Raw genomic sequence first — 53,503 nt, 5'->3', positions numbered from 1 at the left:
ATGCTGCCCGGGGTGGGCACCAAGGAGGACATCAAGGAGGCCCAGAACAACGGCGGGTCGATCTGCCGGATCGCCACCCATTGCACCGAGGCCGACGTGTCGATTCAGCACTTCGGCCTGGCCCGCGAACTGGGCCTAGAAACCGTCGGGTTTCTGATGATGTCCCACACGATCGCGCCGGAGAAGCTGGCCGCCCAGGCCCGCATCATGGCCGATGCGGGCTGTCAATGCGTCTACGTGGTCGACTCGGCCGGGGCGCTGGTGCTCGAAGGGGTGCGCGACCGGGTGGCCGCGCTGGTCGCCGAGCTCGGCGAGGACGCCCAGGTCGGTTTTCATGGGCACGAGAACCTCGGCCTCGGGGTCGCCAACAGCGTCGAGGCCGTCCGCGCGGGCGCCAAGCAGATCGACGGCTCGTGCCGCCGGTTCGGCGCCGGAGCGGGCAACGCCCCCGTAGAGGCGCTCATCGGGGTGTTCGACAAGATCGGCGTCAAAACCGGCATCGACTTCTTCGACATCGCCGACGCCGCCGAAGAAGTCGTCGCCCCGGCCATGCCCGCCGAGTGCCTGCTGGACCGCAACGCCCTGATCATGGGCTACTCCGGGGTCTACTCCAGCTTCCTCAAACACGCCATCCGCCAATCCGAACGCTACGGCGTGCCCGCCCACCAACTCCTACACCGCGCCGGCCAACGCAAACTCATCGGCGGCCAAGAAGACCAACTCATCGACATCGCACTCGAAATCAAACGCGAGCAGCACACGGTGTAACACACCTGGTGGACAGCAAGTTGGCTGTGCAGCAACAGGTGTCGCCGACCGCGTCGTATGACCCGCGGTCCGCCGTGACGGTACTATCCGAGCGCCAGTCATAACACCACCCGGTCAGCGGAACAACGCGGCGTGCCACCCGCAACGCCGTGGCACGCTGACACCGTGACAGACACTTCCGAACGGGTCTTCCTAGGCGAGCAGGACGTACGCGAAATCCGCCTACCGGAAGGGGTTTTGCGCTATTACGACACAGGTCCGAAAGCCACGTCGGTGGCGCCGCTGCTCTTCCTGCATGGCTCGGGTCCCGGAGTCACCGGATGGCGCAACTTCCGCGGCATACTGCCCACCTTCGCCGAGCACTTCCGGTGCATCATCCTGGAATTTCCCGGTTTCGGCGTCAGCGATGACTTCGGCGGCCACCCAATGCTCATGGCATTCGGCACCGTATCGCCGTTCCTGGATGCGCTTGGCGTCGAAAAGGCGCACATCGTCGGCAACTCGATGGGCGGGGGTGTGGGCATTAACTTCGCTATCCACAACCCCGATCGTGTCGACCGGCTGGTCACGATCGGCGGAATTGGCATCAACATCTTCAGCCCCAGCCCGAGTGAGGGCATCCGGCTGTTGCAGGAGTTCGTCGAAGACCCGACTCGGCAGCGGCTGGTCGACTGGCTCAAATCGATGGTGTACGACCAGTCCCTGATAACTGACGAACTGGTCGAGGAACGCTGGCAATTGGCGACCGATCCGGACACCCTGGCCGCGGCGCGCCGCATGTACGGCAAAGCGGCGTTTGCCGCGATGAACGCCGCGATGGCCGCCTCCGAAAAGCCGATGCCGTGGGCAGTCCTGCACAAGTTGACCGTCCCCACGCTGCTTACATGGGGTCGCGACGACCGTGTGAGCCCACCCGACATGGCGCTGATCCCGATGCGCACCATCCAAGACGCCGAACTTCACGTATTTCCCAAGTCCGGGCACTGGGCGATGATCGAAGCGAAGCAAGCCTTCGAAAGCACCGTGCTGGCGTTCCTCTCACGGCAGCATTCACGAAGCGGCGACGGGAACGCCACGTCACCAGTCCTGCCAAGGGATGATCGTACACAGCGGCGTACTGATCACGGTCTGCCCCAATGTTGAGGCCGGCAGCCGGGTTTCGGCTGCCGCGACGCAGTCACGCACGCGCCTCGCGGTAGCGATCGATTCACCGTCAAGGTAGAGCACGCGAACACGCAATGCTCCCCGGGCAGCAGTGGCGCCAACTCGCCGCAGACCGAGACCGTCATCCTGATGACGGTCCAGCGAGAAGGTCCACGCCCCGGCCACTCCCGGCAGATTTAGCAGCTCCGGATTGTCCAACGCGACAAGGGAAAAGAAAGCCAGCGGACAGTCTTTCATGTCGCACCCTCCCTATCGTTGAGTCGCACCGGCGTCGACGGGGAGTGTGACCGCGGTGATATAGCGCGCCTCGTCGGAAGCGAGAAACAAAGCGGCGTTGGCGACATCCACCGGTTGTACCCACGGCACCGCGAGCATGTTCATGCGAAGGGCCGCTTCGGCGAACTCGGCACGCGTCGGCGTCCGTTCGAGGTCGGGACGAAACGCGCCGCGCACTGCGTCGTTTTGGATCAGCGGAGTGTCGACATTGGTCGGATGGACGCAATTGACTCGGACGTTGTGCGGTGCAAGTTCTTTGGCCAGGCTTTGCATTAGGCCGACCACGCCGTGCTTAGCCGCGGTGTAATGGGCGACGCCCACCAATCCGCGAAGTCCTGCGATCGAATTGGTCAGGACGATCGCGCCTCCACCTTGCGCAATCAGGTGCGGCGCCGCGGCCCGACACGTGTGCCACACGCCGGTGAGGTTGATATCCAACATGGTGCGCCAGGCCGTTTCGGTGAGGTCGAGCGCCAGTGCACGTGAGGTGATCCCAGCGGTCGCACACACCACGTCCAATCTTCCCAGCCGTCGCACACCGCGATCGGTGGCCGCCTGGACGCCGTCGAGGTCGCGCACGTCGACGATCTCGGTATGTATTTTGGCGCCAGTGTCGCGCACTTGGGCGGCGGTGTGCTCGAGGTCGTCGAGTGTGCTGTGCGGGACCACCACCGTGTCGACCGGGGCGCACACGTCAAGGGCTACGATATCGGCTCCCTCCTGGGCTAACCGCACCGCCTGCGCACGCCCGATTCCCCGCGCCGCGCCCGTGATCAGAGCCACCTTCCCGGTGACCCTGCCGCTCACGTCGCAACCCGCGTCATGTCGGCACGCCCGGGTTCGAGTTCCGCAGCGCCGTTCATGCGGCTAGAACTCGATGTGGATGTTGTCGGTCACCGGCCGGGCTTGACAGCCGAGGATCAAGCCATCGGCGCGGTCCTCGGGCCCCAGCACATCTCCACCGGCCATATCGACCTCGCCAGAAATCAGGGTCGCCACGCAGGAGCCGCAATGTCCTTCTCGGCACGAGTGCGGCACATCGATCCCGGCGTCAAGCAACATGTCGACCAGGGTCTGGTCGCGTCGCCATTGCAGTCGATGTAGAGCACCGTCCAACTCGACGTCTACGGTGGCCACCTCGACGTCGGTGCACATCGCGGCGCCTTGTTCTTCGACATCTGCCATGCGGCTGATCCTTGCCAGATCGGTGCGCGATGTCGTGGTCGGATTCCGATGGACGGGAGGTCGCTATCCCGGCGTCCAGTGACCGGGACATCTCCTGCGATTCCGGGCACTGCGGCTCTACCGTCGCTGTTCGTGACCAGTAGCACGAATGACGGGTTGGACCAGGGCATCGACGTGGTGGTCGTGGGTGCCGGCTTTGCCGGGCTTTACGCCCTGTACAAGCTGCGCGCCGACGGGCTGAGGGTCAAGGTGTTCGAGGCCGGTCCCGACGTGGGTGGCACGTGGTATTTCAACCGGTATCCCGGCGCCCGCTGCGACGTCGAGAGCGTCGACTACTGCTATTCGTTCTCCGATGACCTGCAACAGGAGTGGGACTGGTCGGAAAAGTACGCCACCCAAGAGGAGATCCTGCGCTACATCAACTGGGTGGCCGACAGGTTGGATCTGCGTCGCGACATTGCCTTCGACACCCGTGTCACGTCGGCCGTTCTCGACGAGCAGCGGCTGCGGTGGACGGTGACCACGGATACCGGGCAACGGGTGAGCGCGCGGTTTTGTGTGATGGCGACGGGCCCATTGTCCGCGGCGATGACCCCACCTTTTGCCGGCCTGGACAGTTTCGCCGGTGAGATCTACCACACCGCGGCATGGCCACACGAGACGGTCGACTTCACGGGTAAGCGGGTCGCGGTCATCGGGACGGGATCTTCGGGCATTCAGTCGATTCCGATCATCGCCGAACAAGCCTCGCAACTCTACGTCTTTCAGCGCACCCCGAATTACAGTGTCCCCGCGGGCAATCGGCCTCTCACCGACGAAGACCGGGCCCGAGTCAAGGCCAATTACGCCGAACGCAGGCGCTTATCTTGGCGCAGCGGCGGCGGCTCACCACACATCGCCCATCCGAAACTGACGATGCAAGCCAGCCCCGAAGAGCGAAGAGCGGCGTTCGAAGAGCGCTGGGATCTCGGCGGGGTGCTGTTCTCCAAGACCTTCTCCGATCAGATGATCGACCCGGACGCCAACGAGGAGGCCCGCAAGTTCTACGAGGAGAAGGTGCGGGCCATCATTGATGACCCTGCGCTGGCCGAACTGCTGATCCCCACGGATCACCCGATCGGGACCAAGCGAATCTGCACCGACAGCAATTACTTTCAGACGTTCAACCGTCCCAACGTGACGCTGGTCAGTGTACGAAACACGCCGATCGAATCTGTCGATGCGACCGGCATCAACACCAGCAACGCCCATTACGACCTCGACATGATCGTGTTGGCTACCGGATTCGACGCGATGACGGGGGCATTGGCCAAAATCGACATCGTCGGCCGCGGCGGCAAACGGCTGCGCGATGACTGGAGCAATGGGCCGCGAAGCTATCTGGGTCTGAGCATTGACGGCTTTCCCAACATGTTCGTCGTGTGCGGCCCCGGGGCGCCGGCGGTGCTGGCCAACATGGTGCTGCACGCCGAGGCGAATGTGAATTGGATCGCCGACTCGATCAGATATCTCGACGATCACGGCTACACGGCGATCGAGGCGACTGCCGATGCGGTGGACAACTGGGTCGCCGAATGCGCGCGCCGAGCCGAGGCCACCCTGTTCACCAAGGCCAACTCCTGGTACATGGGCGCCAACGTGCCCGGCAAGCCGCGGGTGTTCATGCTGTTTCTCGGCGGGTTTGGGACCTACCTCGACATCTGCAACGAAGTCGCCGAGGCTGGGTACAAGGGGTTTTCGCTGACCAAGGCGCCATGATGTCGAGCCTGCCTGGTCGTGTGGCGCTGGTGACCGGCGCTGGGCGCGGCACCGGACGCGCCGTCTGCGAGCGACTCGCCGACGAAGGCGCCGACGTCATCGCGGTGGACGTGCCGGCGGCAGCAGAAGACCTCGAACAGACCGCCGCCGCGGTGGCGCAGCGCGGCCGACGCGCGGTGACCGGTCTGGCCGATGTCAGCGACCTTGGCGGACTGACCGGCGCGGTGGATGCCGCCGTCGACGACCTGGGATGCCTTGACATCATCGTCGCCAACGCCGGAATCCATACCACCCACGCTCCGACGTGGGAGATCACTGCCCAGAGTTGGCAACAAGCCCTCGACGTCAACGTGACCGGCGTCTGGCATACCGTCAAAGCCGCCGTCGCGCACCTTGGCAAGGACGGCGGGTCGATCGTGATCATCGGCTCTACCAACGCTCTTCGCGGTACGGCCAACACCGCTCCTTACACCGCGAGCAAGCATGCCGTGGTTGGGCTGGCGCGCACGCTCGCCAACGAGCTCGGCCCCCGCGGCATTCGTGTCAATACTGTTCATCCGGGAGCCGTCGGGACCTCGACAATGCTCAATGAGGCGACGTTTAAACGTCTTCGTCCTGACCTGGCTAGCCCGACGGCGGCCGACGCCGCCGAGGTGCTCACAGCTCGCCACCTGCTCCCGGTGCCGTGGGTGGAACCCGGCGACGTGGCCAATGCCGTGGTGTTCCTGGCCTCCGAGCATGCCCGCTACATCACCGGCACCGAGCTCGTCGTTGACGCGGGCCTCATGGCCAAGGCCTAACGGGCAACGCAGATGGGTGTCTACGCCGTCACCGGATCGGCATCGGGCATGGGCCAAGCCGTCGTCCGCAAACTGCGGGGCGCGGGTCACCGCGTGATCGGCGTCGACATCAAAGACGCCGACGTCCTCGCCGATCTGTCCACTCCCGACGGACGCAGAGCGGCCGCCGCTGCCGTGTCCGCTGCCAGCGAGGGTCGGCTCGACGGTGCAGTGCTGGCCGCTGGTGTAGGCCCCACCCCGGGTGCCGGTAGTGCCAGCCGGATCCTGGCGGTGAACTTCTTTGGTGTGGTCGAGCTTCTAGAGGCATGGCACCCGGCGTTGGCGGCGGCTGGCAGCGCCAAGGTTGTTGTAGTGAGCAGCAATTCGACGACGACAATGCCGTTGGTGCCCCGGCGTGCCGTGCGGGCGTTACTAGGCCGCGATCTCGAGAAGGCCCAGCGTGCACTACGAGTGTTCCGATCGGCCGCCCCCTCTATGGCCTACGGGGCATCGAAGATCGCGGTGGCGCGTTGGGTGCGGCGCACCGCGGTCACGTCGGCGTGGGCGGGTGCCGGTATCCGGCTCAATGCGATCGCTCCGGGCGCGGTGATGACCCCGCTGCTCGAGCGACAGCTGGCCACACCGCGTGAAGCCAAGGCCATCCGCGCGTTCCCGGTCCCGGTCGGTGGGTTCGGTGACCCCACGCACCTCGCGGACTGGATGGTGTTCATGTTGTCGGATGCCGCCGCCTTTCTCTGCGGCAGTGTGCTTTTCGTCGACGGCGGGTCTGATGCCTACTTCCGCGCCGACCACTGGCCGGCCCGCGTCCCCACTCCGCGACTGCCGCGGTATATGTGGCGGTTACTGAGGTTTGGACGCCGGCAATCCGTTTGACCGCGGTAATCACCGGGCCGCTGGCCGTTTCATGGTTGGCGTCGCACGCCCATCGCGCCGCAGACGGGCGCGGACCACTCCAGGGTCGACGAGTACCTGACATGCTTGTCGAAAGCAGCGGCGATGTCGACCGGCATCGCCACGGGCAGTCGGCGGGTCAGATCGACGTGGACAAGGACCATCTCGAGTGTTGCCGATAAACGTTTCCGGTGCCGATCCACGGCGAATGAGATCATGTGCACCACCTTGGGTGAGCGGTCGAGGACGCGGGCGTAGAGATCGGCCGTGTCATCTTCGATCAGCTCGCTGTAGTAGCGCAGGTGGTGCTCGACGGTGAAGAGGCCGAGCTGTCGATCAGCCCGGTAGGCGTCGTCGATCCCGATTTCACGCACCACCGCATCTGCGGCCGCCGATCCGAAATCCAGATAGTGCAACACGTTCATGTGCCCGTTCCCATCGATCAAGTCACGGGACACATTCCGTGTGATGGCACAGGGCAATTGGGCTATCTGGGCGGCCAACGGCAGGATTTGTTTTTCCGGCATCGGTGCCTGCTGGCCGCGGCTGCATCCAGAGGCTGGTCGCTGCGCCTGGTCCATAGACACTGAGGCTAGGCCTATCGACAGGTTCTAGTTGCCGCGCCTCCCGGCTACCGGACGATGCCAGAAGACTGTCCGGTGGTGTCGGACCGCTCGCAACCTCGGTTAGGCGCGTAAGGCACCTCACGTTCTGATGTCGGCGTCCGCTCACCGGGAACGGCGTCCGATGCGGTGCAGACGTCGATAGATCATTACTACGCCCCCAGACGTAAAGGACAACGATATGAGCGAGCGGGTAATCGACCGGGTCGTGGCGATGGCCGACCAGTTGCGCGAGCAGGCCGTCGAGGCCGAGCGGATCGGCCGGCTCACCGATGACACGGTCAAGCTGATGAAGTCGGCCGGGTTGATCCGGCTGCTGCAGCCCAAGAGCCACGGCGGCCTTGAGGTCCACCCGCGCGAGTTCGCCGAGACCGTGATGGCGACGGCGGCGCTGGATCCGGCGGCGGGCTGGATCGTCGGTGTGGTGGGTGTGCACCCCTACCAGTTGGCCTACGCGGACCCGAGGGTCGCCGCCGAGGTATGGGCCGACGACGTCGACACGTGGATGGCCTCGCCGTACGCCCCGCAGGGGGTGGCCAGGCCGGTCGACGGTGGCTATCTGTTCAACGGCCGCTGGCAGTTCAGTTCGGGCACCGACCACTGCGACTGGATCATTCTGGGCGCGATGTTGGGTGACGGCGAGGGAAAGCCGTTGATGCCGCCGCAGATGCTGCACATGATCCTGCCGCGCCAGGACTACGAGATTGTCGAGGACTCGTGGAACGTGGTGGGGCTGCGCGGGACCGGGTCGAAGGACGTGATCGTCTCCGATGCGTTCGTCCCGTCTTACCGGACGATGGATGCGACGAAGGTGATGGACGGGACCGCGCAGCGTGAGGCCGGCATGACCGAGCCGCTGTATCTGATGCCGTGGTCGACGATGTTCCCGCTGGGGATCTCCGCGGCGACCATCGGCATCGCCGAGGGGGCGCTGGCCGCGCACCTGGACTATCAGCGTGAGCGGGTCGGCGCCACCGGCACCGCGATCAAGGACGACCCGTACGTGATGTTCGCGGTCGGCGAGGCGGCCGCCGACATCAACGCTGCCCGCCAGGAGCTGCTGGCCAACGCCGACCGCATCTACGACATGGTGGCCGCGGGCAAGGAGGTGTCGTTCGCCGACCGCGCGGCGGGGCGGCGCACCCAGGTGCGCGCGGTGTGGCGCGCGGTGGCGGCGGTCGACGAGATCTTCGCCCGCTCGGGCGGCAACGCATCGCGGATGGACAAGCCGCTGCAACGGTATTGGCGCGACGTCCATGTGGGGCAGATGCACGCGATCCATGTCCCCGGCACCATCTATCACGCGTCGGCGCTGAGTTCGCTGGGCGTCGACCCGCAGGGTCCACTCCGGGCGATGATTTAACAGGGCCGAGACAGCCAGAGGAGGCGCATCACGTTGACCGACTTGAAGAGCCTGGGCTACATCACGATTTCGACGAACAACATCGACCGCTGGCGGCAATTCGCCTTCGGGGTGCTGGGTTTCGCCGAGGGGAAGGGCCCCGACCCGTCGGCGCTGTACCTGCGGATGGACGAGCGCGCCGCCCGGCTGATCGTGGTGCCCGGCGAGACCGACCGGGTGCTCACGGTCGGCTGGGAGGTGCGTGACCGCCCGGCGCTGCAGCGGGTCAAGGCCACCCTGGACGCCGCGGGAACCGCGTTCAAGCAGCTGTCCACCGACGAGGCCGAGGCCCGCCGCGTGGAAGAGGTGATCACCTTCGAGGACCCGGCCGGCACCACGCTCGAGGTGTTCCATGGGGCGGTGCTCGACCACAGCCCGGTCGTCACCCCGTTCGGCGCGCGGTTCGTGACCGGTGACCAGGGCCTGGGCCACGTCGTCATACCCGCCACCGATCCCAACGGGCTGTTCGACTTCTACACCGAGATGCTGGGTTTCCGGTCCCGCGGGGCGTTCCGGGTGCCGCTGCCCAAAGAGTTCGGGCCGGTGCGGGTTCGCTTCCTGGGCATCAACGAACGCCACCACAGCCTGGCGATCGTGCCGGCCGCGCACCAGCGCGACCCCCGCCTGGTGCACATCATGGTCGAGGTCGACAGCCTCGACGCCGTCGGGCAGGCGCTGGACCGGGTCAACGCCGAAGGCTTCCAGCTGTCCTCCACCCTGGGCCGGCACACCAACGACAAGATGGTGTCGTTCTACGTCCGCGCGCCCGGCGACTGGGACATCGAGTTCGGCACCGACGGCATGCGCGTCGACGAAACGTATTACACCGCAGAGGAAATCACCGCCGACAGCTACTGGGGCCACCAGTGGGTCGGCGACATGCCCGCGGCCATGCGGCTATGACACCGAACACCGATATCACGCCGATCCCGGCCTCCTCGATCACCTCCTGGGATGACGAGGCCGACGTGGTCATCGCCGGCTACGGCGTGGCCGGCGCCGCCGCGGCGGTAGAGGCCGCCCGCGCCGGTGTCGAGGTGCTGGTGTTGGAACGCACCGGGTCCTGGGGCGGGGCGGCGGCGATGGCCGGCGGGTTCATCTACCTCGGCGGCGGCACCCCCCTGCAAAAGGCCTGCGGCTTCACCGATTCCGTGGACAACATGGCGGCATTCCTCAACGTCGCGATGGGCCCCGGCGCCGACGAGAACCGCATCGCCGACTACTGCGCCGGCAGCGTCGCCCACTACGAATGGCTGGTCGGCTGCGGCGTGCCGTTCAAGGCCGAATTCTTCGCCGAACCCGGCTGGGAACCGATGGGCGACCAGGGCCTGATGTACAGCGGCGGGGAAAACGCCTACCCCTTCAACACCATCGCCTCCCCCGCCCCCCGCGGGCACGTCCCACAAATGCAGAACAAGAAGCAGGGCGAGGCCAGCGCCGGCTACATGCTGATGAAGCCGCTCGTCGAGACCGCCACCGCCGCCGGCGCCCGCGCGCGCTACGACGTGCGCGTGCAACGCCTCATCGTCGAAGCCGACGGCCGCGTGGTCGGGATCCGGGCGCGCCAGTACGGCACCGACACTGCGGTCCGGGCCCGCAAGGGCGTGGTGCTCGCGACCGGCAGCTTCGCCTACAACGACACCATGATCGCCCGCTACGCCCCGCGCATCGCGGGCCGCCCGGCCGCCTCCATCGAACAGCACGACGGCCAGGCCATCCGCATGGCCCAAGCACTGGGCGCCGACCTGGCGCACATGGACGCCACCGAGGTCGCCATCTTCATCGACCCCCAACAACTGGTGCGCGGCATCCTGGTCAACGGCCGCGGCCAGCGCTACGTCCCCGAGGACACCTATCCCGGCCGCATCGGCCAACTCACCCTCTACCAGCAGGACAACACCGCCTACCTGATCATCGACGACGACGCCCAACAAGAAGCCAAAGCGTCCTGGTCACCCAAATTCATGCTGCGAGAGGCGACCTGGGTGGCCGACACCATCGCCGACCTCGAACGCGACATCGGCCTGGCACCCGGCTGCCTGCAGGCCACCGTCGCCGCCTACAACGCGGGCGCCGCCCGCGGCGAAGACCCGCTGCTGCACAAGAAGCCGAAGTGGTGCAAGCCCATCGGTTCCCCGGTCGGCGCCATCGACCTGCGCGAGAACACCGGCGGCTTCACCCTCGGCGGCCTGGCCACCACCCTGGACGCCGAAGTACTCCACGTCAACGGCCAACCCATCCCCGGCCTCTTCGCCGCCGGCCGCTGCACCGCCGGACTCGCCGCCTGGGGCTACGCCAGCGGCATCTCCCTCGGCGACGGCAGCTTCTACGGCCGCCGCGCCGGCCGATCCGCCGCCAAGGGCTAGCCGACTGCACTGATCGCTACACCCCGGCCGCCACAGCTGTGGCCGGTGGCGCTTTTCGCATGCCATGTGACAGCGAGCACAAGCCTATGGTACAAACTGGGGTATCTCTAATAGAGATATCGCAGCCAGATGCAATGGAGCTTTGGAGGACCGATGTCAGCGCCCCTGGAACCAGCAACTCCCACCGCCGTCATCGACCGCGTCTCCTTGGTGCTGGACGCCTTCGAAGGGCCGGGACGACTAACGCTGGCCCAGATCGTGCGTCGCACGGGCCTGCCGCGTTCGTCGGCGCACCGGATGCTCGAGCGATTGGTTCAGCTGCGCTGGCTACGCCGCAACGGCCGCGACTACGAGCTCGGCATGCGGCTGGTGGAGTTGGGCTCACTGGCCGTGCACCAAGACCGCCTGGTGCGCGCGGCCGCGCCCTTGCTGGGTGAATTGCACCGCGCCACCGGGCTTGTCGTTCATCTGGCGGTGCTGGACGGGCCGGACGTTGTCTACCTCGACAAGATCGGTGACCGACTGATCAACGCGATCCCCACCAGGGTCGGGGGTCGGCAACCCGCGCACTGTACCGCGGTCGGCAAGGCGATCCTGGCCTATGGCGACCAGCAGGCCGACGTTGATCTGCAGGTCCGCAAGACCAAGTTTTCCATTTGCACCGGCTCGCAACTTGCCGCTGAGTTAGCCAAGGTGCGCGCCCACGGCGTCGCCTTCGAGCGCGAGGAGTCGCTGCTGGGCTTTGGCTGCGTGGCGGCCCCGATCGGCAACCCCGGTGAGGCGATTGCCGCGGTGTCGGTATGCGCGCCGATGAATCGCATGATGTTCGATCAGCGACTGACCACCCCGGTCCGCATGACCGCGGTGAACATCTGGCGCAACATCGAAGACGGCGCCCACCGGGTGGCGCCCACGCTGCAAACAACGCGACCGCTGCTGCCCCACCGCCCGATGCCGGCGCCGCAGCCCACCTTGCAGTACGCGTGAACCTCGACCCCCAGGTCGCCGCGCTGATTGAGGGGCTGGACGCGGGCTTCCCGCCGGTGCACACCATGACGGGCGCCCAGGCCAGGGCGGCCATCCGCGAGCGGCTGGTACCGCCCGCCCAGCCCGAGCCGGTCGCCGCAGTCCGAGATCACACCATTTCGGGCGCCGGTGCTGACATCCCGATACGGATCTACCGGCCACGCGGCCATGCCGACGACGGTGGCCTGCCGATCCTGGTATACGCGCACGGCGGCGGATTCGTGTTTTGCGACCTCGACAGCCACGACGGCCTGTGCCGCAGTCTGGCCAACCTCGTTCCCGCCGTGGTGGTCTCCGTGGGATACCGGCTGGCTCCAGAAAATCCGTGGCCCGCCGCGGCCGAGGACGTGTACGCCGCCACCCGATGGGCCGCCGACATCGCCGGCGGAGATTCACGCGCGGTCGTGGTGGGCGGTGACAGCGCGGGCGGCAACCTGGCCGCCGTCGTGGCGTTGATGGCGCGCGATCGCGGTGGCCCGGCGATTGCCGCGCAATTGCTGCTCTACCCGATGCTCGCGGCCGGCTTCGACACTGAGTCATATCGACTGTTCGGGAACGGTTTCTACAACCCGACGGCCGCGCTGCAATGGTATTGGGACCAGTATGTGCCCACACCCGCCGACCGCGACCATCCCTACGCCTCACCGCTGCGAGCGGACCTACACGGGCTGCCGCCCGCGGTGATGGTCACCGCGGGGCATGATCCGCTTCGGGACGAAGCCATCGCCTACGCCGACGCGCTGCAGTCCGCAGGGGTAGTCACCGTGCGGTGCGGCTTCGAGGGAGGCATCCATGGGTTCATGACGATGCCGATGCTCGACATCGCTCACCAAGCCCGGCGGCAGGCGTGCCGCGAGTTGGCCACGCTGCTGGGGTGATTACCGTGCTGCAGGCTGGGCGGGCTGCTCCTCGATCTTGGTAGGTGGCCCGTAGCGTTGGTCGGGATCGAGCACGCAGTGGGTGCGACCGAAAACGGTGACCATGCACTTGTTGTTGTGGTTGCATCGGCTGCGACTGGCCGGGTCGGCGATCATCTTGTTGACCAGGTCGGGTTCCCGCAGCAGCGCCCGACCCATCGCCACGAAGTCAAATCCCTCCTCTCGTGCGGTCTCGACGTGGTCGCGGCGGGTGATGCCGCCCAGCAGGATCAGTTTGGTGTTGCGCATCACCGGCACGAATTGGCGAGCGGCTTCGAGCATGTAGAGGTCGCGGTACGGGTAGCTGCCCATCACGCGCTTGCCGGCCAGCCTGATGGCGGGCCGCAGTGCGGCCGGCATGACGCGGGCGAATTCGCGCACCGGGACGTCGCCCCGGAACAGGTACATCGGCTTGAAGACCGAGGACCCTTGGGTCAGTTCGAGCGCGTCGAGTGTGCCGTCGGTGTCGAGGAGCTGCGCGGTGCGCAACGCCTCATCGATCCAGATACCGCCGGGCAGTCCGTCGTCCATATTCAGTTTGGCGATGACCGCTACCTGTCCGGCGGCCACCTCGCGGACGCGTTCGGCGATCTCCCGTGACAGGCGGGAACGGTTGTCGATGGAGCCGCCGTACTCGTCCGTCCGGCGGTTGATGAGTGGGCTCAAAAACGAGCTCGGCAGATACAGGTGTCCGAAATGCAGTTCAACGGCGTCGAATCCGGCATCGATGGCTACCTGCGTCGCCGCGCCGAACTGGTCGATGACGGTTGCTATCTCGTCGCGGGTGATCGCCCGGCAGTAGGCCAGCGACGTCGGGTTGACGAAGCGGCTCGGCGACAGGGCGGTTACCCCGGTCAGCGCCCTGGGGGCTACCACCCCGGCGTGGCCCAGCTGGGCCGAGATGGCCGCGCCCGCCCCGTGTACGGCATCGGTAAGTCTGCGCAGGCCGGGCAGCGCTTGTGAGCTCATGACGATCTGACCCGGGGCGCTGGCGCCCTCGGGCGCGACACAGCAGTAGGCCACCGTCGTCATGCCCACTCCCCCGTCGGCGAACGCCCGGTGAAACGCGATGAGATCATCGGTGACCAGCCCGTGGGGCGATCGGCCTTCGGAGGTCGCGGCCTTGATGATCGGGTTGCGTAAGGTGGCCGGACCGAGCTGCACGGGGCTGAAGGAAGCGCTCATCCTCCCACCGTGGTGCCCAGCCGGATGGGGGGCAATGAGGTCCTCCCGATGGCCGGGACTGAACCTGTCCGGGTTGCAACACTGTCGGTACGGTCACGCCCATGGCCGACGGTCGGATTTTCGTGATCGACAGGGTGGTGACGCGGCCGGGCCGCGCACGGAAGTTCGTGGAGACCTACCTCGCCGAGTACGCGCCCGGTGCCCGCTCCCGCGGAATGACACTGCGCGATGTCCTGGTCAGCCCCCCGATCTGGTTCACGGACCAATCCAACACCGTCACCATCACCTGGGCCCTGCCCAGCGCCCAGGCGTGGTGGGAGATGACCTGGAAGGGCCGCCCCGACCCGACGCTGGGCCAGTGGTGGGACCGGATCGAGGAACTCATCGCCGAGCGGTCCCGCTCGGTCGCTGCGGCCGCCGACGACGTCGATCCGCTCTGCGATGTATAACGTCACCCGCCTCCTCGACGTCGCAGACGAGCACCGCGACCGGATACTCGCGCTGGTGCGCGCGAGCGCTGAGGCGACCGGCGCCCGTCACCGGCTCGTCGAACCGACGCTGCCCGGGGCGCGCAACGGCGGTGACGTCCTCGTCCACTTGAGGTTCGATTCCCCGAGTCAATGGTTCACCGCCGCAGACGATTTCACCGCGATTTTGGGCGATCCCGCGATCACCCATGTCAACGGGGTCACCTACAGGGGTACTCCAACGCCCAATGGTGGCCGCCCGGGCGCGGTCTACCGGGCCCTGCTTTTGCGCGTGCAGCCCGACACCGATGTCGACACCGTCGCGCGTTTCGAGGACGAGCTGGCCTCGATGCCGCGCTTCATACCGACGATCAGGGCATGGCAGCTCAGCCGGGTCGACGATGCGGTCGGGGCATCACGATGGACCCACGTGTTCGAGCAAGAGTTCAGCGACATCGATGCGCTGATGGGGCCCTACCTGATGCATCCGATCCACTGGGCGGTCGTGGACCGCTGGTTTGATCCCGAATGCCCCGACGTCATCATCCGAGACCGGGTGTGCCACAGCTTCTGTCGATGCGATCACCCCGTCTTGACCGCGTCGCCCACCTAGTCGATCTCACATCCCGGCGGGCAGGATGTTCGGATTAGCGTTCGCCGGCGGTTCGAGTGGCGGCAGTTCGGTTTTTCCGTCCAGGCTGTGCACCCGCAGCCGTTGTGACCACGAGTAGTGCAAGCTAAACGCCACCAGGCCGGTGCGTTCAGCCGCCGGTAGATGACACATTGCCAGCACGGTTTCGGCCAGATACTCCACCGGCTCGGTCGGAAAGCCCTCTGGGATAAGCGAGGATGCGCCGGGGGTGCGCACAGCGGTCGACGGGCCAACGCAATTCACCGCGATGTTCGCGTCGAGCAGCTCGGCGGCCACCCCCTGGGTGAACCGGTGCAGTGCGGCCTTGCACGCCGCGTAAATCACATCGCCGGAGGTCTTGTTGTAATCGCGGTACGGCCGCACCGGTGCCACACCGGTGACCGAGCCGATGTTCACGATCCACCCGCCGCGCAGTTTGCGCATGTGCGGAACCGCGGCCTTGGTCAACACGAACGGCGTGCGCAGATAGTGCTCGACGGTGCGGTCGAAGGTCTGCAGCGGCATGTCCTCGATGACCGAGTAGTCAGCGAAGCCGGCGTTGTTGACCAAGATGTCGATGCGGCCCGTGCGGTCGAGCACCTGGTCGACCAGGGTCTCGCGCGCCTGGGCGTCTTCGAGGTCTGCGACCACCCCGAATGCCGACCCGCCGGCATCTTCGATCAGGGCGATGGTCTCCTCGATCGTGCCGGGTAGCGTGCGATCGGACCCGGCGCGCTGCGAGCGTGAGGGCGCGTGAGCGCGCGCCGTCACCGCGACGGTGGCGCCCTCGGCCGCCAGCCGTTGGGCCACCGCGCGACCGATGCCGCGGCTGCTTCCCGTTACCAAAGCCGTCTTGCCAGTGAGCAACTCGTTCACCGCAGCGTAAAGTCCTGCTCGATCGGCGCTCGGTGCTGATGCCAGACGTCGACCAGTCGGTACGGGGTGGCCACCACTACCCGGCCCGAGCCGGACCGGTAGTAGGTGTGGGCATTGGGTGTGTGGCACCATACCGTGCCGAGCATCGCCTCATCGATCGCGGCAACGTAATCCTCGTACGCCTGCTGGGTGACCTCGATCGTGCTGGCGCCGCGCAGCGCCATCAACTGCAAGCACTCGATGATGTAGTGCGCGAGCACCTCCATCGAGAAGTTCGCTCCCGCACCGTGTCCCGGGCTGTAGTTGGGCGCCGACATGATGAACAGGTTGGGAAAGCCGGGCACTGTGCCACCACGGTACGCACGGGGGTTGTCACCCCATTCGTCAGCCAGCTTCTTGCCGCCGCGTCCACGTATGTCCACTGTGGATAAGAAGTCCAAGTAGTAGCCGGTCGCGTAGATGATGACGTCAAGGTCGATCTGCCGGCCGTCTTGGGTGACAATGCCTTTGGGGTTGACCTCGGCCGGTTCGCTGGCCTCCACGTCGACGTGGTCGCGGGTCAGCGCCGCGTAATAGCCGCCCGGGTCGCGGATGATCCGCTTGCCGTAGGGGGCGAAGTCCGGGGTGACCTTCTTGGCCAGCTCGGTGTCTTTTCCAAAGGTGTCCTCGATGTAGCGCAAGCACATCTGCAAAAGGACGTCGTTGGCCGGCGAGATCGACAGGTGGTCTTTGTTCCAGTCCGGGTCTTGCAGGATGATCGGGTAGTTGTTGTCCGCGGTGCCCCAATAGGACTTGAGCCGGTGCCACTTCGCGTAGTAGGGCAGGTGCCGTCCTAGGTAACGCCGGAACGCGGGCACCTCATCGGTCAGCCGCTTACGCGGCGCCACCCAGTGTGGTTGCCGCTGGAACACCGTCAGGTGCTCGACCTGGTCAACGCACGCATCAACGATCTGTACGGCGGTGCAGCCCGCCCCGATCACGGCCACCTTCTTGCCGGTGAGATCGAGTGAAGAATCCCACAGTGCCGAGTGAATGCTGGTGCCCGCGAAGGTGTCTCGCCCCTTGACGTCCGGCCAGCGCGGGCGGTTGAGGTAGCCCGCCGCGGCGACCACGACGCTGGCATAGCTGACCGTGCGACGGCCCTGGGCGTCGACCGCATGGAGTTGCCATTGGTTGCGTTCGTCGTCCCACCACAACGCCTCGATCTCGGTGCCGAACCGAATGTGGTCGCGCAGCTTGTGCTTATCGGCCAGCGTCACCAAATAGTTCTGATATTCGCCACCCTGCGGGTAGTAGCTGCTCCAGTCCGGGTTCACCTCCCACGACAGCGAGTAATAGGCCGACGGCGTATCGACACCGATGCCCGGGTAGGTGGTGGTCAGCCAGGTGCCGCCGACCTCGTCGTAGCGGTCAAAGATCTCAAACGCCACTCCCTCAGCGGCGGCGGCCAACGCCATGCTGATCCCGGCCAGACCAGCACCGATGATGGCGATAGTGGTCGTCTCGGGGATCGGCACGGTGCGTGGCAAGGTTGGCTGCGACCGCTGGAAGCCGCCCTGTTCGAGCAACAGGTCGACCTGCTCGTCGTCGACCTGCGAACCCAGCGCTACAGGTAGCAGCCGAGCGAAGAAGTCCCGGTCCACAGGTGCTGGCGCATCGGCGCACCGTGGCCGTCCCAGCGCCTCGACGAGGGCCTCCACCAGCGAATCGGCCGTGTCGGCGTCTGTGACGCCGGCCCGCTCGGGCGGGTCGGCAACATAGGAGATCCTGGGCGCGTAGGTGTCGATCACCGACAGGTCGCCGGTAAGCTGCGCCAGCACCGCCAGCAGCACACCCGGGTCAGCCTGACGCAGGTTGGTGCGCAGCTCGTCGGGGTCAGGAGCGGCCGGTCCGGTGGGCGACGTCGATTCGGTAGCGGCGGTCATGCCATCGAGTCTGAGGCCCGCGGTCACCCCGAGCACCGCTGTTGTCTACTCAGCGGGAGGCCACGATCACGGAAACGACATCGGGACCTAGTGTTCGTCGCATGCAACCGGCGCACCACGACGACCGACTGACACGGGAACTTGACGCCGCCGTCGCCCGGGCGCGCAGTCAGTCGCTCGGCGAGATCCCCCGCCGGTCAGCCCGCCGGCAGCCGGAGAAAACCGCGATCATCGACGGTGATGTGGCGCTGACGTTCGCCGAGTTCGACCAGCTGGTGGACAAAGCCGCAGCCGCGCTGCGCGACAACGGCTTTGCCCCCGGCGATCGCGTGGCGCTGCTGTCCCACAACTGCTGGCAGTTCGCGGTCTTGGCATTCGCAACCGCGCGCGCGGGGGTAGTCCTGGTGCCCATCAATTTCATGCTCACGGCCGAGGAGATCGCCTATATCCTCGGGCACAGCAGGGTCCGGGGATTCATCGTCGAATCCGCCCTGACGGCGATAGCCGAACAGGCGATGCGCCTGGGCGGGACGGTCACGACAAAGGTTGCGCTGATGACCGACGGGGCCATCCCTCCTGCCGGCTGGCACGACTTTGCTCAGTGGCTCACGACGACCACAGCCGCACCGAACCCGCCCATCGGCGATGAGCAACTCGTGCGGCTGATGTACACCAGTGGCACCGAATCACGGCCCAAGGCCGTCATGCACACCAGTCGCAGCCTGATGTGGCAGTACGTCAGCACCATCGTGGCCGGGGCGATGTCGCCGGACGACGTCGAAATCCACTCACTGCCGCTCTATCACTGCGCGCAGTTGGACAACTTCTTGGCCACCGACCTCTATCTGGGAGCGACCAGCATTATCCTGTCGCGGCCGGAACCCGAATTGGTCCTGCGCACCATCGCGCGGTACGGCGTGACGAATTACTTTGCGCCCCCGACGGTATGGATTTCACTGCTGCGTTGCCCGATCTTCGACGACGTCGACCTGTCCAGCCTGCGCAAGGGCTACTACGGCGCCTCACCGATGCCCGCCGAGGTCCTGCACGAAATACGGCGACGGCTGCCGAATCTGAGGCTGTGGAACTTCTACGGTCAAACCGAGATGGCGCCGCTGGCCTCGGCGCTGGGACCCGACGAGCAGGACACCCACGCCGGCGCGGCCGGACGCCCAGTGGTCAACGTCGAAACCACCATCCTCGATGACCACGACTCCCCCGTAGCACCCGGCATCGTGGGTGAAATCGCCCACCGCAGCCCGCATCTGATGGTCGGCTATCTGGACGACCCTGCTAAAACGGCGGAGGCCTTCCGCGGCGGCTGGTTTCATTCCGGCGACCTGGGCTACTACGACGAACACGGGCTGTTGCACGTCGTGGACCGCAAAAAAGACATGATAAAGACCGGCGGCGAGAACGTCGCCAGCCGCGAAGTCGAAGAAATCCTCTACCGCCACAACGGGATCCAGGAGGCCGCCGTATTCGGTTTGGCGCATCCGGTCTGGGTGGAGGCCGTGGTCGCCGCAGTAGTACCCCGAAACGGCGTCAGCCTCACCGAAGACGACGTCCTCGTGCACTGCCGCCAGCACCTCGCGGGCTTCAAGACGCCCAAACGGGTCTTCTTCGTCGATTCACTGCCGAAAAACCCCAGCGGCAAACTTCTCAAACGTGCCCTGCGGGACGCTTTCACCCTCGAATTCGCCAGCCAATGAAGGGACCGCTCTGTGTTTAAAGGCCGAATCGCGCGATTCGACGAACCCCGTAAGCCGTTCGACATCGAAACGGTGAGCCTTCCGGAGGTGGGGCCTGGTCAGATCCTGATCAAAGTGAGTCGCGCCAACATCTGCGGCTCTGACCTCCATGCCTGGCACGGCACGTTCGCCACCGGCGGCCTGGGAGGTCAACTACCCACCGTGTTGGGCCATGAAATGGTCGGCGCGATCGAAGCGCTCGGCGCTGGGGTCACCACCGATTCCGATGGCGCGCCGCTGACGGTGGGCACGCGAGTGGTCTTTCCCTACTTCTTCTCGTGTCACACGTGCCGAAACTGCCTGGCGGGCAGGCGCAACGCCTGTCTGAAGCTGACGATGGCCATGCTCGGCCGCGCCGACGAGCCACCCTATTTCGTGGGCGGCTACGCCGACTACTTCCTGCTGCCCGCCGGGGCGGTGGTCTACACGGTGCCCGATTCGGTATCCGATGACATCGCCGCGGGCGCGAATTGCGCTCTGTCACAGGTCATCTACGGTCTGGAGCGTGTCGACTTGCAGCTCGGCGAATCGGTGGTGGTGCAGGGTGCGGGGGCGCTGGGCCTGTATGCAGTGGCGGTGGCAAAAGCGCGCGGGGCTGCCCACGTGATCGCCATCGACGGTGTGGCCGAGCGCCTAGAGCTGGCGACCGCCTTCGGCGCCGACACGGTCGTCGACATCAACGACGTTGCGACGGTCAAAGACCGGACCAAGCTCGTGCGACAACTGACTGACGGCCAGGGCGCCGATGTCGTGGTCGAGGTGGTCGGCCACCCCTCGGCCATCGACGAAGGCCTCAAGATGCTCGGCCAGTTCGGCCGCTACGTGGAGATCGGAAACATCAACATTGGCAAGACCCTCGAATTCGACCCGTCCCGTTTTGTCTTCGGCAACAAGATGATGGTCGGCGTCTCGTTGTACGACCCCATCGTGTTGTCGCGGGCGCTGACGTTTCTCGAACAGCATCAGGCCAGGCTGCCGTTGCACCGACTGGCCGCGGCCTGTTACCCACTCGACCACATCAACGACGCCTTCGCCGCGGCCGAGAGCAAGCGCGACGTTCGCGCGAGCATCGTGCCCTAACGACAGAAAGCAGACCACAACCAATGCATGACTACGCCAGGAAGACATTGTTCATCGGCGGCGAGTGGATCACGCCGGCCGGCAGGGACCTCATCGAGGTGATCGACCCCTCGACAGAACAGGTCATCGGCACGGTTCCGGCAGGCACCGAAGCCGACGTCGATGCGGCGGTTTCCGCAGCACGGCGCGCCTTTGACCCGCTGATCAGTGTCGCCGAGCGCCGCCAGCGCGTCGCGGCGGTGATCGCCGCCCTGGAAAAGCGTCTGCCGGACATCGCCGAGACGATCACCCGGGAAATGGGTGCGCCGGTGCGCATCGCGCAGACCGTGCAGACGCAGGTCCCGCTGGCGGTGGCCCGCGGCTTCGCTGCCGTCCTTGATGGTTTCGAATTCGAAGAACGAGTGGGGAACTCGCTGATCCTGCGCGAACCCTATGGCGTGGTCGGCGCAATCACCCCGTGGAACTATCCGCTGTATCAGGTGGTCGCCAAGGTGGTCCCGGCGATCGCGGCCGGTTGCACGGTCGTTCTCAAACCCAGCAATGAAGCACCGCTGTCGGTGTTCGAGTTCGTCGAGGCCCTCGAGGAGGCCGGTCTGCCCGCCGGTGTGGTGAACCTGGTTTCGGGGCGCGGAGCGCTGATCGGCGAGCGCATCGCCGCCCATCCCGAAATCGACTTCGTCTCGTTCACCGGTTCCACGGGCGTCGGAGCCCGCGTCGGGGAGTTGGCCGGGCGCTCGGTGAAGAAGGTCGCACTTGAACTTGGCGGCAAGTCAGCCAACGTCATCCTCGACGGCGCCGACCTGGAGACCGCGGTCAAGGTCGGAGTCGGCAACGCCTTCCTCAACGGCGGCCAGACCTGCATGGCGTGGACACGAATGCTCGTGCCCCAGCCCCGCTACGGCGAGGCCCTGGAACTGATCGAGGCCGCCGTGTCGAAATACACCGTGGGCGATCCGCTCGACCCGGCGACCCGAATCGGACCCTCGGCTTCGGCGGGCCAGTTCGAAACCGTGCGGGGTTTCATCGAACGCGCCCAACGCGACGGTGCGCGCCTGCTCACCGGGGGCGCCGAGCCGATCCGCGCGGTCGGCTACTACGTCGCACCCACGGTGTTCGCCGACGTCGACCCGGATTCCGAACTCGGCCAAGAAGAGGTCTTCGGTCCCGTCCTGGCGGTCATCCCATTTACCGACGAGACCGACGCCCTGCGCATCGCCAACGGCACCCCATACGGCCTCTCGGGCGCGGTGTGGGCGGCCGACACCGACCGGGCCATCGCCTTCGCGCGCGGCGTGCAGACCGGCCAGCTCGACATCAACGGCGGCAAGTACAACCCGGTGGCACCGTTCGGCGGCTACAAGAAATCCGGCATCGGACGTGAACTCGGCCGCGCCGGATTCGAAGAGTACTTGCAGACCAAGTCCCTGCAGCTGCCGGCATGAGCGGGCCTCTCGATATCGCGACCAGCGGACCCACGCAGGTATGGACGATCGACCTGCCGCACCTCGGCAACGCGATCACCGACAAAGCGTTCATCTCCGCGTTCGATGCCGCAGTCGATAATGCCAACGCCGACACCGATATTCGGGCGGTGATCCTCACCGGGCGCGGCAAAATCTTCTCCGCCGGCGGCAACGTCAAAGAGATGGCCGACCGAGACGGCATGTTCGGCTTGGACGCTCGGGCCCAACGGTACGCCTACATCGACGGCATCCAACGGATTCCGCGGGCACTGGCCCGACTCGAGGTTCCGCTGATCGCAGCGGTCAATGGGCCGGCCATCGGCGCCGGTTGCGATCTGGCGATGATGTGCGACATCCGAGTGGCTTCTGAGCGGGCGTCCTTCGCCGAGAGCTTCGTACAGCTCGGCCTGATCCCGGGCGACGGGGGCACCTGGTTTCTGCCGCGGGCGGTGGGCTACGAGCGCGCCGCCGAGATGACCTTCACCGGTGACCGCATCGATGCTGCGACCGCCCTGCAGTGGGGCATGGTCAGCCGGGTGGTGCCACACGACGACCTGCTCTCCCACGCGCACGCGTTGGCCGAGCGCATCGCTGCCAACCCTGCGCACGCGCTGCGGATGGCCAAACGGCTGCTGCGGGAATCGCAGACGGCGTCGCTGGAAACCACGCTGGGGATGGCCGCGGCCATGCAGCCGCTGGCACACCGCGACCCCGAACATGAACGGCGTATCGCCAAGTGGAAGACGACCTGATGGCGCTGCCCCGGATGGTGCCACCGGCCGCCGTCGACCCATCGACCCAGGCGCTACGCGCGGAGGTCCGCCAGTTTCTCGCCGACCAACGCGCCGCGGGCGCCTTCACCCCGTCGGTTGACGCCTGGCTCACGGGGTGGGACGAGACTTTCACTGCCGCCCTGGCGGCGCGTGGCTGGATCGGTATGACGGTGCCCGTCGCGTACGGCGGACATGGGCGCTCATTTCTGGAACGGTTCGCGGTTACCGAGGAGCTGCTGGCCGCCGGCGCACCGGTCGCCGCGCACTGGATCGCCGACCGTCAGATCGTGCCTTCGCTGCTGAAATACGGCACCGAACTGCAGAAGTCGCAATTCTTGCCGCGGATCGTGCGCGGCGACTGCTTCTTCGCCATCGGTATGAGCGAGCCCGATTCCGGTTCTGATCTGGCCAGTGTGCGTACCCGCGCCGTGCGTGTGCAGGGCGGTTGGTCGCTATCGGGCACGAAGGTTTGGACGTCGGGCGCACACCGCGCCCACGCGTTCATCGTGCTTGCCCGCACTGCGCCGGCGGATCCAGATCAGCGCCATGCTGGGCTCAGCCAGTTCATCGTCGACCTGCGCGGTTCGGGGGTGCAGGTCCGTCCGATCATTTCGATGAACGGAGCACACCACTTCAACGAGGTGATCCTCGACCAGGCGTTCGTGCCCGATGCCATGGTGTTCGGTGACATCGGCGCCGGCTGGGCGCAGGTGACGTCTGAGTTGAGTTTTGAGCGCAGCGGACCCGAACGCTTCCTTTCCACTTTCGTTCTGCTCACAGCGACCACCGCCAACATGGCGACCCGATGCATCTCGCGAGACGAGAGCCTCGGGCGTCTGGTGGCCCGCGTCGCCGGCCTGCACCAGATGTCGACCGCAGTCGCCGGCGCCCTGGAGCGCCGCGACTCCGCTGACGTGGCCGCGGCGGTGGTCAAGGTGCTGGGTACCACCGTCGAGGGTGACGTCGCCGACCTCGCTGAGCGGCATGGCGGCGTCGATGCGGCATCCTCGGAGCTGATAACCGCCGCGGTGGACCAGCGCCCCGGCTTTACCCTGCGTGGGGGAACCAACGAGGTGTTGCGGGGCGTGATTGCCCGCGGATTGGGGATCCGTTGACAACCTCACCGATCGACGCGACCCCGGTGGACCCGGCCCTGATCGACATGATGCGCGCGGTGTTCGGCGCGTACCGCACAGCGCAGTCATCCGCCGCCACTGGGGATCGTGACGCCCAGCTATGGCACCAGCTTGACGAGCTCGGGCTGGTGCGCCTGACTGGCCCCGAACACTCGGGTGGCAGCGGCGCCGGCTGGCATGAAGCGGCCGAGCTGCTCACCGTCGCTGTTCAGCACGGCGCGCGAATCCCATTGGCCGAGCACGATTTATTGGCGTGCTGGCTGCTGGAGGCTATCGGATCACCGTGCGACGATGCGGTGCGGACCGTGTGCCTGCTCGATGCCCAGGGCGCCGCGAGGGGGGTGCCCTGGGCGTCTCGCGCCCAACAGATCGTGGTCATCTGGCAGCGGGGCGGCGAGTATCAGGCCGCCGATGTCAATGTTGAGTCGCTGGATATCACGCCCGGCGCCAATATGATTGGCGAGCCGCGGGACATCGTCGTCGCCGACCCCGCCGGCTTGTGCGGTGTTCCCCTCGAGGCGAGTGTGGTCGACCAGCTGCGGCTGAAATCGGCCTTGGTGCGCGCGGTGCAAGTGTGTGCCGCGCTGGACCAGATTCTCGAGCTTTCGATCGAGCACGCGAGCTCACGCGTCCAGTTCGGTCGGCCCCTTTCGCGCTTTCAGGCCGTGCAGAGCATGATCGCCGACATCGCCGCGCAAGCCGCCCTGGCGCGGTCGGCCACCGAGGCGGCGCTGACGGCGGCGGTCATCAGCGCGTGGTCGGCGTCCAACCTCGCCTTCCTTGTCGCAGTGGCACGTTCGTGTGTGGGCCACGCCGCCTCCGTGGTGGTGCGTAACGCTCACCAGGTTCACGGCGCGATCGGCACCACGCGCGAGCACCGGCTACACGAGTTCACCCGGCCTGCCCTGGTGTGGCGCGGAGAGTTCGGCTCCGTGCAGTATTGGGACGAAGAGGTCACGTCGGCCGCGCTTGGGGCGGGAGCCGCCGGGTTATGGAGCCTGATCAGCGGCTGAGCAACGACGGTGTTCCACTCAACGGGCGTCGGGGTGTTAGCGGGGACACAGCCGGGATTGACTGTGGGCATGAGCAACGACATCACGCTGTCGGAACTGCAGGAGTTCATCGCCGCCTTCTGGTACCACTACGACGAAGCCAACTATGACGAGCTGGCCGCCAGCTACGCCCACGATGTGCACTACCTGACCCGAAGCGACAGTGGCGCCAGTCCTTTCGAGGAGCTGATGTCGCCCGAACTCGACGGTCGTGACGCGGTTATCGAGTGGCTATCCGAGCATCGCCAGCAAAGCCCCTACCCGCTGCGTCACCACGCGACCAACGTGCACCGCACCGGCACCGATAGCGGCGTAACCCGCGCCCGCTTTTACATCTTCGTCAACCAGATCGCCAACTTCGTGCCGTTCGCGGTGTCCAGCGGAGTGGTCAACGTCGGCGTGCGCCGCGGCCCCAATGGGCTGGAGTTCACCGATATGGACGTCGTGCTGGATGCCACCAACTCCGTGCTGCTATCCGAACTGCACAGCGGCACTGCCACCGCGTCGCAACCATGACCGTTGAAGAGCTCTTCTCTGGCGGGGTTGCCGTCATCACCGGCGCCGGCTCCGGGATCGGCGCCGGCATGGCCCGCTACGCCAGCACATTGGGCATGACCGTGGTGCTCGCCGATGTCGATGCGCACAGCATCGCCGCCCTGCGCGAGGAGCTCACCGCCACGGGGAGCACCGCGGTCGACATGGTGTGTGACGTACGCGATCCCGTCGCCGTGCAAGAGCTTGCCAACACGACCATCCGTGACGTCGGTCCGGTGCGATTGCTGGTGAACAACGCCGGAATTGAACAGTTCGGCTACCTGTGGGACACCCCGGTAGCCAATTGGCAGCGGATCGTCGATATCAACATCAGCGGGGTCTTCTACGGCATCCGCGCATTCCTGCCGCCAATGATGGCCACCCCAGAGCAGGCGTGGGTGTGGAATGTGTCGTCGGTCGGTGGGGTCGTCGCGATGCCCTTGCAAACGCCCTACATCGTGAGCAAGCACGCCGTACTGGCGATGACCGAGTGTCTCAACCTAGAACTACAGTCCAGCGGGCACGACCACCACATTCACGTCCAGGCCGTGCTGCCCGGCCCGGTCCTGTCCAACATTTTCGAATCAGCCGGCGGCGTCGACTCCACTGAGGCCACCGACGTTGCGGCCGCGGAGGCGCACCGTACGGCCATGCTCGACCTGAAGGCCGACGCGATGGACCCGCTGACAGCTGCCGCGGTGGTTTTCGAGCAAGCCGCTCAAGGCGGCTTCTATCTGCTCACCCACCCCGACTATGTTCGGTCGGCGATGCAAGAGCGCGCCAACATCCTTGCGTCCCAACATGCTCCGGTATTGCGGACCGAGCGCCGGTTCGACCCCGCGCGGCATTAGCGTGCCCACTCCTCCGCTGGATCCCGACGCCGCCGCCCGAGTAGCATCGTTCGGTACCATCCCGCCGATGCGCCAACGCGGCCTCTCCGCGGTGCGGGCCGCGATCGAATCCGCGCCGCTGCCCGAGGCAATGCCACAGATGGACAGCATCACCGAGACGACCCTCCCAGGGCCCGCCGGGCAGATACCCGCGCGAATCTATCGTCCCGCCACAGATTCCCGCCCACCCGTGCTGGTGTATTTCCACGGCGGCGGCCTGGTCATGGGATCCAACCACTCGTTCGAACCGCTGGCCCGCGCGCTCGCCTCGGCGTCCATGGCCACCGTCGTCGCCATCGACTACCGCCTGGCCCCCGAAGCGGCACCACCGGCGCAGTTCGACGACGCCTATGCCGCCACTGAATGGGTATCGCGCCGAGCCGTGGATCTGTGTGTCGACGCCAGCCGGCTCGCAGTGGTCGGCGACAGCGCCGGAGGTTCTTTGGCGGCCGCGGTTGCACTGGCCGCGCGTGACCGCGGCGGTCCGGCGATCTGCGCGCAGGTGCTGCTGTACCCGGGCCTGGATCGCGACATGACGGCCCCGTCGGTCGCCTCGCTGGCCGACGCGCCACTGCTCACCCGCGACGACATCGACTACATGCACGCACTTGCCGACGGAGACGCCGGGCCGCCCGAGGGGGCGTACCTGGTTCCCGCCTACGCCTCCGACCTTTCGGGGCTGCCGCCCGCGATCGTGGTCACCGCCGGCTGCGACCCGATCCGGGACTGGGGTGAGCGATACGCGGTCCGGCTCCGGGACGCCGAAGTTCAGACCACCCTCGTCCGCTATCCGGGCATGTACCACGGCTTCCTCATGTACCCCGACGCGACCGCCCGCGGGCGGCTGGCCATCGCCGAGATCGGCGCCGTATTGGGCGCCAAGTTCGCCAATCCGCTCCCATTTTGACGTCCCGATCACCGGACACGCATCGACCGTACGTCGACGGTGCCGGAGACAATCACATCAATCCAAACATGCAGAAGGAGACCGCTGATGCTCACCGATGAGCGCCGGATGGAGCTTTCCAACGTTTTGCGGCCCGCCGCCCCGCCGCGCGAAATCGACAACGTCTACACCGCCGACCAACGCGAGCGGCTGCTCAATGTCGTACACGCGCACGGTCCGTGGAAGCTGATCATCGCCCAGCACTTCGCGTCGGCCGACGAGTTGATGGCCACCATGAGCGGCGCCTTCCCCGAGGGATTCACTCCGTCGCTGGACCTTTTTCTGACGCCGACATTCCGCGGCTACCTGGCCAACTACGGGGCCGTCCTCTACCCGGAGCTGCACGACTGCTTCTACAACGCCACGTTCCTCGAGCACGCCAAGAGCTACTGGAACGCCGAGTACGCCAAGCCTGAGATGATGCTGTTCAACATCAACGGCCCCTGCGCCAACCGCGATCCCGGCCATCTGGACTCGCCGAGCTTTCGCGGCGTACGCCACGAGAACGCCCCCACCTGGCTGTGCAGCGTGATGGGCAAGTCGGGCCTGTTCACCGACTACCTCATCAAAATGGCTCAAGTCATCACCTGGTTCTCCCTCGACGAGGGGTCTGGCTTCACCTATTGGCCCGACGGCCCACTCAAGGCCCCCTCCCGGGTCTTGCCGCCGATCAACAACCGCGGAGTGGTCGTTCAGAACGAGATGATGGTGCACCGCGGAGAAGCCAACGGGCCGCTGGAACAACAGATTCCGCCGGGGCTGGCCTTTGACACCGTCTTCGCCGGCGACCCGGCCGACCCGAACCACTGGCTTCTGAAGAATGGCGACGACGTCATCTCCCGCCACCACACCGACGAATTGCGTTTCCTGGTGCACTGGTCCGCCGAAGTGTTCTCCGACTTCGAGGAACTCAAAAAGAACATGGACGGCTCCGACGACATCACGATCGAACGGGCCATCGGCATGATGATCGACGACCTCAAGGGCAAAGGCATCAAGCTCGACACTCCCAGCGATCCCCTGCACGACCCGGCGTTCATCGCCGCCCTTAACGCTGCCTACGACCTCGGCGGACCGACAACCTATCCAGAAGAAGCGCCACTGAGTGCGTTCCAATTGGCTTAAGCACCGAAAGGCGCAGCATCAAGGATCATTTCGGCGAATCCCGGGGTGGTGGGACAACGAAATGTCCCGAGAGCCACACCACGTTGGATCTATCGTGATCGACCGACCGTGAACTGCGGCTCAGACGCCCGGGCACGCTAGCGTTCCTACGATCATCTGCATGGCGGATCGCAACGCGGATTGCAGGGCGGCGAAATCGCCGTGCTGGACCCAGTGGACGTAGGCGTGCCGACACGCTTGAACCACCAGCTGGGCAGGCAGCTCTCGGGTGAATGGGTCATCGCCTAGATCGAACCGGGCGGCAAGGAACTCGGTGATGGAAACGACAAGGTCTTGTCCCCAGTCCAGCCACCGTAATCGGTATTGGGGATCGCTGATCATCATCGCCATGAACCTGCGATCGATCTCCATCCGGCCCCGCCGGGGAACTTCGGTGCTGAATGCCGCAACGAGGACCTCGACGGTGTCGCTGTCCGGTGCTGCGTCATGCAGGATCTCGATGCTCAGCCTACCGAATTCACGGAATAGCGGCATAACGACGTCTTCTTTGACCGGGAAGTACCGGTGAAACGTCCGCGGCGCAATGCCCACCGCTTCGCAGATCCGCTCGACGGTCGCCGAGGTAGACCCGTCGGCGAGAAACGTGTCGCGGGCAGCTAGCGCGATGTGCATCCGAAGGTCCTCGGCGCGACGCTCCGCGTGCGTCGCCGGACTGCTCACCAGCCTTACCTCACTTCCTCGCCACACTGACGGCATGTCGATCCTAACCGCGAATACCCCTTGACTTATGTGCTCGGACCTGCGACGGCATCCCGCTGAGCGGGATCGCGATGGTGACGCACACCTCTTGCGGACTAGCCTCGGGATTGTCAGATTCTGCCATTCATGGCGTGATCTGACACGACAGCGGGGTGACGTGCTGCCAAGCAGTGGCCCGTTGACAGATAGCGATGACCCGTCCCCAGGAGGGCTGAACCACGCGGCCAACGAGGTCACGACCACCAGCCGAGCCCATTGAGGAGAAGCCCCGATGACCATTGAGACCGAAGAACTCAACTACGACGACTACACCCATGACTTCATGGGTAAGGTCGGCAACGTCCAAGACTTTTCCCGCGACTTCCTCATGGGCCTAGCGCGAGTGTTCGAAGACGTCTTGAACTTCATGCCCTACGCCCATGTCAAGATCTATTCGGAGAAGGTTGGCATTAGCGCCGCCATGGATGTCGCCGCGGAGCTGTCGCGGGCGGGGATGCGCCAAGTGATGCCGATGGGGCGCTACATCGCCCCTCCGGGTTGGGACTGGAAAAACGCTCAATACCAAGCGATTCCTTTTGATGTGCAGACTGAGGACCTGACCAAGCCGGCCCTGATACGTCTGATCAAAACCTATTGGGACCAGTACCTCAAAGGACACAACTATTTCATCGACCAGTGGACCAAGATCCTCCCTGAGGAGGAGGTCTGGCTCGGGCTTCCCGACATGTATCAACTCATCATCGATTACCAATACCCCAAGCTGGCCCGAGTGTTCAAGATCGAGCCAGTGCACGTCGTGGACTTTCTCAAGTTGGCCTGCCTGAGCATCGATGGCACGCTCGGGTACGGCGGCGAGTACATCGTGTACAACCCTGATCACGTGGTGCTGAACATGCGTCGGTGCGAAGTACTACAGAAGTACACCGACGAAGGCCTCTACCCACCGGCACGGGCCTGGATGAACTGCACTTTTGAGCAGCGAATCTCAGCCCCGTTCTTTCCCGGGTGCAAACTCGACATCAACTTGCCGCCAAAGGATTTCAAGTTCGCCCAAGGAGAACCCTTCTGCGTGTGGACGTACACGCGCGGTGAAGCAAACCACAAGGCGGCCGCCGCTGCCCCTGATCCGCGGGCCAGCGCGATGAAGAAGATCCCGATCATGCCGGTGTCATCGACCTAGGAAGCGGCGTGGCCCGGGATCTCCTCGGCCAGGAGTTGCGGGGCCCGACCATGAACGGCCCGTATGGCACGACCGGAGACTCAATCCGTCCCAAATCCACTCGACACACACAACACTCGCTCGACAGCAATCGGTTCGCAGGGGCTCAGCACCTAACGAGTCCACGGTGTCGCGGGATAGGCGACGACGCAGTTCAGTGCCGGCCCCGGTCGAACTTTGAGCAGCTTTTCGGGTCGAAAGCTGAGCAAGTGCTTACGGGGTTGAGCGTAAGGACGGTTCGTTCACGCTCAGCACTCTCACTTTCAGAGCGTGTCAGGGATGTCCCCGGAACGATCTGTCAGCTATGGGTCCGGGCTAGCGATCAATCGTCACCAGTGCTCGAACCGCGCCTTGACCGCGTCGGGGGTTAGTCCGTAGTCGTCCAGCGAGTATCGGTGCTTGGGTGCACGATGGTCGAGCTGACTCTCTTCGTGAGCCGAACCAATGGCCAATACGGCCTCCTCGGTCAACGGCAGCCCGAAGTGCTCATAGATGCTTCGCACGGTGTCTACCGGAGCAGCAACGAAATCGAAGTAGTCGACGTCGCAAAACTGGTTCGGGTTGTGCTTGGCGCGACCGCTCGTGAACCGCTCGATGGCGCGCGCCCAGGTGTCCAAAGTGTCATGCCCGATTTGTTCCCGCGAGAAGGTGTTCGACCAACCCTTGGTGGAATGCTCCGCAAGCGAGCACATGGACGGTAGCAGCGTCTCGGGTGGACGATGGCACTGCACGATCAACGCGTCCGGATAGGTCTCGAAGATCGCGTCGATCGAGAACAGGTGGCTGGGGTTCTTCAGCACCCAACGTCTTGAGACATCGTTGAGTCCAATCAACTGGAGGTTCCGGCGGTGCCGGCGATACGCCGGTGCCCAGTCTTCGTTCGATAGCCACTGCGCATAGGTGGGCACGTGCGCCAATGATTCATACGACACCGAATGGACCGACTGCCGTAGCAATTGCCAGCACTCTTCGAGGACGTCCTCAGCGATGTAGTGCAAGCCGAGAAACTCCGGATTCTCCCGGTGCGCCTTCGCGTAGTAGGCCTGCAGCTGGCGATACTCCGGGTAGCTATCCCAGTCTTCTCGGGGTGGCCGCGGCTGGGGGTACTCCGCCAGCCACAGTTCCAATCCCTGGTGGGCGGGGTCGGCGCCCAGAAGACGGTGCAGGGCAGTCGTTCCGGTCCGCGGTAACCCGGTGACGAAGATGGGGCGCTCAATCGAGACATTCGCGTGCGAGGGGTAGCGTTTCCATGCCGCCTCGCTCAGCAGCCTTGCCACCAAGCCGCCCAGCAGGTAGTGCCGCGTCATGGTGGCACCCAATGGCGTGAAGCCCGCTTCGCGCTCATACGAGTCAAGTAGCACGCTGAGCGCTTCGCGGAAATTGTCGTCATCGGCTCCGAAGTCGCTGTGCCCAGCTCTTTGGATCGCTTCAGCGCACAGCTCGTCCACAGTTCCGACGACGGTTGCCTTTGTCATGCCTTGAACTCCCCACAATTGACGTCAAGGGTCTGTCCGGTGATGCCGCCGGCCATGTTGCTGAGCAGAAAGATAATTGCCGAGGCGACATCGTCCTCGGTGACCAGTCGCTTCAAGTCGGATTTCTCGGCGACGGCCGCATAGACCGCATCCACGGAGAAGCCGGACTCGCGCGCCTGAGCCTCGAAGTACTCGCGAAGCACCTGCCCCCAGATGTAGCCCGGTGCTACGGAATTCACCCGTATCCCCAGGCCGCCAAGCTCGCTGGAAAGCGATTGTGACATCGCCAGCGACGCTGACTTCGCAAGCTTGTACGGACCGTATAGCGGATCGGAATGCCTGATGACCGCCGAGCTTAGGTTGACAATTGCTCCGCCAGAAGCCGCAAGAGCGGGTGAGAAAGCCAGAATCGCCCTGAGCGCTCCGAGGCCGGTCAGTTCCACGGAATCTCGGATGTGCGTGAATGTGGTTTCAGCGAAAGGCTTCATCGACGGGAAGATGAATGCGTTGTTGACAAGGCCATCGACCCTGCCGTAGGCCGATACCGCGGCACCGACAAGTCGGTTCACGTCGTCCTCCACCGTGAGGTCGGCAGCGAAAGGTACCGCGCGCCTGCCGACTTCGGTGACAGCCTCGGCGACCGCCTCAAGTCGGCTGGGCGTTCGTGCCACCAAGACGAGATCGGCGCCTTCGTCGGCGCACCGTCGGGCGAGAGTGGTACCGAGGCCGGGTCCGACGCCGCTGAACACGATGACCTTGTCCTGTAGTAGCCCTGGCATCGATCAACCCAGCATTCGTTGGGCTACCTGCTTCTGTCGAAGGGCAATCCGCTCACGCCAATCCGCCTCGGAGATCTCGTTATGAGTGAAATAGGGAAGTGTGTCGGGTATCGCGTCGAAGTTCACCACCTCGACGGTAGGTGCGTCCGCTTGGCCCATCTGGCGGGACAACCGTTGCCACCGAAACTGTAGGTAACCACGTCGGTGGCCCAGTGTCTCAACCCAATTCGTCAGTCCCGGGTTCTGTTCCGCAACCACAATGCGCATCTTGCCGTCGGGATCAACTTGCGTCTGGGCGCCGTTCAGTGAGGTCTGGTGGTTGATGTAATCGAGCGAGATGTACCACATGCTGCCCAGCTGGAAGCCCTGATACGGGGCGTCACTGAGCGGGACTGTAATGATCATGGCCTGGTCCGGGGCCAGTTCATAATGTCCGGCCGAGGAGTACTGGGTGGTCAACCCACCAGGGGTGACGCGCGGGGCGACCAGTGTGTTCACCGGAAGGTTGAGATAGAACCATTGCGGAAATTGCAGCCAGGTCTTCACCCGCTGAACCAATGCCGATGCGGCGCTGGCGAAATGCTCGTGGACGTCCGCACAGGTCGGCCGAGCTGGAGAGCCGCCGGAGGTGTCGGCGCGGTGTATGGTGACCGATCCACGCCGCTGGGCCCAGTCGCCATACACTTCGCGGATCACCAGCTGTCCGGATCGTTTCGGAGTGAACCGCCATTCAAAACTGCCGTCGGGGGCGATGTCGAGCTGGCGATCATCAAAGGCCACTTCGCTTTCCGGCACACTGTCGTCGGTGTACTCGCCGGCGAGATATTGGAAGCTCAGGTCCGTGGTGGTGCCGCGGACGCCGGCGATCACATATTCAAAGCCAGCAACCATTTTGGCGCCGAAGTACAGGGTATCTGGGTTGTCCAGGCCCATCTTGCTGAACGGACCAGTGCCCGTGAACAAATACGGATGGTCCGTGTCTAGGTTGAACGCTAGGTGAGTGCAGGCGACGATGCCGCCCGCCAGATATCCCAGGCCCTCGGCCAGATCGGCATCGCTCTCTGCATGCGGAGCTGCCGCAATCAACTGTTCAGCTTCGGCTATCGCGCCTAATAACGGTTGGGAGAACACGGTTTTGACCGTAGGCTGCTGGCGTACTCCTAGCGCGCGGGCCGCCCACTCTCCGGGAGGGTTTTGCGGCCCGGGCTGACCAACTTTTGGGTTTGCGCCCGCAGACGGCGACCTGATTGCCCGCTTGTCACCGGCCGAGAAACCGGAACGGATGTACCTGTCATCATGACCTGGTCTGCTGCTTGCGTTATTCTCCGGCCCCTCGACAGACGGTTGCCTAACCGCCGCCGGAGATTCATGCGCGCGAGCCACTTTACGCAGAGGGTAGTCCCACATCGCTCATGTCGCAGTCGGTGCGCTACATCTGGACTGCGCTGCCCGAAGTCGTCGGGTGGTGAGGGGCGTCAGCTCGCTGCACTGGTGCGCGACCTGTATCCGCGCTCACTGTACTGCTTGAGGGCAAGCGCCGTGTCGTCGAAAGCTCGCTTCACCCAGCTGCCGGTGTCTGTCATGACTTGGGCTGCGTGTTGTCCTAGGAATGCATCCGTGGAGTAGTAGCGGCACCCGAGGTCTCCCCACGGCTCGATAATCTGGTCGCGCCGCGCGGCGTACGGAGACTCTGCTGTCGCTCGCTGCTCCCAGGAGAGCAAACGCTGCGGGACAATCGCGCACACGTATTCGGTGTGGAGCCACGTGCCGTTAGTGCCAGAGTATTTCCCGGCGAGAACCATCTCGACCGCAGAGCCCATTGCGAGTGCTGATTTGGCGGCTACGCAAAACGGATTCCACCGTCCGTAATTGTCGAGGTCTAGAAGGACTTCCCACACCACAGCCGGCGGCGCCTCGATCTCTACGGTGATGGAGCGCACAAGCGTGCTCGGGTCATACTCTGGAATTAGCAGATCCGTCATGGAACCTCTCTGATGAGTGGGGCATGAACGGCGCACCGCGCCGACGCGATAAGTCGAAATGCTGGCATGGGGCGCGCTCCCTCAGACGCGCGTTCACCACTCAACTCTCATTCGCCACTGGACCACCAAAGGGTTCCGCCTCACCCGCCATCGACCACCGGTAGCGTCCCCGCTCGCACGGCGTCGACGATCGACTCGGTCAGAGCCGAGCATGACAGGAACAGATTGCATCCGCCGTATGGGGCCAGTTGCGTGGCGGCCGATCTCTCCTCACAGCGGGCCAGGGCCGAGGCTGTCCACTGCACGCTCGTCTGGTTCCAGCTGCTTTTACGGACGTGCACCCGCGCTCGACAGCGTCGACATGCCACGGGGAACATAGGCATGTCGGCAAGGCGATTGTCTTCCCTGGCAGACGACGCCGGAGTCATCACACCGGGTCTTTGGCGGTCGCCTGCGTAGCGATATTGGACTCGACCTCTTTCATCCACGCCTCGTACGGGCGGGTGGTGTCCAGCTCAAATTCGAAGCGGTCCACCATATCTGGTCGAACATCGGCGACATCGACATAGAACTGCTCATACCATCGGCGCAGTTGGTAAACCGGGCCGTCTTCTTCGACCAAGAGCGGATTATCGATGCGCGCCTTGTGCCGCCAGATCTGCACATCTTGTTCGAAACCGAGTTTGACGAAGTCTCCAAGGGCGACCGCGGTCTGCACCGCGACATCATCGGGAAGCGCCTCGGATTTCTTGACGATGATGCCGTACTGCAGCACAAAGGAATTCGCGTCAACTGGGTAATGACAATTGATCAAGACGGTGTGGTGGTCACCATCCGCATAGTGATAAGTCAGGTCGTCGACCATGAAAGACGGGCCATAGTAGGACGCCACCGATGTCGTGCCGAGCAGCTGAGGACCTTCTGCGCCGCCCAGGTCGGGTCGGCCCGCGCTGTTCATGTACTGGGTAGCCACGTGCCCTTCGAAGATGTTCTTGAAATGAGTAGGCAGCGAGCCGTGGATATAGAAGAAGTGGGCCATGTCCACGACGTTGTCGATGATTTCACGGCAGTTGGTGTTCACGACGGTCGTGTACCAGTGCCAATCGGTCCACTCGTCGCTGGTGGCGCCTTCGATGCGTGGGATCGCGACCTCAGGTGGGGGTGGTTTGCGCTCGGGATCGTTCCACACAAACAACATGCCGTCCTGTTGCAGGGTGGTCCAGGCTTGGGTGCGGGCCAGCTTGGGTGTGCGCTTGCTGTAGGGCACCAGCTTGCAGCGCCCGTCACCACCCCAGCGCCAGTCATGGAACGGGCACGCCACCTCGTTGCCCTTGACTTCACCTTGCGACAGGTCACCTCCCATGTGGCGGCAGTAGCCGTCGAGGACATTGACCTGCCCGTCACCGCCGCGAAACACCACCAGCTTCTGGCCGAAAGCATTGATCGCGTGCGGTTTGCCGTCACTGAAGTCTTTGATCAGACCCAGGCAATGCCAGCCGCGGGCGAATCGCGTGGGGGCAGCGTCGGCCTCGATCAGCCGAACTTCGCCGGCTTCGGACTGCGAATTCATGGGCGCCATTCAACCCCGACTGACCGGCACGTGGAGGGCACGTGTTCCACTGATCAGGACGCCTCTTCCCGCTGAGCAGCCCGGCCGCTTACCGTTCCCAGGCGTGACAACGCACAGCACGACGATTCCTGCTGGACTTCCCGTGTCCGACACGACGGTGGACCTACTCGTGATCGGTTCGGGAACCGGCATGGCCGCAGCACTCGCCGCCCACGACCGGGGGCTCTCCGTGCTGATTGTCGAGAAGTCCTCGTACGTGGGTGGTTCGACCGCACGTTCCGGTGGCGCGCTGTGGCTGCCCGCGGGCCCAGTGCTGCAGCGGGCCGGTGCCAACGACACCGCCGAGCGCGCCGCCACCTATCTTGACTCCGTTGTTGCGGGCTCAGCCCCGCCTCCGCGTTCCGCGGGGTTTTTGACAAATCTCTCCGCGACCGTCGAGCTGCTGGAGCGAACGACTCCGATGCGGTTGTTCTGGGCCCGGGAATACTCCGACTACCACCCCGAAGAGCCCGGCGGCAGCGCAGCTGGGCGTACCTGCGAGTGCCGGCCCCTAGACACTGCCGTCCTGGGCGAATATCGCGGCCGGCTGCGGCCCGGGGTCATGGAGTCCGGTTTCTCCATCCCGACAACGGGGGCGGATTATCGTTGGCTCAACTTGGTTGCGCGGGTGCCGCGCAAGGGAATTCCGACCCTGGCGAAGCGAGTGGCCCAGGGTATCGGCGGCCGCCTGCTTGGCCGGCACTACGCCGCGGGCGGCCAAGCCCTGGCCGCCGCCCTCTTCGCCGGTGTGTTGCGGGCTCAGATCCCGGTGTGGACCGACACCACCTTGTTGCGTCTGGTCGGCGACGACGACCGCGTCAGCGGGGCGGTTGTCGGCAATGGTGGCGGTGAAGTGACCATCACGGCCAGGCACGGGGTGGTGCTGGCCACCGGCGGCTTTGACCACTGCATGGAGATGCGCTGGAAATTTCAGTCCGAGTCACTAGACCCCAACGTCAGCCTGGGCGCCGACTCAAATACCGGCGAGGGGATCCGCGTCGCCCAAGAACTCGGCGCAGACATCGATCTGATGGACCAGGCCTGGTGGTTTCCCGCGATCGCGCCGCTGCCGGGCAAGGCGCCCGCGGTCATGCTCGCAGAGCGATCACTTCCGGGCTGCCTCATCGTCAACCAAAATGGGCATCGATTCGCCAACGAGTCGGCCGACTACATGTCGTTCGGTCAGCGATTGCTCGAACTCGAGCAGTCCGGGCAACCGGTAGAAGCGATGTGGATCATCTTCGATCAGCAATACCGCAACAGCTATGTCTTTGGCGCCGAACTGTTTCCGCGGATGCCCATTCCACAGACCTGGTATGACGCGGGCATCGCGGTGCGCGCCGACAGCCTGCGCGAACTCGGCGCTCGGATCGGCGCTCCCACATCAGCGTTCAACCAGACCATGACGCGCTTCAACGAAAGCGCCGCTCTAGGTGAGGATCCCGACTTCGGTCGCGGCCGCAGCGCCTACGACCGCTACTACGGTGACCCGACGATAACGCCGAACCCCAACCTGCGCCCCCTGACCAAGGGCCCGTTCTACGCCGTGAAAATGGTGCTCAGCGACCTGGGTACCTGCGGTGGGCTCAAGGCCGACGAGTGGGCACGGGTGCTGCGCGAAGACGGCACCGTCATCACCGGGTTGTACGCGATCGGTAACACCGCCGCCAACGCGTTCGGCGCCACATATCCCGGCGCGGGCGCGACAATCGCCCAGGGATTGGTGTACGGCTACATCGCCGCCCGAGACGCCGCCGGTGGCGGTTAGTCGGCTCGGCGCTTGGCTTGGACCTGCTTTTCCACCTCGCGCCAGTAGCCGGGCGTGGGGCGCACCTTGCCCGCACCGCCTTTAGCCTTCTGCATGAAGGCGTCGGCCTCGTCGATTTCCTTCATCAGTTCCAACGCGAACTCGCGCTCGGCAGCGTAATACTTGGCCGCCCAGCGCAGCGCGAGCACCGAGTAGGCCCAAGCGGGTTCCCCTTCAGCGCCCTCGGCGTCCTCGACAGCTTTGCGATGCCTGGCTTCGGCATAGGCCACGTGCTCCTGGAGCAATTCCTTGAGCCGAGCAGGAGTCGTCAGATGGCCGAACGTCACCCGCATCAGCACACTGTGTTTGAGCACCGGCGGATCCACGGGGGCGTTGTTGGTCCAGTCGGTGACCGCTTCCAAGCCGGCCGCGGTGATCTTGTAGAGCCGGCGGCTGCGGGTGCCCTCGTCACGCTCGATGCGTGAGGTCACCAGCCCCATTCCTTGAAGCTTCTTCAGCTCGGTGTAAATCTGGCTGTTCGACGGGCTCCAGTAGTAGAGGTCAACGCTCCAGTCGATCCATTTTTTCAGGTCGTAGCCGGAAACTTCCTCTTCATAAGACAGCATGCCCAGCAACGCCCAACTGGTGGCGGCAAGTGCCGACTTCACCGGCTTATCACTGGGCTCGGCCATTTTGCCAGATTAACAGCACAGCCGAGGTGTCTCTGTGATATGCCCGCTGGACGGGACGCCACCTTCCCGAACCGCTACGTGCCATTTCACGCTGTTAGTCGATGACCACCGAAGTCGCCGGCGTCGATGCCATGCGCAGCGTCCCTGCCGTTGGGCAGCACATCGTCCGCACCACGCCCGCCGCAACGCCAACAATCGACGTGCCACGCCTAGGGGACGACGCGCCCCGGCTAGCGGTCCGCTTCCAGTGAGGGCGAAGGCCTTGCCAGCGGCACCGCGGACACCGGCGATCTGAGCCTAACGATGACTGACCCATCGTCGACATACGAGCTACTGGCCATCTCCGTGCGCAACCTGATCGACGCGACGATCCGCACAGAGTTGAAGCCCAACGCTATTGCCTCCATTGCAACCCAGATCGACGCTATTACAAGCCGACTGAGCGCCGAACAGATACCTGGATCATTCGGCGAACGTACCAGCACCGACGGGCAGAGCCCAGCTTCAGGCAATGCGGTGATCGGAATCCGCAACCCGTTGGCTCCCCCACTCGTGATTCACGAGACAAACGGATCGGTCTGGTCGGAACTTGTTCTCGGTGCAGCCTATGAGGGGCCTGCGGGTTACGTGCACGGCGGTGTCTGCGCGATGGTGTTGGACCATGTACTCGGCGCTACCGCCCACAAGCCGGGCCGGCCCGCCTACACCGGGACGCTGACCCTGCGCTACCGCCGAGGAACCCCGCTACGAAAGGCTCTCCGCGCCGAGGCCTGGGTCGACCGCGTCGAAGGAGTCAAGACCTTTGCCGTCGGACAACTAAGCGACAGCGGAGGCGTAACCGTCTCAGCAGAAGGGGTTTTCATTCATCCGCGGGAGTGAGCAGAACGCTGGCGATAAGGCGCCTCCGACGCTTCTCGCACAACACTCAATCCAAACCGGCTCTTCTCGCCAGCGCTTACCGCGCCATGTTGGCGAACCGCGACAGGTGCAGCTGGTGCGCGACGGTGACGGTCTTGGTCGGACCGTTACGGTGTTTCGCGAGAATGAAATCCGCCTCTCCCCCGCGCGGATCGTCGCGCTCGAACGCGTCGGGCCGGTTCAGCAGGATGACCATGTCCGCGTCCTGCTCCAGTGATCCCGATTCACGAAGGTCCGACAGCATCGGCTTCTTGTCGGTGCGCTGCTCGGGGCCACGGTTGAGCTGGCTGATCGCGACGACGGGAACCTCGAGCTCCTTGGCCAACAGCTTGAGTTGGCGCGAGAACTCGGAAACCTCCAACTGCCGCGACTCCACCTTCTTCCCCGACGACATCAGCTGCAGATAGTCGACGACGACCAGGCGCAGGTCGGCCTTCTGCTTCAGCCGGCGCGCCTTGGCGCGGATCTCCATCATCGTCAGGTTCGGCGAGTCGTCGATATACAGTGGCGCCTCGCTGATTTCGCTCATCCGCCGCGCCAGGCGCGTCCAGTCGTCGTCGCTCATGCGCCCCGACCGCATGTCGGCGAGTTTGATTTTGGCTTCCGCCGACAGCAGCCGCATGACGATCTCGGACTTGCTCATCTCCAGCGAGAAGATGACGCTGGCCAGCCGGTGCTTGATCGAGCATGACCGCATGAAGTCCAGACCGAGGGTCGAGTTGTGGGTCGGAATCATGGCCTTGCTGGCAAGGTATAGGTGGCTATCGTTGTCCACTTCGACGCACCGCACGGGAACGGTCTCGATCGGGCGGATCTCCACAATGAAGCGTGAGCCAGATCGCACGGTGCCGGTGGCGGCTCGACGTTCCTTGTGCAGGATGGCTTTTCGCTGCAATGCGAATACGGTGTCTTCTGTGGAGAAGGTCAGGGTGTAAGCGATGCTGGACGACTCCCGGCGGCCTCGGACACGCTTGGTGGAAGTTTGGCAGCGATAGCCGAGGCTGACGATGAGTTCGGCGGCATCCAGCGCCAGCCGATGGCTGGTGACGGAGAATTGGACCGCCCCACCCGCCGTCACAGTTCCGTCGGTGTCGAGCAACCCGGCGAGCAGCGCGCGCCGTTGCGCCTCGGATCCCCGCAGATACTCCATGGGAATGTGCTTGTTCCCCAGCACGCCGAGTGTGCGCAGCCGCGCCTGCAGTGTCCCCACGGCGGCGTGGCACTGCTGGCACAGCCGCATCCCCGATGATGGTCCGGCGCAGCGGACGCAGGTCGGGCTAGGCACGGGCGCGGAGACGAACCGCGCCCGGCCACCGCATGACCGCCCGCAGGTCCGCACCTGACTGGTCTGGGGGACGAAATCCTTCCCGCACACCACGCATTGCCGTGGAGCGGGATCGTCGCTCGCCGGCAGAAGGAGCTGATAACGGTATCGAGCGGATTCCGATGGAACCGCGACCACGCCGTCCGCTTCGATTCGCATGATGAGTTCGGGATCGGCCGTGGTGATCTGGGCTGCGGCACTGGTTCCGTCGCCCAGCCAGGCACCGAGAGTGTATGGCGGAATCAACAATTCGCGGTCGGGTAGGTCAAGCGCACGCGCGTTCACCACGCTGTGGTTCAGGCGCCGGTCTTTGGTTTCGCAGCGCACGCTCTCCGCGATCTCAGCCGTCGTTCGCACCGCCGCAAAGGTGCGCTGATTCTTGTAGCGGTTGTAGCCCACCGCCGCGGCTTGCGCCGACTTGCGCGACGCGCGTGTTTCGGTCAGCCACTGATGCTCGGCGTCCGCGACGATCACCGTCCCGTCCGAGAACTCCACCTCGTAGCAGGGCCGGCCGAGCATCACGCCGGTCGCGGCCACCACCCGCGTCGGGCGCCCGTCGGCGCCGAGCAGCTCGTCACCGACCGCGACGTCACCCATCGTCGTCCAGCCGGTCGGTGTGGGCAGCGGCGTGTCCAAGGCTAGCGCCTTCCCGACTCCAGGCCTCGCCGCCACGATGATCATCTGCCCGGCGTGCAACCCGTTGGTGACCTCGTCGAGTTCGGTGAAGCCCGTCGGCACGCCGCGCGAGATGCCGCCGTTGGAGGCGATGGCGTCGATCTCGTCCATCGTCGGCTGCAGCAGGTCCTCCAGCGGGACGAAGTCCTCCGACGTCCGCCGCTCGGCCACCTCGTAGATCTCCGCCTGTGCGCGGTCGACCACCTCGGCCACGTCGGCGCCCTCGGCGCCGGCGTAGCCATACTGCACCACCCGCGTCCCGGCCTCGACAAGCCGGCGCAGCAGCGCCTTCTCGGCCACGATGGTCGCGTAGTAGCCCGCGTTGGCGGCCGTCGGCACGGTCGAGATCAGGGTGTGCAAATACGGCGCACCGCCGATCCGGCGCAGCATCCCGCGGCGGTCCAATTCCGCGGCCACCGTCACGGCGTCGGCCGGCTCGCCGCGGCCATAGAGGTCCAGGATCGCGTCGTAGACGTTCTGGTGTGCGGGGCGGTAGAAGTCGCCGGGCCGCAGCCGTTCCAGCACGTCGGCGATGGCGTCCTTGCTCAGCAGCATGCCGCCCAGCACCGCCTGTTCGGCCGCGAGGTCCTGCGGTGGCTGACGCCCGAAGTCCTCACTGGGAGCCGGCGAATCCATGCCCGACGTGAGGTCATCGACGACCGCCATGGATCCCTCCTCCCCTTTTAAGCACCCGAACGTACATTCGAAAACCGCTCCCGTCAGCGTAAGTCAAGGAGCCGACACATTCGCTGCACCGCGCGCGTACGCCTAGCGACGGGACGACGTTAGACGTTGCTGGCTACCAGGTGAAAGGGGCGCTGTTCATGAACCTGTGCATCGTGTGTGCATATCCGTCGACACCTGTGTTGAGTGGGATGTGGAGAACCTGTGTATGAATTCAAGGGGCTCTGACATCGGTGCTGATAAGGGCCATGTAACGCCACGATTTTCGTGTGGACAAGAATCTCTACGGCGTGTCGTCGCAGGTTACTGCGTCGGGCGTGTTGGCTTTCAGCCACATTTTCGCAGCGTTACGGCAGGGTAAATGAGCTCCCCGGAACATCCGGCGGCAATTGTTCGCTAGGGCGTGCGTCCGCGACCGCCCACGCTGGGATCAGAAAGCATGCGCGCAGCGCAACTGAACCAGGCGGCGGCCGATGACGGCCGCCGCCTGGAAAGAGCAAACGTCGGAGCCTTAGCTCTCCGCGACAACCTCGAGAGCGACCTCGACGTCGACCTCGGGGTGCAGGTGCACCGACACCGGGTGGGTGCCGACGGCCTTGATGTGCGACTTGGGCAGGCGGACGATTCGTTTGTCGAGGTTCGGCCCGCCGGCCTTCTTGATGGCCGCGACGACATCGCCGGGGGTCACGGAGCCGAACAACTTCCCGGAGTCCGCCGCGGTCCGCACCGGCAGCTGGACGGGGCCCAGCGCCTCGATCGCCGTCTTGAGTTCATTGGCGTGCCCGAGGTCGCGCACCGCCTTGCTTTCCCGGGACCGGCGGATCTCGTCGGCCTGCTTCTGCGCACCGCGCGAGGCGACGATCGCCAGACCGCGCGGGAGCAGGAAGTTGCGGCCATAGCCGTCCTTGACCTCGACCGTGTCGCCGACGGTACCGAGGTGGTCGACATCGGACGTCAGAATCAGCTTCATCGTTTTCGTACTTTCGCTCGAGCTTCGGCGGCTATCGCGCCGAGGAAGTGAAGGGCAGCAGCGCCACCTCGCGGGCATTCTTCACCGCGATGGCGATGTCGCGCTGGTGCTGCACGCAGTTGCCGGTGACGCGGCGCGCCCGGATCTTGCCGCGCTCGCTGATGTAGGTACGCAGCAGCGCAGTGTCCTTGTAGTCGATCGATTGACCCTTCTTCGCGCAGAAGACACACTTCCGCGTCTTGACCGGCTTTTCCGGAGCCGGACGTCGCTTGCTGGACTTGGCCATGACTGTCTTTCTTTCCGTTTCTTACTGTTGAAGTTCTTCTAGAACGGCGGTTCGTCGTCGCCGCCGCCGAAGGACCCGGACGCCGGGGCACTGCCCCACGGATCGTCGGCGGGAGCGCTGCTCGCCGGCGCCGATCCCTGCCGGGACCCGCCTCCGCCGCCGAAGCCGCCTCCGCCGCCGCCGCCGCCGCTGCGGCTGGCCTTGTTGACCTTGGCCGTGGCGTAGCGCAGCGAGGGCCCGATCTCGTCGACCTCGACCTCGACGACGGTGCGCTTCTCGCCTTCACGCGTCTCGAAGGACCGCTGCTTGAGCCGGCCGGTGACGATCACTCGCGCGCCGCGGGTGAGGCTTTCGGCCACGTTCTCGGCCGCTTCCCGCCAGATGTTGCAGCGCAGGAAGAGCGCCTCGCCGTCTTTCCATTCCCCGCTCTGACGGTCGTAGATCCGCGGTGTCGACGCCACGGTGAAATTCGCGACGGCGGCACCGGACGGGGTGAACCGCAGTTCGGGGTCGGCGGTCAGGTTTCCGACAACGGTGATAGTGGTGTCACCAGCCACAGTTTCCTCCTTGTTCCGCCCGGTGAATCGCTTCGCCGACGGTGGACGGCACGTATCCTCGCTGAGCCTACGCAAGTCCGCCGACGGTGGGCCCGCGACTCAGCGACGGGTGTTAGTGCTTGTCGGTGCGCATCACCTTGGTGCGCAACACCGACTCGTTGAGGCTCAGCTGGCGGTCGAGCTCGGATACCGTCGCCGGCTCCGCCTTCAGGTCGACCACGACATAGATGCCTTCGGCGTGCTTGGCGATCTCGTAGGCCAGCCGGCGCCGGCCCCAGATGTCGACCTTGTCGACGGTTCCGCCGTCTTTGCGGACGACGTTGAGGAACGTCTCCAAGGACGGAGCAACGGTGCGCTCGTCGAGCGTGGGGTCAAGAATGACCATGATTTCGTATGGACGCATGGAAACCTCACCACCTCCTCTGGTCTCAAACGGCCACGGTCGATCCGTGGCAGGAGGGTCGCCTGCGTCGGCAACCGCACCAGGCTACCGGACGGGCGGGGTGGCCTCCAAAATCGCACCGGACCGCCGGTGCTGGAGCAATCGGCTACTGCCGGGCGTCCAAGTATTCGGTGGCACGGTCCATCGTCGCCTGGTCGGCCTTGGCGAGGGAACCGGAGTCGAACGGCGGCTGCGGGTCGTATTCGATGAGCAGCTGGGCGGCCTGCGCCGCCTGCCGATCGACAAGCAGCTCGACCAGCCGCAAGGCCATGTCGATGCCGCTGGAGACGCCCGCGGCGGTGATGATCCGCTGCGGTAGGTGCTCGACGACTCGGTCCGGCACGTAACGGGCGCCCAGGTCGTTGAGCAGGTCCCTGGCCCGCCAGTGCGTCGTGGCGGTGAGCCCGTCGAGCAGGCCCGCGGCGGCCAGGAGCAGCGCGCCGGTGCACACCGATGTGGTGAAGGCCGTGGTCGGGTGCACGGCCTGCAGCCAGGCGCGGATGGTGTCGTCGTGGAGCAGCTGCCGCGTGCCGATCCCGCCGGGAACCAGCACCACGTCCGGTGAGGTGACCTCGTCGAACCGCGCGTCGCAGCTCAGCCCGAGCATCCCGTTTTCCGTGCGCACCTCGCCCCGGCGGTGACCGGCGAACACCACCTCGATCGAGGGGATGCGCTGCAGCACTTCATAGGGCCCGATCGCGTCGAGCGCGGTCACGCGGGGAAACAGCGGTACGGCGACGAGCGTCATGGCACCGCGGGCTCGGGTTCGGGCACCGGTGCCCGGCGCATGCCGGCCGGTCGCAGCCAGTCCGGCAACCAACCCGGCGGGGCGTCGGGGGCGCGGTCGAAGGGGCCGCCCGACGGGTCGTCCACCCGGCCGCCCCAGCGCACCAAATCCTCGTCGGGCCGGTAGATCTGGCGGATCACCAGAGCGCAGAGCGCGACGACGGCGACGTCACGAACCAACACGGTCGTGGTGAAGAACTGCTCCGGCAGCGAACGGTTCGGATTGCCATACAGGTAGTACATCCGCGGCACCCATACCACGGCGTCGATGGTCATCCACGCCAGCAGGATCCGCCGATGCGGCAATGCCAGGACGGCCAGCGGCACCAGCCACAACGAAAACTGCGGGCTCCACACCTTGTTGGTCAACAGGAAGACCGCCACCACCAAGAACACCAGCTGTGCCAGCCGCGGCCGCTTCGGCGCGGTCAGCGCCACGTAGATGATTGCCGCGCAACCAATTACGAAAAGCACCGTGACCACCGCGTTCAGCACCGTGGGCGGCTCCCAGAACCCGAGACCGGGATCGAATCCGCGCCAGCCGGTGAATGACTTCACCACGTTGTACACCGAATCCATGTCGTCACCACGCCGGGTGTTGAGCCGGAAGAATTCCGACCACCCTCGCGGAAACAGCACCATGACAGGCAGATTTACCAAAAACCACGTCACCGCGGCCGTCCCCGCGGTGCGGCCGAGCGCGCGAAAGCGCCCGGTACGCATCGCCAGTACCACCATCGGGCCCAGGAACAGCAGCGGATACAGCTTGGCCGCGGCTCCCAGCCCGATCAGCACACCGGCCAGCACCGGTTTGCGCCGGGCCCATGCCAGGAGCCCCGCCATGGCGAATCCCGTTGCCAGCGCGTCGAAGTTGGTGAAGATCTGGAAGATCACCAGCGGCGAGGCGGCCGCCATGGCCGCATCCCAGATCCGGCGTCCCGCCAGACCGGCGGTGGCCCAGATGGTGGCCAGCCAGGCCAGCGCCAGGCCGAACGCGGAGATGTCGAAGAACATCACCACCTCGGCCACCACGGGCAGCGGGGCCAGCTTGGTCAGCGCGGTGTACGTCTTCGCCAGCGCCATGGACACGTACTGATACATCCCGGTCAGCACCGGATACTCCATGTATCGCACCGCGGGCCGGCCGTCGTAGCGGGTCTGCGGGGTGCCGCTCCCGTCGGTCTCTATCCAGCTCGACTTGTACGGAAACTTGCCCTGGCTCAACAACTCCGCACCGTAGAGCGGGACGGTGTCGGAGTAACACAACTCGTAGTAGGCGCGCTGGTTCTCCCAGTTGGCCACCCGCTGGTCACCGGTGCCGGTGCCGGTGCTCTGCAGGCAGGCCGCCTTCGTCGACCAGCCGAGCGCCAGGAATACCAGGCCGATCAGGAACATGACCCGCAGCGGCGTCATCACCCGAGTGCGGCCGATCAGTGCGTGGCTGCCCACCGGCCCCCCGACGACGTCCGCCAGGGCGGCACCCAACGCGTCGGTCCGGCTCGGGCAGTCGCGGTTGCCGACACTACGCAGATCGCCGGCCAGCGGCTGCGGGGAAATGGTGGCGGTCTGCCGCTCGGCCTCGATCACGGTGGCGGCTGGCCGGGGGGCGGGGCCTGGGGCCCACCCGGCGGCACGCCTTGCTCAGGCCCGCCGGGGCCGCCGCCGCCCGGCGGCGGAGGCGCGTTGGTGATCGTCGTGGGCGGGCCGACGGGGATCGTGATGCCGGGCGCCACCTCGATGGTGGGCTGAATGACGGTCACCGAGGGCTGTGGGGGCGGGGGCGGCGGCGCCGGGACGCCCGCGTAGCCGCCGATCTCGGTCGGCTTGGGGAAGGATTCATTGGAGGTGCCCTTCAGGGCGCCGTCCATCGTGGACTTCCAGATGTCCGACGGCAGCCCTGACCCGTAAACCGGTGAGCCCGAAGCGGTTACCAGCGGCACGTCGCCCTTGGCGGTCCCCACCCACACCGCCGTCGCCAATGACGGCGTGTACCCGACCATCCACGCGTCCTTGTCGGCGGTGGTGTCACCCAGCTGCGTGGTGCCCGTCTTGGCCGCCGACGGCCTGCCGCCGGCCAGGGCGTGGCCCCGCGAATAGCTGGCGATCGGTTCCATGGCCGCGGTGACGTTGTCGGCCACGGCCTTCGGGATTCGCTGTTCGCCGTTGTTCTCGGATTTGCTCGCGTCGAAGAGCACCTGGCCGTCGGAGTTGACGACCTTCTGCACGAAGTGCGGCCGGTGGTAGACGCCGGAGGCGGCCAGTGTCGCGTACGCAGAGGCCATGTCGATGACCCGGGTCTGGTATTGCCCCAACACGATTCCGTTGTTGGGCGGCCCGCCCTTGCCGTCTTCGGACAACGTGTGGTCCACACCGGGGAAGCTGGTCGCCACGCCGGCCTGGTGCGCGGCGTCCGCGACCGCCTGCGGTCCGCCCTTGAGCTTGAGCATCAGCCGGTAATACGAGGTGTTCAACGATTGCTTGAGTGCCTGTGCGATGTTGCACGTCCCGCAGCTCTCGCCGTCGACGTTGGTGATCTTGATGCCGTCGACGGTCAGCGGCGAACTGTCGACCTGGTAACCCAGACCGATTCCCTGCTCGAGCGCGGCGATCAGGGCGAACACCTTGAACGAGGAACCGGTCTGCAGGCCCGCCTGCGCGAAGTCGAAACCGTTGGCGTCCGCGCCGCCGTAGTACGCGCGGATCGCGCCGTCGTGCGGGTCGATCGAGACGACGGCCGACCGCATGTCGGGGTCTTGCCCGTCAAGGTATTTCGACACCGCCTTTTCGGCCGCCTGCTGGGCCTTGGGGTCGATCGTGGTGGTGACCTGCAGGCCCTGGGTGTTCAGGGTCCGCTCGTCGATGTTGAACAGCTCCATCAACTCTTTGGTCACCTGGCGCTCGATCAGCCCGTTGGGTCCCGTCGTCTGGTTCTCGGCGCGCGCCTGATCGGGCGGCACGGTCTGTGGAAACTCCTGTGCGGCACGGTCGCTGGGTGAGAGCACCTTGGTCTCCACCATGCCGTCGAGAACCCAGTTCCAGCGGGCCCGGGCACCCTGCGGGTCGACCGCGGGGTCCAGCGCGGACGGTCGCCGGATCAGCGCCGCCAGCAGCGCCCCTTCCGAGACGGTGAGCTGCTCGACGGGTTTGTTGAAGTAAGCCTTGGCAGCGGCGGAGATCCCGTACGCACCGCGGCCGAAGTAGATGATGTTCAGGTAGGCCTGCAGCACATCGTCTTTCGACCACTCCCCCGACATCTTGGTGGCGATCACGAGTTCCTTGGCCTTGCGCATCAGGCCGCTGAGCCCGTGTTGAGCCGATCCCACCAGCGCGTTCTTCACGTATTGCTGGGTGATCGTCGACCCGCCCTGCAGGTCCCCGTTGCCGAAGAGGTTGTTGTCCACCGCCCGCGCGAAGCCGCTGAAGTCGAACCCCGGGTTCGAATAGAAATTGCGGTCCTCGGCGGCGATCACCGCCTGGCGCACGTGCACCGGCACCTGGTTGATGTTGACGTCGACCCGATTGCCTTCCGGCGGAATGATTTTGGCGATTTCGGACCCGTCACTGGCCAGGATGGTGGAGACCTGGTTGGTGCGCAGGTCGCCCGGCTTGGGGATGTCGACGATGAAGTACGCCATGGCGAACGTGACGATGGGCAGGATCACCAGCACCGCCGCCGACAGGTACGCCGCCCGCCGCACCCACAACCAGTTGATCTGCTGGGTCCAGTGAACGTCACCCCGCGGCCGGCGCCCGAAGCCGTCCGGGCCGCCCGGCCGTCCCCGTGGCCCGGGTGGCGGCGGGCCTTCGGGCGGACGTCCTCCGCCGCTCGGCCGCGCCCGACGCGGCGACGTCCGGCTGTCCAGTGCGGCCTTGACCTCCTCCAGCGCATCCCGTTGCAGGGGCGCCGACGGTGGACCGCCCAGTGCGGCCCTGACCTCGTCGATGCCGGGATCCGGCCGTCGGGGCGACCGGCCGTCGACGACCGGCGGGAGGACCGTGGTCAGCCGGTCGTCGGGGGGAACGCCACGACGGTGACCGGGCGCCTGCGGCGCGTCACGCGGGCGGTCGCCGATTCCATGTCTGCCCACACGCTCAGTCGCCGGCCCGTCCGGGTCACCGGGCGACTGCTGGTGGGGTCCGTCGTTATTCAATGGCCGTTCGCGCGCCGTCGCGCGCCGTCCGCGTACTCCTGGTGCCCTTGGGCGGGCGGGCCGCGCCGAGTACGTACGACTTGACCAGGTGATTCCACTCGCAGGTCCGGCATACCTCCACCACGTGGACGGCGAACTCCTCGAAGCGGGTGGCCAGCAGGACCAACTCTTCGGCCGTGCGCGCCGAGCCCGATACCGGGCCCAGGTGTTCGCCGAACACCCAGGACACCAGGGTCAGCTGCTCCTTGCGGCAGATCGGGCACATGACCTGACTCGGTTTCCCGTGAAACTTGGCGGCGCGCAGCAGATAAGGGTTCGCGTCACACACCTCGGACACGCCGGTGCGGCCCGAATACACCTCGGCCAGCAGTGCCCGCCGCCGGAGGGCGTAGTCCACCACTTGTCGCTGCAGTCGCACGCCCCCAGCGTACGTCGCCATCGGCGAGCACCGATACGCAACCAAACCGTGGCGCCCCGCACCGGTAACGCGGGGGGCGCCGCTTTCTCCGCCTGAACCGGGACCGGACTCTACGATCATCCCCGTGGCGAAATGGCTCGGGACATCGCTCGGCGAGCGGCCGACACCGAACACCCGCGCGACGGACACCAACCGGCAAGACGCCTGCAAGATCCTCGACGACGCGTTGAACGACGGCCAACTCTCGATGGAGGAACACCGGGTACGGGTCAGCGCGGCCACCAATGCGGTCACCCTCGGTGACCTGCAGGCCCTGGTGACCGACCTGCAGACCGACAGCTCCGCGCTGCCGACGCCGGCCGTCAAGGGCCCCCGGGTGCCACCGAAGCTGGGCGGGTGGGGCTCGCTCGCCGTCGCCTTCGCCGTGTCGGTGCTGCTGGGGGTCGGCATCGGCTGGGGCCTGTACGGCAACACCCGATCGCCACTGGACTTCACCAGCGACCCCGGAGCCAAGCCCGACGGAGTGGGCCCCGTCGTGCTGACCCCGCCCACCCAACTGCACTCGGTGGGCGGGCTCACCGGGCTGCTGGAGCAAACCCGCAAACGGTTCGGCGACGCCATGGGGTACCGGCTGGTGATCTACCCGACGTACGCCGTGCTCGACCGGCCGGATCCCTCCGACGATCGTCGCGTGCTGGCCTACACCTACCGCGGCGGCTGGGGCGACCCGACCAGCTCGGCCAAGAGCTCCGTGGACGGTCCCGTGCCGGTGGACCTGAGCAAGTTCGACGTCACGGCGACGGTGGGCATCATGCGTGGTGCCCCGCAGACCCTGCACATGAAGCCGGCGGACGTCAAAACCGAGTACCTCAACATCGAACCGGCGGCGGACCCGACCACCCCGGGTGCCCTGTCCCTGTCGCTGTATGTCTCGAGCGACTACGGTAGTGGCTACATCGTCTTCGCAGGTGACGGCACCGTCAAGCAACTGAACTTGCCGTCCTGACCGCCCGGTGAGCCCGCCGGCTCCCACCGCGATTCGCTCCCGTGCGCCTTGACTAACAGCTGACGAACATCCGGTGGTGTTGTGGCGAATATATCGAAGCGATACGATTACGCGAGGCGTCGAACCGTCGTAACCGACCATGCAAAGGGGGTGATTCGATGCTGGAGCTCGCCATCCTGGGCCTTCTGATCGAGTCGCCGATGCACGGCTACGAGTTGCGCAAACGGCTGACCGGCCTCCTCGGTGCGTTCCGCGCGTTCTCGTACGGTTCGCTGTACCCGGCCCTCCGGCGGATGCAGGCCGAAGGGTTGATCGCTGAGGATGCCGCCCCGGCCGGAACCCCGGTTCGGCGTGCCCGGCGCGTCTACCAGCTAACCGACGAGGGCCGTCGGCGCTTCGGTGAGCTGGTGGCTGACACGGGTCCGCACAACTACACCGACGACGGCTTCGGGGTGCACCTGGCGTTCTTCAACCGGACTCCGGCGGAAGCGCGCATGCGCATCCTGGAAGGCCGCCGCCGTCAGGTTGAGGAGCGGCGGGAGGGCCTGCGCGAAGCAGTGGCGCGGGCCAGTAACTCGTTCGACCGTTACACCCGTCAGCTTCACCAACTGGGCCTCGAGTCCAGTGAGCGCGAAGTGAAGTGGCTCAACGAGCTCATTGCCGCGGAGCGGGCGATGCCCGGCCTCTCCGAGCAGACGTAGATACCCCTGCACGAAATTCATCAGCTGCGACCACAAGGTTATGGAAGTTAGGAGAACGCCCTATGAGTGAGCACCAGCCGCCGACGGCGGAAGAGGCGCAGACGGAGGTACGAGTCGCCATTGTCGGCGTCGGTAACTGCGCGTCTTCGCTGGTACAGGGCGTCGAGTATTACCAGAACGCCGACGAGCACAGCACCGTGCCCGGTCTGATGCACGTGAAGTTCGGCCAGTACCACGTGCGCGACGTCAAGTTCGTCGCGGCGTTCGACGTGGACGCCAAGAAGGTCGGCTTCGACCTGTCCGACGCGATCTTCGCCTCGGAGAACAACACGATCAAGATCGCCGACGTGCCGCCCACCAACGTGGTGGTGCAGCGCGGCCCGACCCTGGACGGCATCGGCAAGTACTACGCCGACACCATCGAGCTTTCGGACGTCGAGCCCGTCGACGTGGTGCAGGCGCTGAAAGAGGCCAAGGTCGACGTGCTGGTGTCCTACCTGCCCGTGGGCTCGGAAGAGGCCGACAAGTTCTACGCCCAGTGCGCCATCGACGCCGGCGTGGCTTTCGTCAACGCGCTGCCGGTGTTCATCGCCTCGGACCCGGTGTGGGCCAAGAAGTTCGCCGACGCGGGTGTGCCAATCGTGGGTGACGACATCAAGAGCCAGGTCGGCGCCACCATCACCCACCGCGTGATGGCCAAGCTGTTCGAGGACCGCGGCGTGCAACTCGACCGCACCATGCAGCTCAACGTGGGCGGCAACATGGACTTCCTCAACATGCTCGAGCGTGAGCGGCTGGAGTCCAAGAAGATCTCCAAGACGCAGGCCGTCACCTCCAACCTGCAGCGCGAGTTCAAGACCAAGGACGTGCACATCGGTCCGTCCGACCACGTCGGCTGGCTCGACGACCGCAAGTGGGCCTACGTGCGGCTCGAGGGCCGGGCGTTCGGCGACGTGCCGCTGAACCTGGAGTACAAGCTCGAGGTGTGGGACTCCCCGAACTCGGCGGGCGTCATCATCGACGCGGTGCGCGCGGCCAAGATCGCCAAGGACCGCGGCATCGGCGGCCCGGTGATCCCGGCGTCGGCCTACCTGATGAAGAGCCCGCCGCAGCAGCTGCCGGACGACGTCGCGCGCACGCAGCTCGAAGAGTTCATCATCGCGGGCTGAGCCCCTTCGGCCACCAGAGCCGCGAGCGTAACGTCACGGCGATTTTCACCGCAGGAATTCGCCGCAGCGTTACGCTCGCGGCCGTTGGCGCGCCCGCGGCGCTAGTGTCTGTAGACCGTGACCGAAATCTCCGAAGACGAACTG

Annotated in this window: 50 protein-coding genes and 1 pseudogene; 28 read left to right on the top strand and 23 right to left on the bottom strand. The window is 65.5% G+C overall.

Features of this window, described 5'->3' with window-relative positions; genetic code table 11:
* Positions 1 to 768: 4-hydroxy-2-oxovalerate aldolase (dmpG, locus tag A9X04_RS28825; protein WP_067928433.1), on the top strand; the 768-nt coding region annotated here is incomplete at its 5' end.
* 165 nt (positions 769 to 933) lie between these two features.
* A pseudogene (locus A9X04_RS28820) lies at positions 934 to 1,812 on the top strand (alpha/beta fold hydrolase); the annotation flags it as partial.
* A gap of 369 nt (positions 1,813 to 2,181) precedes the next feature.
* On the opposite strand, the gene A9X04_RS28815 reads toward A9X04_RS28820, so the two are convergent.
* Entirely contained in the window at positions 2,182 to 3,015 is an 834-nt protein-coding gene (locus tag A9X04_RS28815) for a mycofactocin-coupled SDR family oxidoreductase (RefSeq protein WP_067928430.1), read from the bottom strand.
* Positions 3,016 to 3,075: 60 nt separating this feature from the next.
* Positions 3,076 to 3,393, bottom strand: a complete 318-nt coding sequence (locus A9X04_RS28810) for a 2Fe-2S iron-sulfur cluster binding domain-containing protein (RefSeq protein WP_082972854.1) — start codon at positions 3,391 to 3,393, stop codon at positions 3,076 to 3,078.
* A 132-nt stretch (positions 3,394 to 3,525) separates the two neighbouring features.
* On the opposite strand from A9X04_RS28810, the gene A9X04_RS28805 reads away from it, so the two are divergent.
* Genes A9X04_RS28805 through A9X04_RS28795 form a run of 3 tightly spaced genes read left to right on the top strand, consistent with a single transcriptional unit; the run spans position 3,526 to position 6,824 of the window.
* Positions 3,526 to 5,151 carry an NAD(P)/FAD-dependent oxidoreductase gene (locus A9X04_RS28805; RefSeq protein ID WP_067928427.1) on the top strand — a complete coding sequence of 542 codons (1,626 nt, stop codon included), beginning with the start codon at positions 3,526 to 3,528 and terminating at the stop codon, positions 5,149 to 5,151.
* Positions 5,151 to 5,951 carry a mycofactocin-coupled SDR family oxidoreductase gene (locus A9X04_RS28800; RefSeq protein ID WP_082972853.1) on the top strand — a complete coding sequence of 267 codons (801 nt, stop codon included), beginning with the start codon at positions 5,151 to 5,153 and terminating at the stop codon, positions 5,949 to 5,951. The genes A9X04_RS28805 and A9X04_RS28800 overlap by 1 nt, the downstream gene beginning before the upstream one ends.
* A gap of 12 nt (positions 5,952 to 5,963) precedes the next feature.
* The gene (locus tag A9X04_RS28795; protein ID WP_067928423.1) at positions 5,964 to 6,824 is read left to right on the top strand and encodes an SDR family oxidoreductase; all 861 of its coding nucleotides are present in this window, start codon (positions 5,964 to 5,966) and stop codon (positions 6,822 to 6,824) included.
* Between the two features lie 29 nt (positions 6,825 to 6,853).
* On the opposite strand, the gene A9X04_RS28790 is transcribed toward A9X04_RS28795, so the two are convergent.
* Positions 6,854 to 7,423, bottom strand: coding sequence for a thioesterase family protein (locus A9X04_RS28790; protein ID WP_231985843.1), 570 nt, complete (start codon positions 7,421 to 7,423; stop codon positions 6,854 to 6,856).
* A 223-nt stretch (positions 7,424 to 7,646) separates the two neighbouring features.
* Here A9X04_RS28790 and A9X04_RS28785 point away from each other — a divergent pair, with 223 nt between their 5' ends.
* The 5 genes from A9X04_RS28785 to A9X04_RS28765 all read left to right on the top strand — a co-directional run bounded on the left by A9X04_RS28785 (position 7,647) and on the right by A9X04_RS28765 (position 13,137).
* Entirely contained in the window at positions 7,647 to 8,828 is a 1,182-nt protein-coding gene (locus A9X04_RS28785) for an acyl-CoA dehydrogenase family protein (protein ID WP_067928419.1), read from the top strand.
* A 33-nt stretch (positions 8,829 to 8,861) separates the two neighbouring features.
* Complete coding sequence (gene bphC, locus A9X04_RS28780) at positions 8,862 to 9,770, top strand: biphenyl-2,3-diol 1,2-dioxygenase (RefSeq protein ID WP_067928418.1); 909 nt, start codon at positions 8,862 to 8,864, stop codon at positions 9,768 to 9,770.
* Positions 9,767 to 11,233: an FAD-dependent oxidoreductase gene (locus A9X04_RS28775; protein ID WP_067928415.1), complete on the top strand. Its 1,467-nt coding sequence runs from the start codon at positions 9,767 to 9,769 to the stop codon at positions 11,231 to 11,233. The genes bphC and A9X04_RS28775 overlap by 4 nt, the downstream gene beginning before the upstream one ends.
* Before the next feature lie 153 nt (positions 11,234 to 11,386).
* Complete coding sequence (locus A9X04_RS28770) at positions 11,387 to 12,220, top strand: IclR family transcriptional regulator (RefSeq protein WP_067928412.1); 834 nt, start codon at positions 11,387 to 11,389, stop codon at positions 12,218 to 12,220.
* On the top strand, positions 12,217 to 13,137 hold the full coding sequence (locus A9X04_RS28765; RefSeq protein WP_067928411.1) for an alpha/beta hydrolase: 921 nt from the start codon (positions 12,217 to 12,219) through the stop codon (positions 13,135 to 13,137). Before A9X04_RS28770 ends, A9X04_RS28765 begins: the two co-directional genes overlap by 4 nt.
* Here the strand turns inward: A9X04_RS28765 and A9X04_RS28760 are convergent, their stop codons facing one another.
* Positions 13,138 to 14,361, bottom strand: coding sequence for an NADH:flavin oxidoreductase (locus tag A9X04_RS28760; protein ID WP_067928408.1), 1,224 nt, complete (start codon positions 14,359 to 14,361; stop codon positions 13,138 to 13,140).
* Positions 14,362 to 14,462: 101 nt separating this feature from the next.
* Between A9X04_RS28760 and A9X04_RS28755 the strand changes: the two genes are divergently transcribed.
* Positions 14,463 to 14,810: a hypothetical protein gene (locus A9X04_RS28755; protein WP_067928405.1), complete on the top strand. Its 348-nt coding sequence runs from the start codon at positions 14,463 to 14,465 to the stop codon at positions 14,808 to 14,810.
* Positions 14,803 to 15,441, top strand: a complete 639-nt coding sequence (locus A9X04_RS28750) for a Dabb family protein (RefSeq protein WP_067928402.1) — start codon at positions 14,803 to 14,805, stop codon at positions 15,439 to 15,441. The genes A9X04_RS28755 and A9X04_RS28750 overlap by 8 nt, the downstream gene beginning before the upstream one ends.
* Positions 15,442 to 15,447: 6 nt before the next feature.
* Here the strand turns inward: A9X04_RS28750 and A9X04_RS28745 are convergent, their stop codons facing one another.
* Together A9X04_RS28745 and A9X04_RS28740 are read right to left on the bottom strand one after the other, a co-directional pair.
* The gene (locus A9X04_RS28745) at positions 15,448 to 16,335 is read right to left on the bottom strand and encodes an SDR family NAD(P)-dependent oxidoreductase (RefSeq protein ID WP_067928399.1); all 888 of its coding nucleotides are present in this window, start codon (positions 16,333 to 16,335) and stop codon (positions 15,448 to 15,450) included.
* Complete coding sequence (locus tag A9X04_RS28740; protein ID WP_067928438.1) at positions 16,332 to 18,260, bottom strand: NAD(P)/FAD-dependent oxidoreductase; 1,929 nt, start codon at positions 18,258 to 18,260, stop codon at positions 16,332 to 16,334. Before A9X04_RS28740 ends, A9X04_RS28745 begins: the two co-directional genes overlap by 4 nt.
* A gap of 101 nt (positions 18,261 to 18,361) precedes the next feature.
* Between A9X04_RS28740 and A9X04_RS28735 the strand changes: the two genes are divergently transcribed.
* The 10 genes from A9X04_RS28735 (at position 18,362) to A9X04_RS28690 (ending at position 29,010) form a co-directional block, all read left to right on the top strand.
* Positions 18,362 to 19,972, top strand: coding sequence for an acyl-CoA synthetase (locus A9X04_RS28735; RefSeq protein ID WP_067928395.1), 1,611 nt, complete (start codon positions 18,362 to 18,364; stop codon positions 19,970 to 19,972).
* Positions 19,973 to 19,984: 12 nt separating this feature from the next.
* Positions 19,985 to 21,091 carry a zinc-binding dehydrogenase gene (locus A9X04_RS28730; RefSeq protein WP_067928392.1) on the top strand — a complete coding sequence of 369 codons (1,107 nt, stop codon included), beginning with the start codon at positions 19,985 to 19,987 and terminating at the stop codon, positions 21,089 to 21,091.
* 23 nt (positions 21,092 to 21,114) lie between these two features.
* Positions 21,115 to 22,533, top strand: coding sequence for an aldehyde dehydrogenase family protein (locus A9X04_RS28725; protein ID WP_067928389.1), 1,419 nt, complete (start codon positions 21,115 to 21,117; stop codon positions 22,531 to 22,533).
* Positions 22,530 to 23,306, top strand: a complete 777-nt coding sequence (locus tag A9X04_RS28720) for a crotonase/enoyl-CoA hydratase family protein (protein WP_067928386.1) — start codon at positions 22,530 to 22,532, stop codon at positions 23,304 to 23,306. Before A9X04_RS28725 ends, A9X04_RS28720 begins: the two co-directional genes overlap by 4 nt.
* Positions 23,306 to 24,442, top strand: a complete 1,137-nt coding sequence (locus A9X04_RS28715) for an acyl-CoA dehydrogenase family protein (protein WP_067928437.1) — start codon at positions 23,306 to 23,308, stop codon at positions 24,440 to 24,442. Before A9X04_RS28720 ends, A9X04_RS28715 begins: the two co-directional genes overlap by 1 nt.
* A 47-nt stretch (positions 24,443 to 24,489) precedes the next feature.
* The gene (locus tag A9X04_RS28710; protein ID WP_067928434.1) at positions 24,490 to 25,476 is read left to right on the top strand and encodes an acyl-CoA dehydrogenase; all 987 of its coding nucleotides are present in this window, start codon (positions 24,490 to 24,492) and stop codon (positions 25,474 to 25,476) included.
* Between the two features lie 69 nt (positions 25,477 to 25,545).
* Positions 25,546 to 26,031, top strand: coding sequence for a nuclear transport factor 2 family protein (locus tag A9X04_RS28705; protein WP_067928383.1), 486 nt, complete (start codon positions 25,546 to 25,548; stop codon positions 26,029 to 26,031).
* The gene (locus A9X04_RS28700) at positions 26,028 to 26,900 is read left to right on the top strand and encodes an SDR family oxidoreductase (RefSeq protein ID WP_067928381.1); all 873 of its coding nucleotides are present in this window, start codon (positions 26,028 to 26,030) and stop codon (positions 26,898 to 26,900) included. The genes A9X04_RS28705 and A9X04_RS28700 overlap by 4 nt, the downstream gene beginning before the upstream one ends.
* A gap of 1 nt (position 26,901) precedes the next feature.
* On the top strand, positions 26,902 to 27,846 hold the full coding sequence (locus A9X04_RS28695; RefSeq protein WP_067928378.1) for an alpha/beta hydrolase: 945 nt from the start codon (positions 26,902 to 26,904) through the stop codon (positions 27,844 to 27,846).
* Between the two features lie 87 nt (positions 27,847 to 27,933).
* Positions 27,934 to 29,010, top strand: a complete 1,077-nt coding sequence (locus tag A9X04_RS28690; protein ID WP_067928375.1) for a hypothetical protein — start codon at positions 27,934 to 27,936, stop codon at positions 29,008 to 29,010.
* 120 nt (positions 29,011 to 29,130) lie between these two features.
* On the opposite strand, the gene A9X04_RS28685 is transcribed toward A9X04_RS28690, so the two are convergent.
* Positions 29,131 to 29,730 carry a TetR family transcriptional regulator gene (locus A9X04_RS28685; RefSeq protein WP_231980292.1) on the bottom strand — a complete coding sequence of 200 codons (600 nt, stop codon included), beginning with the start codon at positions 29,728 to 29,730 and terminating at the stop codon, positions 29,131 to 29,133.
* Positions 29,731 to 30,040: 310 nt separating this feature from the next.
* On the opposite strand from A9X04_RS28685, the gene A9X04_RS28680 reads away from it, so the two are divergent.
* Positions 30,041 to 30,949 carry a hypothetical protein gene (locus tag A9X04_RS28680; protein WP_067928372.1) on the top strand — a complete coding sequence of 303 codons (909 nt, stop codon included), beginning with the start codon at positions 30,041 to 30,043 and terminating at the stop codon, positions 30,947 to 30,949.
* Positions 30,950 to 31,317: 368 nt separating this feature from the next.
* On the opposite strand, the gene A9X04_RS28675 is transcribed toward A9X04_RS28680, so the two are convergent.
* The 6 genes from A9X04_RS28675 to A9X04_RS28655 all read right to left on the bottom strand — a co-directional run bounded on the left by A9X04_RS28675 (position 31,318) and on the right by A9X04_RS28655 (position 36,794).
* Positions 31,318 to 32,463, bottom strand: coding sequence for a sulfotransferase (locus A9X04_RS28675; RefSeq protein ID WP_067928369.1), 1,146 nt, complete (start codon positions 32,461 to 32,463; stop codon positions 31,318 to 31,320).
* The gene (locus A9X04_RS28670; RefSeq protein WP_067928366.1) at positions 32,460 to 33,242 is read right to left on the bottom strand and encodes an SDR family oxidoreductase; all 783 of its coding nucleotides are present in this window, start codon (positions 33,240 to 33,242) and stop codon (positions 32,460 to 32,462) included. Before A9X04_RS28670 ends, A9X04_RS28675 begins: the two co-directional genes overlap by 4 nt.
* Before the next feature lie 3 nt (positions 33,243 to 33,245).
* Complete coding sequence (locus A9X04_RS28665) at positions 33,246 to 34,373, bottom strand: hypothetical protein (protein ID WP_067928364.1); 1,128 nt, start codon at positions 34,371 to 34,373, stop codon at positions 33,246 to 33,248.
* Between the two features lie 344 nt (positions 34,374 to 34,717).
* Positions 34,718 to 35,224 (bottom strand): SRPBCC domain-containing protein, encoded by a 507-nt coding sequence (locus tag A9X04_RS28660; protein WP_067928361.1) that lies wholly within the window; start codon positions 35,222 to 35,224, stop codon positions 34,718 to 34,720.
* A 140-nt stretch (positions 35,225 to 35,364) separates the two neighbouring features.
* Complete coding sequence (locus A9X04_RS31830; RefSeq protein WP_082972855.1) at positions 35,365 to 35,652, bottom strand: ferredoxin; 288 nt, start codon at positions 35,650 to 35,652, stop codon at positions 35,365 to 35,367.
* Positions 35,652 to 36,794 carry a Rieske 2Fe-2S domain-containing protein gene (locus tag A9X04_RS28655; protein ID WP_067928358.1) on the bottom strand — a complete coding sequence of 381 codons (1,143 nt, stop codon included), beginning with the start codon at positions 36,792 to 36,794 and terminating at the stop codon, positions 35,652 to 35,654. The genes A9X04_RS31830 and A9X04_RS28655 overlap by 1 nt, the downstream gene beginning before the upstream one ends.
* 103 nt (positions 36,795 to 36,897) lie before the next feature.
* Between A9X04_RS28655 and A9X04_RS28650 the strand changes: the two genes are divergently transcribed.
* Positions 36,898 to 38,601, top strand: coding sequence for a 3-ketosteroid-delta-1-dehydrogenase (locus A9X04_RS28650; RefSeq protein ID WP_197509479.1), 1,704 nt, complete (start codon positions 36,898 to 36,900; stop codon positions 38,599 to 38,601).
* Here the strand turns inward: A9X04_RS28650 and A9X04_RS28645 are convergent.
* A complete protein-coding gene (locus A9X04_RS28645; RefSeq protein ID WP_067928353.1) occupies positions 38,598 to 39,272 on the bottom strand; it encodes a PadR family transcriptional regulator in 675 nt (224 codons plus the stop codon). The two genes, A9X04_RS28650 and A9X04_RS28645, sit on opposite strands and share 4 nt — an antisense overlap.
* A 303-nt stretch (positions 39,273 to 39,575) precedes the next feature.
* On the opposite strand from A9X04_RS28645, the gene A9X04_RS30130 reads away from it, so the two are divergent.
* Entirely contained in the window at positions 39,576 to 40,151 is a 576-nt protein-coding gene (locus A9X04_RS30130; protein WP_082972851.1) for a PaaI family thioesterase, read from the top strand.
* 76 nt (positions 40,152 to 40,227) lie between these two features.
* On the opposite strand, the gene dnaB is transcribed toward A9X04_RS30130, so the two are convergent.
* The 9 genes from dnaB to A9X04_RS28600 all read right to left on the bottom strand — a co-directional run bounded on the left by dnaB (position 40,228) and on the right by A9X04_RS28600 (position 50,483).
* A complete protein-coding gene (dnaB, locus tag A9X04_RS28640) occupies positions 40,228 to 42,855 on the bottom strand; it encodes a replicative DNA helicase (protein WP_067928350.1) in 2,628 nt (875 codons plus the stop codon).
* A 529-nt stretch (positions 42,856 to 43,384) separates the two neighbouring features.
* On the bottom strand, positions 43,385 to 43,843 hold the full coding sequence (rplI, locus tag A9X04_RS28635) for a 50S ribosomal protein L9 (protein WP_067928348.1): 459 nt from the start codon (positions 43,841 to 43,843) through the stop codon (positions 43,385 to 43,387).
* Between the two features lie 31 nt (positions 43,844 to 43,874).
* Positions 43,875 to 44,129, bottom strand: coding sequence for a 30S ribosomal protein S18 (rpsR, locus tag A9X04_RS28630; RefSeq protein WP_046182476.1), 255 nt, complete (start codon positions 44,127 to 44,129; stop codon positions 43,875 to 43,877).
* A gap of 38 nt (positions 44,130 to 44,167) precedes the next feature.
* On the bottom strand, positions 44,168 to 44,686 hold the full coding sequence (locus A9X04_RS28625; RefSeq protein ID WP_067928345.1) for a single-stranded DNA-binding protein: 519 nt from the start codon (positions 44,684 to 44,686) through the stop codon (positions 44,168 to 44,170).
* 112 nt (positions 44,687 to 44,798) lie between these two features.
* Positions 44,799 to 45,089, bottom strand: coding sequence for a 30S ribosomal protein S6 (rpsF, locus tag A9X04_RS28620; RefSeq protein WP_067928342.1), 291 nt, complete (start codon positions 45,087 to 45,089; stop codon positions 44,799 to 44,801).
* A gap of 145 nt (positions 45,090 to 45,234) precedes the next feature.
* The gene (locus tag A9X04_RS28615; protein ID WP_067928340.1) at positions 45,235 to 45,876 is read right to left on the bottom strand and encodes a DJ-1/PfpI family protein; all 642 of its coding nucleotides are present in this window, start codon (positions 45,874 to 45,876) and stop codon (positions 45,235 to 45,237) included.
* Positions 45,873 to 47,501, bottom strand: coding sequence for a glycosyltransferase family 87 protein (locus A9X04_RS28610; RefSeq protein ID WP_067928337.1), 1,629 nt, complete (start codon positions 47,499 to 47,501; stop codon positions 45,873 to 45,875). The genes A9X04_RS28615 and A9X04_RS28610 overlap by 4 nt, the downstream gene beginning before the upstream one ends.
* Positions 47,498 to 50,002, bottom strand: coding sequence for a transglycosylase domain-containing protein (locus A9X04_RS28605; RefSeq protein ID WP_067928334.1), 2,505 nt, complete (start codon positions 50,000 to 50,002; stop codon positions 47,498 to 47,500). Before A9X04_RS28605 ends, A9X04_RS28610 begins: the two co-directional genes overlap by 4 nt.
* 55 nt (positions 50,003 to 50,057) lie before the next feature.
* Positions 50,058 to 50,483, bottom strand: coding sequence for a DUF5318 family protein (locus A9X04_RS28600; protein WP_067928332.1), 426 nt, complete (start codon positions 50,481 to 50,483; stop codon positions 50,058 to 50,060).
* 124 nt (positions 50,484 to 50,607) lie between these two features.
* Here A9X04_RS28600 and A9X04_RS28595 point away from each other — a divergent pair, with 124 nt between their 5' ends.
* The 3 genes from A9X04_RS28595 (at position 50,608) to A9X04_RS28585 (ending at position 53,359) form a co-directional block, all read left to right on the top strand.
* The gene (locus A9X04_RS28595; RefSeq protein ID WP_067928329.1) at positions 50,608 to 51,489 is read left to right on the top strand and encodes a DUF1707 domain-containing protein; all 882 of its coding nucleotides are present in this window, start codon (positions 50,608 to 50,610) and stop codon (positions 51,487 to 51,489) included.
* Positions 51,490 to 51,647: 158 nt separating this feature from the next.
* On the top strand, positions 51,648 to 52,190 hold the full coding sequence (locus tag A9X04_RS28590; protein WP_055399552.1) for a PadR family transcriptional regulator: 543 nt from the start codon (positions 51,648 to 51,650) through the stop codon (positions 52,188 to 52,190).
* A 62-nt stretch (positions 52,191 to 52,252) separates the two neighbouring features.
* On the top strand, positions 52,253 to 53,359 hold the full coding sequence (locus A9X04_RS28585) for an inositol-3-phosphate synthase (RefSeq protein ID WP_067928326.1): 1,107 nt from the start codon (positions 52,253 to 52,255) through the stop codon (positions 53,357 to 53,359).
* The last annotated feature ends 144 nt before the right edge of the window (positions 53,360 to 53,503 follow it).

It is taken from the genome of Mycobacterium sp. E3247, from assembly GCF_001667785.1.
Lineage (GTDB): Bacteria > Actinomycetota > Actinomycetes > Mycobacteriales > Mycobacteriaceae > Mycobacterium.
This window is presented reverse-complemented; position numbering and strand designations above follow the sequence as displayed.

Excerpts from the sequence above, each read along its gene's own strand:
- A9X04_RS28810 (WP_082972854.1), bottom strand. The coding sequence starts at position 3,393 with ATGGCAGATGTCGAAGAACAAGGCGCCGCGATGTGCACCGACGTCGAG.
- A9X04_RS28800 (WP_082972853.1), top strand. The coding sequence starts at position 5,151 with ATGTCGAGCCTGCCTGGTCGTGTGGCGCTGGTGACCGGCGCTGGGCGC.
- A9X04_RS28795 (WP_067928423.1), top strand. The coding sequence starts at position 5,964 with ATGGGTGTCTACGCCGTCACCGGATCGGCATCGGGCATGGGCCAAGCC.
- A9X04_RS28790 (WP_231985843.1), bottom strand. The coding sequence starts at position 7,423 with ATGGACCAGGCGCAGCGACCAGCCTCTGGATGCAGCCGCGGCCAGCAG.
- A9X04_RS28785 (WP_067928419.1), top strand. The coding sequence starts at position 7,647 with ATGAGCGAGCGGGTAATCGACCGGGTCGTGGCGATGGCCGACCAGTTG.
- A9X04_RS28775 (WP_067928415.1), top strand. The coding sequence starts at position 9,767 with ATGACACCGAACACCGATATCACGCCGATCCCGGCCTCCTCGATCACC.
- A9X04_RS28770 (WP_067928412.1), top strand. The coding sequence starts at position 11,387 with ATGTCAGCGCCCCTGGAACCAGCAACTCCCACCGCCGTCATCGACCGC.
- A9X04_RS28760 (WP_067928408.1), bottom strand. The coding sequence starts at position 14,361 with ATGAGCGCTTCCTTCAGCCCCGTGCAGCTCGGTCCGGCCACCTTACGC.
- A9X04_RS28755 (WP_067928405.1), top strand. The coding sequence starts at position 14,463 with ATGGCCGACGGTCGGATTTTCGTGATCGACAGGGTGGTGACGCGGCCG.
- A9X04_RS28750 (WP_067928402.1), top strand. The coding sequence starts at position 14,803 with ATGTATAACGTCACCCGCCTCCTCGACGTCGCAGACGAGCACCGCGAC.
- A9X04_RS28740 (WP_067928438.1), bottom strand. The coding sequence starts at position 18,260 with ATGACCGCCGCTACCGAATCGACGTCGCCCACCGGACCGGCCGCTCCT.
- A9X04_RS28735 (WP_067928395.1), top strand. The coding sequence starts at position 18,362 with ATGCAACCGGCGCACCACGACGACCGACTGACACGGGAACTTGACGCC.
- A9X04_RS28725 (WP_067928389.1), top strand. The coding sequence starts at position 21,115 with ATGCATGACTACGCCAGGAAGACATTGTTCATCGGCGGCGAGTGGATC.
- A9X04_RS28720 (WP_067928386.1), top strand. The coding sequence starts at position 22,530 with ATGAGCGGGCCTCTCGATATCGCGACCAGCGGACCCACGCAGGTATGG.
- A9X04_RS28715 (WP_067928437.1), top strand. The coding sequence starts at position 23,306 with ATGGCGCTGCCCCGGATGGTGCCACCGGCCGCCGTCGACCCATCGACC.
- A9X04_RS28710 (WP_067928434.1), top strand. The coding sequence starts at position 24,490 with ATGATGCGCGCGGTGTTCGGCGCGTACCGCACAGCGCAGTCATCCGCC.
- A9X04_RS28705 (WP_067928383.1), top strand. The coding sequence starts at position 25,546 with ATGAGCAACGACATCACGCTGTCGGAACTGCAGGAGTTCATCGCCGCC.
- A9X04_RS28700 (WP_067928381.1), top strand. The coding sequence starts at position 26,028 with ATGACCGTTGAAGAGCTCTTCTCTGGCGGGGTTGCCGTCATCACCGGC.
- A9X04_RS28690 (WP_067928375.1), top strand. The coding sequence starts at position 27,934 with ATGCTCACCGATGAGCGCCGGATGGAGCTTTCCAACGTTTTGCGGCCC.
- A9X04_RS28680 (WP_067928372.1), top strand. The coding sequence starts at position 30,041 with ATGACCATTGAGACCGAAGAACTCAACTACGACGACTACACCCATGAC.
- A9X04_RS28675 (WP_067928369.1), bottom strand. The coding sequence starts at position 32,463 with ATGACAAAGGCAACCGTCGTCGGAACTGTGGACGAGCTGTGCGCTGAA.
- A9X04_RS28670 (WP_067928366.1), bottom strand. The coding sequence starts at position 33,242 with ATGCCAGGGCTACTACAGGACAAGGTCATCGTGTTCAGCGGCGTCGGA.
- A9X04_RS28660 (WP_067928361.1), bottom strand. The coding sequence starts at position 35,224 with ATGACGGATCTGCTAATTCCAGAGTATGACCCGAGCACGCTTGTGCGC.
- A9X04_RS31830 (WP_082972855.1), bottom strand. The coding sequence starts at position 35,652 with ATGACTCCGGCGTCGTCTGCCAGGGAAGACAATCGCCTTGCCGACATG.
- A9X04_RS28655 (WP_067928358.1), bottom strand. The coding sequence starts at position 36,794 with ATGAATTCGCAGTCCGAAGCCGGCGAAGTTCGGCTGATCGAGGCCGAC.
- A9X04_RS28645 (WP_067928353.1), bottom strand. The coding sequence starts at position 39,272 with ATGGCCGAGCCCAGTGATAAGCCGGTGAAGTCGGCACTTGCCGCCACC.
- A9X04_RS30130 (WP_082972851.1), top strand. The coding sequence starts at position 39,576 with ATGACTGACCCATCGTCGACATACGAGCTACTGGCCATCTCCGTGCGC.
- dnaB (WP_067928350.1), bottom strand. The coding sequence starts at position 42,855 with ATGGCGGTCGTCGATGACCTCACGTCGGGCATGGATTCGCCGGCTCCC.
- rplI (WP_067928348.1), bottom strand. The coding sequence starts at position 43,843 with ATGAAGCTGATTCTGACGTCCGATGTCGACCACCTCGGTACCGTCGGC.
- rpsR (WP_046182476.1), bottom strand. The coding sequence starts at position 44,129 with ATGGCCAAGTCCAGCAAGCGACGTCCGGCTCCGGAAAAGCCGGTCAAG.
- rpsF (WP_067928342.1), bottom strand. The coding sequence starts at position 45,089 with ATGCGTCCATACGAAATCATGGTCATTCTTGACCCCACGCTCGACGAG.
- A9X04_RS28615 (WP_067928340.1), bottom strand. The coding sequence starts at position 45,876 with ATGACGCTCGTCGCCGTACCGCTGTTTCCCCGCGTGACCGCGCTCGAC.
- A9X04_RS28590 (WP_055399552.1), top strand. The coding sequence starts at position 51,648 with ATGCTGGAGCTCGCCATCCTGGGCCTTCTGATCGAGTCGCCGATGCAC.
- A9X04_RS28585 (WP_067928326.1), top strand. The coding sequence starts at position 52,253 with ATGAGTGAGCACCAGCCGCCGACGGCGGAAGAGGCGCAGACGGAGGTA.